This is a genomic window from Streptomyces albicerus, assembly GCF_008905045.1.
Classification (GTDB): domain Bacteria; phylum Actinomycetota; class Actinomycetes; order Streptomycetales; family Streptomycetaceae; genus Streptomyces; species Streptomyces albicerus.
Genome location: NZ_VWMY01000002.1, coordinates 142,096 through 197,998 on the forward strand (window position 1 = coordinate 142,096; position 55,903 = coordinate 197,998).

The 55,903-nt window shown below is 70.2% G+C and carries 54 protein-coding genes and 1 pseudogene (1 of these 55 cut by a window edge); 33 read left to right on the plus strand and 22 right to left on the minus strand.

Annotation, left to right across the window (positions count from 1 at the left end; all coding sequences use genetic code 11):
* The first annotated feature begins 179 nt into the window (after nt 1-179).
* Both GAS53_RS02210 and GAS53_RS02215 read left to right on the plus strand, forming a co-directional pair.
* Nucleotides 180-1,664: a DUF1996 domain-containing protein gene (locus GAS53_RS02210; RefSeq protein ID WP_151475664.1), complete on the plus strand. Its 1,485-nt coding sequence runs from the start codon at nt 180-182 to the stop codon at nt 1,662-1,664.
* Nucleotides 1,665-1,795: 131 nt separating this feature from the next.
* Nucleotides 1,796-2,140 carry a hypothetical protein gene (locus tag GAS53_RS02215; protein WP_151475665.1) on the plus strand — a complete coding sequence of 115 codons (345 nt, stop codon included), beginning with the start codon at nt 1,796-1,798 and terminating at the stop codon, nt 2,138-2,140.
* A gap of 77 nt (nt 2,141-2,217) precedes the next feature.
* Here GAS53_RS02215 and GAS53_RS02220 read toward each other — a convergent pair whose 3' ends face one another.
* Nucleotides 2,218-3,132 carry a squalene/phytoene synthase family protein gene (locus GAS53_RS02220; RefSeq protein WP_151475666.1) on the minus strand — a complete coding sequence of 305 codons (915 nt, stop codon included), beginning with the start codon at nt 3,130-3,132 and terminating at the stop codon, nt 2,218-2,220.
* A gap of 129 nt (nt 3,133-3,261) precedes the next feature.
* Nucleotides 3,262-4,239, minus strand: a complete 978-nt coding sequence (locus tag GAS53_RS02225) for a lytic polysaccharide monooxygenase (protein WP_151475667.1) — start codon at nt 4,237-4,239, stop codon at nt 3,262-3,264.
* Between the two features lie 139 nt (nt 4,240-4,378).
* Between GAS53_RS02225 and GAS53_RS02230 the strand changes: the two genes are divergently transcribed.
* The 4 genes from GAS53_RS02230 to GAS53_RS02245 all read left to right on the plus strand — a co-directional run bounded on the left by GAS53_RS02230 (nt 4,379) and on the right by GAS53_RS02245 (nt 7,703).
* Complete coding sequence (locus GAS53_RS02230; protein WP_151475668.1) at nt 4,379-5,059, plus strand: ABC transporter permease; 681 nt, start codon at nt 4,379-4,381, stop codon at nt 5,057-5,059.
* Nucleotides 5,056-5,715 (plus strand): ABC transporter permease, encoded by a 660-nt coding sequence (locus tag GAS53_RS02235; protein ID WP_151475669.1) that lies wholly within the window; start codon nt 5,056-5,058, stop codon nt 5,713-5,715. Before GAS53_RS02230 ends, GAS53_RS02235 begins: the two co-directional genes overlap by 4 nt.
* Nucleotides 5,712-6,662 (plus strand): ABC transporter substrate-binding protein, encoded by a 951-nt coding sequence (locus GAS53_RS02240; protein WP_151475670.1) that lies wholly within the window; start codon nt 5,712-5,714, stop codon nt 6,660-6,662. Before GAS53_RS02235 ends, GAS53_RS02240 begins: the two co-directional genes overlap by 4 nt.
* Nucleotides 6,663-6,782: 120 nt before the next feature.
* Nucleotides 6,783-7,703 (plus strand): hypothetical protein, encoded by a 921-nt coding sequence (locus GAS53_RS02245; RefSeq protein WP_225858668.1) that lies wholly within the window; start codon nt 6,783-6,785, stop codon nt 7,701-7,703.
* Here GAS53_RS02245 and GAS53_RS02250 read toward each other — a convergent pair.
* From GAS53_RS02250 to rhaI, 7 genes are all read right to left on the minus strand, one after another.
* Entirely contained in the window at nt 7,670-8,824 is a 1,155-nt protein-coding gene (locus GAS53_RS02250) for an ABC transporter ATP-binding protein (protein WP_151475672.1), read from the minus strand. The genes GAS53_RS02245 and GAS53_RS02250 overlap by 34 nt on opposite strands.
* Before the next feature lie 22 nt (nt 8,825-8,846).
* Complete coding sequence (locus GAS53_RS02255) at nt 8,847-9,494, minus strand: LutC/YkgG family protein (RefSeq protein WP_151475673.1); 648 nt, start codon at nt 9,492-9,494, stop codon at nt 8,847-8,849.
* The gene (locus GAS53_RS02260; RefSeq protein WP_151475674.1) at nt 9,491-10,969 is read right to left on the minus strand and encodes a LutB/LldF family L-lactate oxidation iron-sulfur protein; all 1,479 of its coding nucleotides are present in this window, start codon (nt 10,967-10,969) and stop codon (nt 9,491-9,493) included. The genes GAS53_RS02255 and GAS53_RS02260 overlap by 4 nt, the downstream gene beginning before the upstream one ends.
* Before the next feature lie 28 nt (nt 10,970-10,997).
* Complete coding sequence (locus GAS53_RS02265; protein WP_151475675.1) at nt 10,998-11,753, minus strand: (Fe-S)-binding protein; 756 nt, start codon at nt 11,751-11,753, stop codon at nt 10,998-11,000.
* 154 nt (nt 11,754-11,907) lie between these two features.
* Nucleotides 11,908-13,344, minus strand: coding sequence for a rhamnulokinase (locus tag GAS53_RS02270; RefSeq protein WP_151475676.1), 1,437 nt, complete (start codon nt 13,342-13,344; stop codon nt 11,908-11,910).
* A 14-nt stretch (nt 13,345-13,358) separates the two neighbouring features.
* Nucleotides 13,359-15,398 carry a bifunctional aldolase/short-chain dehydrogenase gene (locus GAS53_RS02275; protein ID WP_151475677.1) on the minus strand — a complete coding sequence of 680 codons (2,040 nt, stop codon included), beginning with the start codon at nt 15,396-15,398 and terminating at the stop codon, nt 13,359-13,361.
* A 173-nt stretch (nt 15,399-15,571) separates the two neighbouring features.
* Nucleotides 15,572-16,732: an L-rhamnose isomerase gene (rhaI, locus tag GAS53_RS02280; RefSeq protein ID WP_151475678.1), complete on the minus strand. Its 1,161-nt coding sequence runs from the start codon at nt 16,730-16,732 to the stop codon at nt 15,572-15,574.
* A gap of 294 nt (nt 16,733-17,026) precedes the next feature.
* Between rhaI and GAS53_RS02285 the strand changes: the two genes are divergently transcribed.
* From GAS53_RS02285 to sigJ, 10 genes are all read left to right on the plus strand, one after another.
* On the plus strand, nt 17,027-18,544 hold the full coding sequence (locus tag GAS53_RS02285; RefSeq protein WP_151475679.1) for a sugar ABC transporter ATP-binding protein: 1,518 nt from the start codon (nt 17,027-17,029) through the stop codon (nt 18,542-18,544).
* Nucleotides 18,541-19,581 (plus strand): ABC transporter permease, encoded by a 1,041-nt coding sequence (locus tag GAS53_RS02290; protein WP_151475680.1) that lies wholly within the window; start codon nt 18,541-18,543, stop codon nt 19,579-19,581. Before GAS53_RS02285 ends, GAS53_RS02290 begins: the two co-directional genes overlap by 4 nt.
* Nucleotides 19,574-20,581, plus strand: coding sequence for an ABC transporter permease (locus tag GAS53_RS02295; protein WP_151475681.1), 1,008 nt, complete (start codon nt 19,574-19,576; stop codon nt 20,579-20,581). The genes GAS53_RS02290 and GAS53_RS02295 overlap by 8 nt, the downstream gene beginning before the upstream one ends.
* A 23-nt stretch (nt 20,582-20,604) precedes the next feature.
* Complete coding sequence (rhaS, locus tag GAS53_RS02300) at nt 20,605-21,690, plus strand: rhamnose ABC transporter substrate-binding protein (RefSeq protein ID WP_151475682.1); 1,086 nt, start codon at nt 20,605-20,607, stop codon at nt 21,688-21,690.
* 17 nt (nt 21,691-21,707) lie between these two features.
* On the plus strand, nt 21,708-22,028 hold the full coding sequence (locus GAS53_RS02305; RefSeq protein WP_151475683.1) for an L-rhamnose mutarotase: 321 nt from the start codon (nt 21,708-21,710) through the stop codon (nt 22,026-22,028).
* A 47-nt stretch (nt 22,029-22,075) separates the two neighbouring features.
* Entirely contained in the window at nt 22,076-23,500 is a 1,425-nt protein-coding gene (locus GAS53_RS02310; RefSeq protein WP_151475684.1) for a BNR repeat-containing protein, read from the plus strand.
* 79 nt (nt 23,501-23,579) lie between these two features.
* A complete protein-coding gene (locus tag GAS53_RS02315) occupies nt 23,580-24,605 on the plus strand; it encodes a LacI family DNA-binding transcriptional regulator (RefSeq protein ID WP_151475812.1) in 1,026 nt (341 codons plus the stop codon).
* A gap of 136 nt (nt 24,606-24,741) precedes the next feature.
* Nucleotides 24,742-26,043, plus strand: coding sequence for an alpha/beta fold hydrolase (locus tag GAS53_RS02320; protein WP_151475685.1), 1,302 nt, complete (start codon nt 24,742-24,744; stop codon nt 26,041-26,043).
* A 48-nt stretch (nt 26,044-26,091) separates the two neighbouring features.
* Entirely contained in the window at nt 26,092-26,826 is a 735-nt protein-coding gene (locus GAS53_RS02325) for a PIG-L deacetylase family protein (RefSeq protein ID WP_151475686.1), read from the plus strand.
* A gap of 6 nt (nt 26,827-26,832) precedes the next feature.
* A complete protein-coding gene (gene sigJ / locus GAS53_RS02330) occupies nt 26,833-27,735 on the plus strand; it encodes an RNA polymerase sigma factor SigJ (protein WP_151475687.1) in 903 nt (300 codons plus the stop codon).
* Between the two features lie 48 nt (nt 27,736-27,783).
* On the opposite strand, the gene GAS53_RS02335 is transcribed toward sigJ, so the two are convergent.
* Nucleotides 27,784-27,993 (minus strand): DUF5999 family protein, encoded by a 210-nt coding sequence (locus GAS53_RS02335; protein WP_151475688.1) that lies wholly within the window; start codon nt 27,991-27,993, stop codon nt 27,784-27,786.
* Between the two features lie 207 nt (nt 27,994-28,200).
* On the opposite strand from GAS53_RS02335, the gene GAS53_RS02340 reads away from it, so the two are divergent.
* Complete coding sequence (locus GAS53_RS02340; protein WP_151475689.1) at nt 28,201-29,040, plus strand: pentapeptide repeat-containing protein; 840 nt, start codon at nt 28,201-28,203, stop codon at nt 29,038-29,040.
* A gap of 122 nt (nt 29,041-29,162) precedes the next feature.
* The gene (locus tag GAS53_RS02345) at nt 29,163-29,888 is read left to right on the plus strand and encodes a DUF2470 domain-containing protein (protein WP_151475690.1); all 726 of its coding nucleotides are present in this window, start codon (nt 29,163-29,165) and stop codon (nt 29,886-29,888) included.
* A 62-nt stretch (nt 29,889-29,950) separates the two neighbouring features.
* On the opposite strand, the gene GAS53_RS02350 is transcribed toward GAS53_RS02345, so the two are convergent.
* Both GAS53_RS02350 and GAS53_RS02355 read right to left on the minus strand, forming a co-directional pair.
* The gene (locus GAS53_RS02350; RefSeq protein WP_151475691.1) at nt 29,951-31,024 is read right to left on the minus strand and encodes a hypothetical protein; all 1,074 of its coding nucleotides are present in this window, start codon (nt 31,022-31,024) and stop codon (nt 29,951-29,953) included.
* 84 nt (nt 31,025-31,108) lie between these two features.
* The gene (locus GAS53_RS02355; RefSeq protein ID WP_151475692.1) at nt 31,109-32,356 is read right to left on the minus strand and encodes an FUSC family protein; all 1,248 of its coding nucleotides are present in this window, start codon (nt 32,354-32,356) and stop codon (nt 31,109-31,111) included.
* Nucleotides 32,357-32,628: 272 nt separating this feature from the next.
* Here GAS53_RS02355 and GAS53_RS02360 point away from each other — a divergent pair, with 272 nt between their 5' ends.
* Nucleotides 32,629-33,951 carry an erythromycin esterase family protein gene (locus GAS53_RS02360; RefSeq protein WP_151475693.1) on the plus strand — a complete coding sequence of 441 codons (1,323 nt, stop codon included), beginning with the start codon at nt 32,629-32,631 and terminating at the stop codon, nt 33,949-33,951.
* Nucleotides 33,952-33,980: 29 nt separating this feature from the next.
* Here the strand turns inward: GAS53_RS02360 and GAS53_RS02365 are convergent, their stop codons facing one another.
* Nucleotides 33,981-34,475 (minus strand): FBP domain-containing protein, encoded by a 495-nt coding sequence (locus tag GAS53_RS02365; protein WP_151475694.1) that lies wholly within the window; start codon nt 34,473-34,475, stop codon nt 33,981-33,983.
* A 92-nt stretch (nt 34,476-34,567) separates the two neighbouring features.
* Between GAS53_RS02365 and GAS53_RS02370 the strand changes: the two genes are divergently transcribed.
* Entirely contained in the window at nt 34,568-35,446 is an 879-nt protein-coding gene (locus tag GAS53_RS02370; protein ID WP_151475695.1) for a DUF3626 domain-containing protein, read from the plus strand.
* 14 nt (nt 35,447-35,460) lie between these two features.
* On the opposite strand, the gene GAS53_RS02375 is transcribed toward GAS53_RS02370, so the two are convergent.
* A complete protein-coding gene (locus GAS53_RS02375; protein ID WP_151475696.1) occupies nt 35,461-35,853 on the minus strand; it encodes a hypothetical protein in 393 nt (130 codons plus the stop codon).
* A 280-nt stretch (nt 35,854-36,133) separates the two neighbouring features.
* Between GAS53_RS02375 and GAS53_RS02380 the strand changes: the two genes are divergently transcribed.
* From GAS53_RS02380 to GAS53_RS02390, 3 genes are all read left to right on the plus strand, one after another.
* The gene (locus GAS53_RS02380) at nt 36,134-37,099 is read left to right on the plus strand and encodes a phosphotransferase family protein (RefSeq protein ID WP_151475697.1); all 966 of its coding nucleotides are present in this window, start codon (nt 36,134-36,136) and stop codon (nt 37,097-37,099) included.
* Between the two features lie 55 nt (nt 37,100-37,154).
* Nucleotides 37,155-38,447, plus strand: a complete 1,293-nt coding sequence (locus tag GAS53_RS02385) for an ROK family transcriptional regulator (protein WP_151475698.1) — start codon at nt 37,155-37,157, stop codon at nt 38,445-38,447.
* Nucleotides 38,448-38,536: 89 nt separating this feature from the next.
* A complete protein-coding gene (locus GAS53_RS02390; protein ID WP_151475699.1) occupies nt 38,537-38,800 on the plus strand; it encodes a hypothetical protein in 264 nt (87 codons plus the stop codon).
* Nucleotides 38,801-38,893: 93 nt separating this feature from the next.
* Here GAS53_RS02390 and GAS53_RS02395 read toward each other — a convergent pair whose 3' ends face one another.
* Together GAS53_RS02395 and GAS53_RS02400 are read right to left on the minus strand one after the other, a co-directional pair.
* Entirely contained in the window at nt 38,894-39,853 is a 960-nt protein-coding gene (locus GAS53_RS02395) for an SDR family NAD(P)-dependent oxidoreductase (protein ID WP_151475700.1), read from the minus strand.
* A gap of 357 nt (nt 39,854-40,210) precedes the next feature.
* Complete coding sequence (locus GAS53_RS02400) at nt 40,211-41,248, minus strand: PHP domain-containing protein (RefSeq protein ID WP_151475701.1); 1,038 nt, start codon at nt 41,246-41,248, stop codon at nt 40,211-40,213.
* Nucleotides 41,249-41,430: 182 nt separating this feature from the next.
* Between GAS53_RS02400 and GAS53_RS02405 the strand changes: the two genes are divergently transcribed.
* The gene (locus GAS53_RS02405; RefSeq protein WP_151475702.1) at nt 41,431-41,667 is read left to right on the plus strand and encodes a hypothetical protein; all 237 of its coding nucleotides are present in this window, start codon (nt 41,431-41,433) and stop codon (nt 41,665-41,667) included.
* Between the two features lie 406 nt (nt 41,668-42,073).
* Entirely contained in the window at nt 42,074-42,562 is a 489-nt protein-coding gene (locus GAS53_RS02410; RefSeq protein ID WP_151475703.1) for a hypothetical protein, read from the plus strand.
* A 266-nt stretch (nt 42,563-42,828) separates the two neighbouring features.
* Here the strand turns inward: GAS53_RS02410 and GAS53_RS02420 are convergent, their stop codons facing one another.
* Nucleotides 42,829-44,088, minus strand: a complete 1,260-nt coding sequence (locus GAS53_RS02420; RefSeq protein ID WP_151475705.1) for a ricin-type beta-trefoil lectin domain protein — start codon at nt 44,086-44,088, stop codon at nt 42,829-42,831.
* 162 nt (nt 44,089-44,250) lie between these two features.
* Nucleotides 44,251-44,862: a VanZ family protein gene (locus GAS53_RS02425; RefSeq protein WP_151475706.1), complete on the minus strand. Its 612-nt coding sequence runs from the start codon at nt 44,860-44,862 to the stop codon at nt 44,251-44,253.
* A gap of 178 nt (nt 44,863-45,040) precedes the next feature.
* On the opposite strand from GAS53_RS02425, the pseudogene GAS53_RS02430 reads away from it, so the two are divergent.
* From GAS53_RS02430 to GAS53_RS02455, 6 genes and pseudogenes are all read left to right on the plus strand, one after another.
* A pseudogene (locus GAS53_RS02430) lies at nt 45,041-45,157 on the plus strand (GlxA family transcriptional regulator); the annotation flags it as partial.
* A 442-nt stretch (nt 45,158-45,599) separates the two neighbouring features.
* The gene (locus GAS53_RS02435; RefSeq protein ID WP_225858669.1) at nt 45,600-46,001 is read left to right on the plus strand and encodes an MrpF/PhaF family protein; all 402 of its coding nucleotides are present in this window, start codon (nt 45,600-45,602) and stop codon (nt 45,999-46,001) included.
* Complete coding sequence (locus tag GAS53_RS02440) at nt 45,994-46,254, plus strand: Na(+)/H(+) antiporter subunit B (RefSeq protein ID WP_151475707.1); 261 nt, start codon at nt 45,994-45,996, stop codon at nt 46,252-46,254. Before GAS53_RS02435 ends, GAS53_RS02440 begins: the two co-directional genes overlap by 8 nt.
* Complete coding sequence (locus tag GAS53_RS02445; RefSeq protein ID WP_151475708.1) at nt 46,251-47,015, plus strand: MnhB domain-containing protein; 765 nt, start codon at nt 46,251-46,253, stop codon at nt 47,013-47,015. The genes GAS53_RS02440 and GAS53_RS02445 overlap by 4 nt, the downstream gene beginning before the upstream one ends.
* 10 nt (nt 47,016-47,025) lie before the next feature.
* Nucleotides 47,026-47,373 (plus strand): sodium:proton antiporter, encoded by a 348-nt coding sequence (locus tag GAS53_RS02450; RefSeq protein WP_151475814.1) that lies wholly within the window; start codon nt 47,026-47,028, stop codon nt 47,371-47,373.
* The gene (locus GAS53_RS02455) at nt 47,373-49,151 is read left to right on the plus strand and encodes a complex I subunit 5 family protein (RefSeq protein ID WP_151475709.1); all 1,779 of its coding nucleotides are present in this window, start codon (nt 47,373-47,375) and stop codon (nt 49,149-49,151) included. Before GAS53_RS02450 ends, GAS53_RS02455 begins: the two co-directional genes overlap by 1 nt.
* Before the next feature lie 81 nt (nt 49,152-49,232).
* Here GAS53_RS02455 and GAS53_RS02460 read toward each other — a convergent pair whose 3' ends face one another.
* Together GAS53_RS02460 and otr(A) are read right to left on the minus strand one after the other, a co-directional pair.
* On the minus strand, nt 49,233-49,883 hold the full coding sequence (locus GAS53_RS02460; RefSeq protein ID WP_151475710.1) for a DUF4230 domain-containing protein: 651 nt from the start codon (nt 49,881-49,883) through the stop codon (nt 49,233-49,235).
* Between the two features lie 193 nt (nt 49,884-50,076).
* Nucleotides 50,077-52,002, minus strand: a complete 1,926-nt coding sequence (gene otr(A), locus GAS53_RS02465) for a tetracycline resistance ribosomal protection protein Otr(A) (protein ID WP_225858670.1) — start codon at nt 52,000-52,002, stop codon at nt 50,077-50,079.
* A 249-nt stretch (nt 52,003-52,251) separates the two neighbouring features.
* Between otr(A) and tuf the strand changes: the two genes are divergently transcribed.
* Nucleotides 52,252-53,445 (plus strand): elongation factor Tu, encoded by a 1,194-nt coding sequence (gene tuf / locus GAS53_RS02470; protein ID WP_151475711.1) that lies wholly within the window; start codon nt 52,252-52,254, stop codon nt 53,443-53,445.
* A 10-nt stretch (nt 53,446-53,455) separates the two neighbouring features.
* Here the strand turns inward: tuf and GAS53_RS02475 are convergent, their stop codons facing one another.
* Together GAS53_RS02475 and GAS53_RS02480 are read right to left on the minus strand one after the other, a co-directional pair.
* Nucleotides 53,456-53,836, minus strand: a complete 381-nt coding sequence (locus tag GAS53_RS02475) for an anti-sigma factor antagonist (RefSeq protein ID WP_225858672.1) — start codon at nt 53,834-53,836, stop codon at nt 53,456-53,458.
* Nucleotides 53,837-54,048: 212 nt separating this feature from the next.
* Entirely contained in the window at nt 54,049-54,477 is a 429-nt protein-coding gene (locus GAS53_RS02480) for a MarR family winged helix-turn-helix transcriptional regulator (protein WP_151475713.1), read from the minus strand.
* A gap of 105 nt (nt 54,478-54,582) precedes the next feature.
* Between GAS53_RS02480 and GAS53_RS02485 the strand changes: the two genes are divergently transcribed.
* On the plus strand, nt 54,583-55,903 hold the 5' portion of the coding sequence (locus GAS53_RS02485) for an aldehyde dehydrogenase family protein (RefSeq protein WP_151475714.1). Its footprint extends 137 nt past the window's final position; only the first 1,321 of its 1,458 coding nucleotides appear in the window; the start codon lies at nt 54,583-54,585; its stop codon lies beyond the right edge, outside the window.

Below are 55,903 nucleotides of genomic sequence, written 5' to 3' on the forward strand. Positions count from 1 at the left end.
CCAGCCGGCTGGAGGCTTGCCGTCCGTCCGGCCCGAGTCGGGCAGCAATGCCCCGTTTGCGGGTGGAGGAAACCATGAATCTGAGGATTCGCTGAACATTCGGCGCCCGCATCCGTATCGGATAGAGCTTCGCCCACACCGGAAGTCTGTACGGCTCCGAGGACGTTCAGAGAGGCCTGATGAGACGCAACACGCGCAAGAGATCGAAGACCACCGTTCGGGCGGTGGGTGCTGCGGCCGCCCTGGCCCTGGGAGCCGGTGGACTCGTGGCGGCCAACATCTACGCCTCGGCCGACGAAACCGCCACGTCGAAGGGCTCGGCCCAGAACCAGCCGGTGGCGGCCGGATCCGCCACCATCGACTGCCCCGACGTCGGCCAGCAGTTGAAGGAGGTTCCCGCCCAGGCCCGGCCCCAGGTCGACAAGGAGCTGGCCCTGCTCGACAAGCAGGTGTCCGAGGCCTACCAGCGCCTCTCCACTTCCCAGCGGGCGATTCAGCAGGACGCCAACTTCGCACAGAACGCGATCGTGGGCCCGCTGAAGGACAAGCGGAAGGCGACGATCGACCGGATCGCCATCGCCATCGGCCGAGTGGCCGCCAAGCCGCAGGGCCTTGAGGCCCTGGCGCCCTGTACGTTGCGCCCCACCGGTGACCAACCGGCCTCCGGCCAGCCCGCCTCCGGTCAGCCGGCCTCGGGCCAGCCCACCGCCGGTCAGGGCGGCAACAACGGCAATGCCGGGCAAGCCGGTAACGGCCCCGTCGCCGCCGACTACGTGGACATCACCAAGGTCAAGCCCAATGTGAGCGCCCCGCGCAAGTCGGGGAAGGCCTCCACGGGCGCCTTCGCCACCAAGTGCGGTGTGAACGCCAACAAGCTCTACAACACCGACAACGTCATCGTCGCGCCCGGTGTCACCAACGGCGCACACCACACCCACGACTACGTCGGCAACCAGGCCAACGACGCCTTCGCGAGCGACCAGGACTTCGCGGCCGCCAAGACCAGCTGCAAGAACCAGGGCGACAAGTCCTCGTACTACTGGCCGGTGCTGCGCCTGCAGGACGGCACCCAGGAGTTCGACGCGGGCCAGCAGGGCGGCGGCGCCGAGGGCAACACCGGCCGGATCCTGACGGCCGGCAGCTCCACGCTGAACTTCGTGGGCAGCCCGCGCGGCAAGGTGGTGGCGATGCCCAAGTTCCTGCGCATCATCACCGGTGACGCCAAGGCGCTCACCAACGGCACGGCCAACGCCAACGCCTCCTGGAGCTGCACCGGCTTCGAGAACAAGGTGCAGTTGAAGGACAAGTACCCGCTCTGCCCCAGGGGCAGTGACGTGGTGCGCTCCTTCAAGTTCCAGAGCTGCTGGGACGGCAAGAACATCGACAGCGCCAACCACCGTACGCACGTGGCCTTCGCCGACGCGCGCGGCAACTGCCCGACCGGCTTCAAGGCCATTCCCCAGCTGGTGCATCGCCTGGTGTACGACGTGGACGCGCCCAGCGTGAAGGACAACGGCAAGACCCGTCCGTTCTTCGCCGTGGACGGCTTCCCCGAGCAGGCGCACAAGCCGGTCACCGACCACGACGACTTCATCAACGTCTTCAACGAGCGGCTGATGAACAAGATGGTCCAGTGCATCAACACCGGACGCAGGTGCAGCTGAGCTGAGCTGAACTGAATCCGAGTCCCGGGGTACCCGTCGGCCACATGCAGCGGGCACCCCGGGCATGCGCACCGGCCTGGCCGCGGTCCCCGGTGCGCTGTTCGGCCGGGTCGCCGGGACAGGGAGGACACATGGGCGGGAACGACCCGCACATCCATGTCGAGTCGAAGGTGGTCCACCGCGATGCCGCTGTCCGCAACCTGGTGGCATCCACGTTCGGTCTGGCCGGTGACCTGCCGAGTGTCGTCACTACTGGATGCGGGCTGCGGGTGCCGTATGCGATGACCTCTCCGCGTCCGGATCAGGTCACCTGCCTCGCCTGCCGTGAGCACGCGCGGGTCGAGCACCTGCGCTTCGCGGAGGAGGTCGAACGCTTGGGCGGTATGCCTGGATCGACCATTAGCGCCGGCCAGGCGAAGCTGGCCGCAGACAGGCATCGCGACCTCGCGGAAGAGTTTTCCGACCCAGAGGGCTGAGCCGGTACCTGGCGCGACGACTTGGGAACGCACCCGCAGTTCCCCGGAGCCGCACAGCGGGGCTCATCGCCGATGTCTCACCCCGCGGCGCGGGCAAGTTCCCCGGTCGGCCGTCCGGCCAGCAGCCGCAGACACGCCACCGGCCGGTCCCGTACCGGTCGTCGGACGATCGAGGCGCCTCGGGCCGTCACCGACTCCAGTCGCTGATGGTGCAGGTCCAGGATGAAGCGCATCAGCCGCCGGTGCTCCGCGGGACAGAGGTCGAGAATCACGGCGGCCTCGCGGAGCGTGGCGCGCGCGGCCCCGGCGGTGGCCGAGATCAGCGCGCGGACCCCGGGCAGGTCGCGCCCCTTCTCAAGGTCGGAGCGCGTGATGCCGTACTGGTCGAGATCGCTGACGGGCAGGTAGAGGCGTCCGCCGCGCAGGTCCTCCGCCAGGTCGGTGAGGATGTCCGTGCGCTGGGCCGCGTCGGCGAACAGACGGCAACCGGCGGCGAATTCAGCACTGCCGCCGCCCGCGTGTGCCAGCCCCGAGGTGATCATCAGGAACGGCCAGGTGAGCTGCTCCACGTACCGCTGGTAGTCGGCCTCGGTGGCGAACCCGGAGAAGTCGAGGTCGATCCGCGCACCGTCCAGGTACGAGTCGACCCAGTGGCGCGGCAGTTCACGGGCCGACGCGGTGTGCAGGAACGCCCGCAGCAACGGATGCCGGGCACTCCCCGAACTCAGCGCCGCGCGCACCTGCTCGGCCCATACGTCATAGCGCCGCGTACGTTCCTGGACCGTCCCCCGGTCGCAGACGTCATCGGTGAACGACGCGAACGCGTAACCGGCCAGCACATGCGGCTGGTGGGAGGCGGGTACGAGCAGCCGCACCGCCAGATATCCGGCCGGCTCCCTGCGCTGCATGAACCGCGCGACCTTCATGTAGTCGTCACGCAGAACGCCCTGGTGCGCTCCAGCCGCTTCCAGACAACTCCGCCAGGTCCGCACGCGTATCCCCCATGAGACAGCCACTTTTTACAACGAAAGGGACGCGCAGAGTATCAGCGGAGATCAGTCACGCTCGTCGAAGTCCAGGGTCTGGGCGGTCCGTTGGCGGAGGGCCCGCGATCCCAGCGGTCACCGGCGCCTGCGCAACGTGAACGCGGCGCCCGCCGTGATCAGCAGGCCCGCCGTACCGCCCGCGATGAGAGGCAGGGCCAGCGCCTGGCTTCCGTCGTCGCCGGAGTTGGCGGAGGAGACCGCCTCACCGGGGGCGTTGGTCACGTCGTCCGACGGTTTCACGGGGGCGCCGGTGACGTCGGCCGGGGACTCCGGGGGAGTGGGAGTGCCCGTGGCCTCCGCCGGGATGGACTTCGTCGGTGACTCCGCGGGCTCCTTCGCCGCAGAGCCGGAGCCGGAGCCCGAGCCGGCGGCGCCACCTTCCCCGGCACCGCCTTCCCCGGTCCCGCCCTCCCCGGCCCCGGCGTTTTCCGCCGCCCCGCCGAAGTCCACGTCCGAGCACGAGTAGTACGTGTCCGGCGTACTCGAGTTCTGCCAGATCGTGTACAGCAGATGGCGCCCGGTCCGGTCGGACGGCAGCTTGGCCCGGATCCGGTAGGCGCCGTTCACGAGCGCCGGGTCCGTGGCCGTCGCGAAGGGCTGGGACGGCAGGTCGGACCACGTGAGCGGCTTCGTCGGGTCGTAGCCGTCCTTCGTCAGATACAGCTTGAACGTGCCCGTGTGCGGAATCGTCGACCGGTACGTGAGCGTCATGTCCGCCCCGGCGGTCATCCGCGTCGCCGGCCAGTCGGCGCGGGCCAGGTCCAGGCCCTGGTAGGCGGCGAGACCCCCGCTGCACAGCTTGCCGTCGGGGACGACCTGCCGGTCCCGCCCGTTCACGCCCGCGAGGCGCAGGTTGTCGAAGGCGGCGACACCGGAGGCGACGGCCGCCCGGCAGGCCGCCGACTGCGCCTGCTGCCCGCCCGAGGGGGAGCAGGCCACCACCCGGCTGACCGGATCCGTCGGCGCCCCGTGCGCTGCGGCGGGCCCTGCTGCCCACACCGTGAGCAGGAGCGGCGCCGTCCCGAGGAGGGCGGCGGTGCGGTATGCGGTCATGGGTCGGGTTCCTCCTTGCACGGCATACGGGTCGGGCCCGCTGTCCCTGAAGTACGGCAAACGCACGAGGCCCGTTCAACACCCCCCGTACGGGCCATCAATACGCGCCGCTCCCCGCCCGCCCCGCTGGAATGGACCCGTGACCGCGCCCCCGGACGACTGCCTCGCGCGCAACGAGTGGATCTGCGGCGAATACCTGAGCACCCGCCGCGAGATCCTCCTCGACGCGGTCGGCCAGCACCTCCAGCTGACGGCGCTCTCCGTCCTCATCGGCCTGGCCGTCGCCGTGCCCCTGGCCGTGCTGGCGCGCCGCTGGGCCTTGACGGCCGGACCGGTGCTCGCCGTGACGACGGTCCTCTACACGATCCCGTCGCTGGCCATGTTCTCGCTGCTCCTGCCGGTGTACGGGCTGTCGGCGGCCCTCGTCGTCGCCGGCCTCGTCCTGTACTCGCTGACCCTGCTCGTACGGAACCTCCTGGCCGGACTGCGTGCCGTACCCGAGGAGACCCGGCAGGCGGCCCGCGGCATGGGATACGGGCCCATCAGGCTGCTCCTCACCGTGGAGCTGCCGCTTGCCCTGCCCGCCGCGATGGCCGGGCTGCGGATCGCCACCGTATCGGCGGTGTCCCTGGCCACGGTCGGCGCGATCGTCGGCTTCGGAGGTCTCGGCAACCTCATCTACGCGGGTATGAACACCTACTTCAAGGCCCAGGTCCTCACCGCGTCCGTGCTGTGCGTCGTCATCGCGGTCGCCGCCGACCTGCTGCTGCTCGGCGTGCAGTGGCTGATCACCCCCTGGACGAGGGCGAAGCGCGGATGAAGACCCTGACCGACGCCTGGGACTGGCTCACCGCGCACTGGGCGGGCGACGACGGCATCTGGCACCGGCTCACCCAGCATCTCGTGCTGACCGTGGTCTGCCTCGTCATCAGCTGTCTGATCGCGCTGCCGGTCGGCCTCGTCCTCGGCCACCTCGGCAAGGGCGGAGCGCTCGCCGTCAACATTTCGAACGTCGGCCGCGCCGTGCCCACCTTCGCCGTCCTCGTCCTGCTCCTGCTCACCCCCATCGGGAAGTGGGGCGAGGGCCCGACCGTCGTCGCGCTCGTCCTGTTCGCCGTGCCACCGCTGCTCACCAACGCATACGTCGGGATGCGCGAGGTCGACCGCGACGTCGTACGGGCGGCGCGCGGGATGGGGATGACCGGGCGGCAGATGCTCTGGCGGGTCGAGGTGCCCCTCGCGACCCCGATGATCCTCAACGGGGTGCGCATCGCGGCCGTGCAGCTCGTCGCCACCGCCACGATCGCCGCGCTCGCGGGCGGCGGCGGACTCGGGCGGATCATCACCGCCGGATTCAACCTCGCGAGTACGCCGCAGGTCGTCGCCGGTGCCGTCCTGGTGGCCGTCTTCGCGCTGCTCGTCGAAGGCCTCTTCGAGACGGCCGAACGCCTGGCGCCCAAGAGAGGCTCGCGATGAGGCGGCGCCTCGCCCTCACGGGCCTAGCCCTCGCGGGCCTCGCCCTGCTGACCGGCTGCGCCTCCGGCCCGTCCCTGGAGATGCGTGGCGAGGTCACCGCACCGCCCGGCGACAGCAAGCACCTGACCATCGGCTCGGCCGGCTTCACCGAGAGCGATCTGCTGGCCACCATGTATTCGCTGTTGCTGAACCAGGCCGGCTACCGGACGTCGACGCTCACCGTCGCCAACCGCGAACTGTACGAACCCGCCCTGGAATCGGGGCAGATCGACGTCGTCGCCGAGTACGCGGCCACCTTCGCGGACTGGCTCAACGCCAAGACCAACGGAGCGAACGCACCCGCTGTCGGTTCGCCCGACCTGGACACCACGATGAAGGCGCTGCGGAAGCTGGCCACTCCGCGCGGCCTCACAGTCCTGAACCCCGGCAGGGCAGTTGACCAGAACGCCTTCGCGGTGACCGGTGCGTACGCGCGGCAGCACGGTCTCAGAACACTGAGCGACCTGGGGAGGTCCGGCCTGGGGGTACGGCTCGCGGCGGGCGACGAGTGCGTGCAACGGCCGTACTGCGAACCGGGGTTGAAGAAGACGTACGGCATCGACATCACCGGCGTCGACCCCAAGGGCGTCGGCACCACGCAGGCGAAGCGGGCCGTGCAGAACGGCCAGGACCAGATGGTGCTGACCACCACCACGGACGCGACGCTGAGCGACTTCGGCCTCGTCCTCCTCGCCGACGACAAGCACCTGCAGAACGCCGACTACATCGTGCCGGTCGTCAACAGGTCCCGGGCGGGAGGCGAGGGCGTCACCAAGGCCCTGGGCAGGCTCAACGACGTACTCACCACCGCCGACCTGGCGTCCATGAACCGGCAGGTCGACAGCTGGCGGCGACTGCCGGAGGACGTGGCGCGTACGTATCTGGAGGACAAGGGCCTGCTGAAGTGACGGTTCCGCGACGACGGTGACCGTACTGGTGCGGCGGCGCGGCTTCCCGGTGGGGAACGGCGCCGGTACACGTGTCTCATGAAGGACAACGGGGGAGACCACCGCACCCGGTGGCAGAGAATGTGCGAAGCGATAGAAGGGGCGAGCACCGATCCGAAGCCCCAGGGGCTGATCGACAGTGTGGAGCCCGAATCCAGGCAGGACTACACGCAGTTCAGCAAGGTGTATCCGAAGCAGCAACTACAGCTCCAGTACCTCTACGGCGCGGCACAACGCGCCTTCGAGGAGCGGACCAGGGAGTCGCTGAAGATCACGGTGGAGTGCGTGCTGCGGGACGTCCTGCGCGACCGGCGGCTGTACGACGCACCGGGCGACCAGGACCTGGGCGACTACCTGGACGACGAGATCGACGGCATACGCGCGCGGCTCGGCCAGGACGACGCGGTGGCCGTCAGCCGTGGCCTCAACTTCGGGCTCGGCCTCGGCGCGGTGTTCAGCGTGCTGTTACTGGGCCTGCCGCTCCTCGCCGGTGTGAAGGCACTCGGCCTGGCCGACGTCACGCTGAACTGCACCGACCGCTGGAGCCTGATGGGAGCCTTCGTCTGCGGGGGCGTCGGCGCGTTCGGGTCGACGCTCAGCGTGCTGCTCAGGGTCCGCAGCAGTGAGGAGGTGGCACGGCGACAGACCAACGGGCACAAGGCCGCCGTCGTCCCCGCCCAGGTGTCCCGCAGCATGCGCCACGAAGGCGTCTACCGCGTGTTCGTCGGCTGGATCCTCGCCCTGGCCGTCTACTTCCTGCTCAGCGCCGGCTGGGTCACGGTGATCGACATACCGGCCACCACCGACGAGATCTGCGCCACGAACGCGGCAGCGGCGTCCAAGGGCACCGCCTTCTGGGGGTTCTGGTGCGCGGTCGGCTTCCTGGCCGGCTTCAACGAGCGCTGGGCCTTCGGCCTCCTCGACCGCCCGGGCAGCCGGACGGGGCGCGCGGCACCGTCGCGCAAGCGTCAGGCGTCCGCAACCGAGTCGAACTCCACCTGACCCCGTGCCACGCCCCGCGCGTCCGCGTCCACCGACCGTCGCAACGCCTCGTGCAGCTTCGTCGGAGTCAGTACGCCCAGGAAGTGCGCCCCGTCCAGCACGGCCACCCACCCCGCGTCGTGCTGGAGCATCACACCGAAGGCCTGCTTCAGCGGGGAGCCCACCGGAACCCAGGAGTTCATGCGGTGGGCGAGGTCGCCGACCGTGCCGCCCGCGGCGAGCTCGTCGACGCCCACCCAGCCGTGCAGATCGCCGCCGGAGTCGAGGACGACCGCCCAGCGTGAGCCCTCCGCGTGCAGTCGGGCGGCGGCCCGCTCGGCGGGCTCGTCGAGCCGCGCGACCGGCGGCTGCTCCAGGTCGTCGGGCTCGATCTCGGTGACCGACAGCCGCTTCAACCCTCGGTCGGCGCCCACGAACTCGGCCACGTACGGGGTCGCCGGGGTGCCCAGCACCGCCCCGGGCGTGTCGAACTGCTCGATGCGGCCCTGCCCGTACACCGCGATGCGGTCGCCGAGCCGTACGGCCTCCTCGATGTCGTGCGTGACCAGCAGCACCGTCTTGCGCACGGCGGCCTGCATCCGCAGGAACTCGTCCTGCAACTGCTCCCGCACCACCGGGTCGACCGCGCCGAACGGCTCGTCCATCAGCAGCACGGGCGGGTCGGCGGCCAGCGCCCGCGCCACGCCGACACGCTGGCGCTGACCTCCCGACAGCTGGTCCGGATAGCGCGAGCCGAACGTCTTCGGGTCCAGGCCCACCAGCTCGAGCAGCTCGGCGGCCCGCGCCCGGGCCTTCGCCTTCTTCCAGCCCACGAGTGACGGCACGGTCGCCGTGTTGTCGAGGATCGTCCGGTGCGGGAACAGGCCGACCTGCTGGATGACGTAACCGATCCGGCGCCGCAACCGCACGGGATCCACCGCCGCGATGTCCTCGCCGCCCACGAGGATCCGTCCGGACGTCGGCTCGATCAGCCGGTTCACCATCATCATGGTCGTGGTCTTGCCGCAACCGGAGGGGCCCACGAGCGTGACGAGTTCACCCTCGGGCACCTCGAACGAGAGCCCGTCCACGGCCGTCGTGCCGTCCGGATACCGCTTGGTGACCTGCTCGAACCGGATCATGACCTCACGCTAACCGCGAGGGTCACGCTCCGCTCACCAGCACCACCTCCAGGGTGCGCGGCCCGTGCACCCCCTCGACCCGGTCCAGTTCGATGTCACTGGTCGCCGAAGGTCCGGAGATCCAGGTCAGCGGGCGGGCCGGGTCGAGGCGCTCCAAGGCTTGCGGGACCGAGGACACGACCTGGTCGGGGACGCGTACGACACAGATGTGGTGGTCCGGGACCAGGGTGATCCGGCGGCGGCCCTGGTCCGGGCCCCCGTCGAGCACGATGGTGCCGGTCTCGGCGATGGCGACGGCGCACGCGGTGACGACGCTGTCGACGCGGTCCAGTTCATCCGGGGTGCTCGCGGCACGGTCGTGCACGCGCGTCGCGTCCACGGCCTTGAGCCAGTAAGCCGGCAGCGCCGGCGGGACGAGTACGGACTTGGAGCCCCGCTGTGCGAGCAGCCGCATCAGCACGTCCGACAGCTCTTCGTCCGCACAACGATGTACCAGCGCCCGGTAGTCCGCCAGATTCTCCGCCAGCAGATCCACCGTCTGCTCGACACTCCGGCCCCCGTGCTCGCGCAGATACCCGCGCTCAAAGGCCTGGTCGTACGGCGTGTCGTCCCGTGGCACATCGGCGAGCGCGCGCCGCACGCGGGCCAGGATCAGGTCCCTGCTGCTCACTTTTCGTCCTTCCCACCGTGCGTACGCTGCCACCAGTCGCGGAACGGCTCCGCGGGCACCGTCGGCAGCGCACGGGTGGCGCTCCACGCCTTGCCGGGTCCGGGCAGTGTCCGCGGATGGAAGCGGCGCGTCCGGGACGCGAGCCGCTGGCCGGTGCGCAGCGCGCCCGGGTGGCTGAAGGCCCACCGTGCGGCGCGCATCGCCGCTCGCTCGGCGGCGTGGCCCTTCGCGGGCTTCAGCACGACCTTGGCGCCGTCGCGGGTGACGGCACCGCCCTCGACGACCCGTTCCCGCAGGTGCACCAGCACCTCCGGGATGTCGATGGCGACCGGGCACACGTCGTAGCAGGCGCCGCACAGCGACGACGCGTACGGCAGGGAGGCGTCGATCTCGCTTGCGGTGCCCCGGAGTTGGGGGCTGAGGATGGCGCCGATCGGGCCCGGGTAGACCGAGCCGTACGCGTGGCCGCCCGCCCGCTCGTACACCGGGCAGACGTTGAGACACGCCGAGCAGCGGATGCAGCTCAGCGCCTGTCGGCCGACCTCGTCGGCGAGCGTGTCGGTGCGGCCGTTGTCGATGAGGACCAGGTGGAAGGTCCCCGGACCGTCCTCGTCCGTCGTGCCCGTCCACGTCGACGTGTACGGGTTCATGCGCTCGGCCGTGGAGGAGCGGGGGAGTGTCTGGAGGAAGACCTCCAGGTCCTGCCAGGTCGGCACGATCTTCTCGATGCCGACGACCGAGATCAGCGTCTCCGGGAGGGTCAGGCACATCCGGCCGTTGCCCTCGGACTCCACGACGACCAGCGTGCCGGTCTCGGCGACCATGAAGTTGGCGCCGGAGACGCCGACCTTGGCGCGCAGGAACTTCTCGCGGAGGTGCAGGCGGGCGGCTTCCGCCAGTTCGGCGGGCGTGTCGGTCAGGCCTTCGGGGGCCGGGCGGCCCCATTCGCTCATCTCGCTCGCGAAGATGTCGCGGATCTCGCCGCGGTTGCGGTGGATGGCCGGGACGAGGATGTGGGACGGCCGGTCCTTGCCCAACTGCACGATGAGCTCGGCGAGATCGGTCTCGTAGGCGTGGATGCCCTCGGCCTCCAGCGCCTCGTTGAGGCCGATCTCCTGCGTGGCCATCGACTTGACCTTGACGACCTCGCTCTCGCCGGTCGCCTTGACGAGATACGTGACGATCCGGTTGGCCTCGTCCGCGTCGGCGGCCCAGTGCACGGTGCCGCCGGCCGCCGTGACCGACTCCTCCAACTGCACCAGATACCAGTCGAGATGACGGAGTGTGTGGTCCTTGATCTGCTTGCCGGCCTCGCGCAGCTCGGCCCAGTCGGACATCTCCGCGACCGCGTTGGCGCGTTTGGCGCGGATGGTGTGCGTGGCGTGGCGCAGGTTGCCGCGCAGGGTCTGGTTGTGGACGGCTTCGTGCGCGGCCTTCGGGAAGGACGGCATACCGACGAAAGTCCCACCGCTCATGCGCTCGGCTCCTCTCCGCTGTTCCCGCTCATACCAGCGGCTCCTCTTCCGTGCTCGCCAGGATCTCCGCGATGTGCACCGGGCGCATGTCCGTCCTCAGCCGGGTCATGGTGCCGCCGATGTGCATGAGGCAGGAGTTGTCGGCGGCGCACAGCACCTCGGCGCCCGTCGACTCGGCGTTGCGGATCTTGTCGGCACCCATCGCCGCCGATACATCGGAGTTCTTGACGGCGAACGTGCCACCGAAGCCGCAGCACTCGTCGGCGCCCGGCAGCTCTCTCAGCTCAAGTCCCTTGACGGACTGGAGCAGCCGGCGCGGCCGGTCGCCGAGGCCGAGGCTGCGCAGGCCGTGACAGGTGGGGTGGTACGTGACGGTGTGCGGGTAGTACGCGCCCACGTCCGTCACGCCGAGCACGTCCACCAGGAACTCGGTGAGTTCGTACGTCTTCGGTACGACCGGCGCGAGAGTGGCGGCGAGGGTGTCCCCGCGGCCCTCGGCGCGCGCCCGCTCGCCCATCCGGGGATACAGCTCCCGGACCATCGCGCCGCACGACCCGGAGGGCGTCACGATCGCTTCGTACCCACCGAAAACATCGGAGAAATGACGAGCCAGCGGCTCGGCCTCATGCCGATACCCGGTGTTGTAGTGCGCCTGCCCGCAGCAGGTCTGCGCCATCGGGAAGTCGACCTCGACGCCCAGCCTGGTCAGCAGTTTCACCACGGCACGGCCAGTGTCCGGATAGAGCGTGTCGTTGACGCAGGTCAGGAACAGAGCGACACGCATCGCAGCTCCTTGGGATCGATCATCGGATGAGTGCAGCGTAGCGCCGCTGGGAATGAGGTGCGACGACTGCGGGTGGTTGACTGCCGGTCGTTTGTGGCTGGTCGCGCAGTTCCCCGCGCCCCTGTGGGCGCCGGTGCTCGCGGGGGCTTTCCTGTCATCTGCCGGCGAGCCGGGCTTCGGCCCTTTGCCATACGGCGACCGTGCCTCGTGGCTCGTACCGGGTCAATGGCTGCGTACGAGCGAGGAGTTGGCGCATCGACGTACGGTCGCCGACCAGGCCGTGGGCCCGGGCCTGCACGAGTACGTTGCCCAGGGCCGCCGCCTCCGCGGGACCCGCCACGACCGGCAGGCCGCAGGCGTCGGCGGTGAGCTGGCACAGCAGGGCGTTGCGGGTGCCGCCGCCGACGATGTGGACGACGTCGACCGGGTGGTCGGCCAGTTCCTGCGCCTGGGCGATCGCCCGGCGGTGGGCCAGCGCGAGCGAGTCGAGGATGCAGCGCGTGATCTCTGCGGGCGACTCGGGCACGGGCTGTCCCGACTCCCGGCAGGCGTCGGCGATGCGGGAGGGCATCCGGCCGGGGGCCAGGAAGGCCGCGTCCCCCGCGTCCACGACGGACCGCAGCGCCGGCACCTCGGCGGCGGCCGACAGAAGCTCCCCGAGGTCGGGGTCCCCCCATTCCCGTACGCACTCCTGGAGCAGCCACAGCCCCATGATGTTCCGGAGATAGCGGACCGTGCCGTCCAGGCCCAGCTCGTTGGTGAAGTTGGCCGCGCGGCTCGCCTCGGTGAGGACGGGCGCCTCCAGCTCCAGGCCCGCCAGGGACCAGGTGCCGGTGCAGATGTACGCGAAGCGCTCACCCACGGCCGGGACGGCGGCCACCGCGGACGCGGTGTCGTGCGAACCGACCGTCGTCACCGGCACCGGGCCGGTCAGCCCGGTCTCGTCCAGCACGCTCTGCTGGAGCAGACCCGCCGGACTCCCGGGACGCCGCAGGGGCGGGAACAGCTCCAGGTCGATGCCGAGGCGCGCCGCGACGTCGTACGACCAGTCGCGGGTGCGCGGGTCGATCAGCTGGGTGGTGGAGGCGTTGGTGAGCTCCGTGCCGGACTCGCCCGTGAGCCAGTACGACAGCAGGTCGGGGATGAGCAACAGGCGGCTCGCGTATGCCAGTTGGGACGATGAACGGGCGGCCACCAGCTGGTACAGCGTGTTGAACGGGGCGTACTGGAGCCCGGTCGCCGCGTACAGGTCGGTGGCGGGCACGGTGGCCCACACCTTCTCCGCGACGCCCTGGGTGCGGGTGTCCCGGTAGTGCACCGGGTTGCCGAGCAGCGCCCCGTCGGCGTCGAGCAGGCCGTAGTCCACGGCCCAGCTGTCGATGCCGACGGAGTCGACCTGTCCTGCCGCCCGGAGCCCGTCGAGGACGCCCCGGTACAGCGCGAGGATGTCCCAGCGCAGTCCTTCGGGGACCCGCACCGGCCGGTTCGGGAAGCGGTGCGCCTCCGTCAGGTCCAGCGAGTCGGGGCCCACGCGGCCGACCATGACGCGCCCGCTGGACGCGCCGAGGTCGACCGCGGCGTACGACTTCACGGCAGTCACCTCCGTCACCGGAGGAAGGCGGCTGCGACGCCGGCGTCGACCGGGACGTGCAGACCGGTGGTGTGCGTGAGGTCGCCGCCCGTCAGGGCGAACACGGCGTTCGCGACGTGCTCGGGCAGTACCTCGCGCTTGAGGATGGTCCGCTGGGCGTAGAACTCGCCGAGCTTCTCCTCCTCGATGCCGTACGTGGCCGCGCGCTGAGCGCCCCAGCCGCCCGCGAAGATCCCGGAGCCGCGCACGACCCCGTCGGGGTTGATGCCGTTGACGCGAATGCCGTACTCGCCCAACTCGGCGGCAAGCAGCCGAACTTGATGCGCCTGGTCGGCCTTGGTGGCGGAGTACGCGATGTTGTTCGGACCGGCGAAGACGGCGTTCTTGGACGCGATGTAGACGACATCGCCGCCAAGACCCTGCGCGATCATCACCCGGGCCGCCTCGCGCGAGACGAGGAAGGAGCCGCGGGCCATGATGTCGTGCTGGAGGTCCCAGTCCTTGGCCGTGGTCTCGAGGAGTGGCTTGGAGATGGAGATGCCGGCGTTGTTGACCACCAGGTCGACGCCGCCGAAGGCGAGGACCGCCGCCTTGAAGGCCTCGGCGATCTGCTCCTCCGAGGTGACGTCGACGGTGACGGCGACGGCCTTGTCGGGACCGCCCAGACCGGAGGCGACATCGGCCGCGTTCTCCGCGTTCAGGTCCGCGATCACGACACACGCGCCCTCGGCCACCAGCCGCTCGGCGATCGCCTTGCCGATACCGCTGCCCGCGCCCGTCACCAGCGCCACCCGCGTGGCGAGCGGCTTGGGCTTCGGCATCCGCTGGAGCTTGGCCTCTTCGAGAGCCCAGTACTCGATACGGAACTTCTCGGACTCCTCGATCGGCGCGTACGTCGAGACGGCCTCCGCCCCGCGCATCACGTTGATCGCGTTGACGTAGAACTCGCCGGCCACGCGCGCGGTCTGCTTGTCCTTGCCGAAGGAGAACATGCCGACACCGGGAACCAGCACGATCGCCGGGTCCGCGCCGCGCATCGCGGGGGAGTCGGCGTCGGCGTGCCGCTGGTAGTAGGCGGCGTACTCCTCGCGGTACTCGGCGTGCAGTTCCTTCAGCCGGCCGATCGCCTCGTCCAGCTCGACGGTCGGCGGCAGATCGAGAACGAGCGGCCTGACCTTCGTACGGAGGAAGTGGTCCGGGCAGGAGGTGCCGAGGGCGGCGAGGCGCGGGTGCTCGGCGCTCGCGAGGAAGTCGAGGACGACCTCGGAGTCGGTGAAGTGACCGACCTGCGGACGGTCCTGGGAGGCCAGCGACCGGATCACCGGGGCGAGAGCGGCGGCCCGCTCCCTGCGCTCGGCGGCGCCGAGCGCCGCGTACCCCTCGATGACGGGACCGAACGGCTCCGCCTTGCCGTGCTCGGTGAGGAAGGCCTCGGCGGTACGGATGATGTGCAGCGAGTTGCGCTCGCACTCCTCGGCCGTGTCACCCCAGGCGGTGATGCCGTGCCCGCCCAGGACGCAGCCGATCGCCTGCGGGTTCGCCTCCTTGACGGCGGCGATGTCAAGACCGAGCTGGAACCCGGGCCGACGCCACGGCACCCACACCACGCTGTCCCCGAAGCACTCGGCGGTCAGCTTCTCCCCGTCGGCGGCGCAGGCCAGCGCGATACCGGAGTCGGGATGCAGATGATCCACATGGGCGGCATCCACCAGACCGTGCATCGCCGTGTCGATCGACGGAGCCGCCCCACCCTTGCCGTGCAGGCAGTAGTCGAACGCGGCGACCATCTCGTCCTCGCGCTCCACCCCCGGGTACACGTCCGTCATGGCCCGCAGCCGATCGAGCCGCAGCACGGCCAGTCCCGCCTCGGTCAGCGTGCCGAGGTCGCCACCCGACCCCTTGACCCACATCAGCTCGACGTCGCCGCCGGTCACGGGATCGGTGTCGGTGCCCTTCGCGGAAGTGTTGCCCCCCGCGTAGTTGGTGTTCCGAGGATCGGCGCCAAGCCGGTTCGAACGAGCCAGCAGAGCGGCGGCTTCGGGATGGGGTGCCATGTTCCTAGTCCTTAGAAGAGTGTGTACGCGTATTCATGGGGGAGCGTGGGACGCCCGTTCAGACTCGGGGCCGGGGACGCGCCCCGTCTTTTAGGGGCGCGGGGAACTGCGCGATCAGCCCAATACGACCCGCAGTCTGCAACGGACCGCACAAGGCAGACGAAACCCAGCGGCTACGCCCCCCACCCGGCCTGCTGCCCACCAACCCGCTCCTCAGTGATCTTCTGCTGCCAGCCGGAGGCGTGGTACGCGGAAATCGGGTCGGGGTTCAACCCCAGCTCCTCACGAACTTCCGCGACCAACGGCCGCACATCCGTGTTGTACGCGTCCATCACGACAGCATTCGCACCGAGCACGTCACCGGCCCGCTGGGCGGCAACCAGCGCCTCCCGGTCAACAAGCAGCGCCTTGGCGGTAGCCTCCTGCACATTCATCACCGACCGGATGATCGCCGGGATCTTCGCCTCGATGTTGTGGCACTGGTCGAGCATGAACGCCACATCCGGAGTGAACCCACCCCCACGGATCACCTCGTACATGATCCGGAACAGCTGGAAGGGATCAGCGGCCCCGACCATCAGGTCGTCATCCGCATAGAACCGCGAGTTGAAGTCGAACGCCCCGAGCTTCCCCTCCCGCAGCAGCGTCGCGACGATGAACTCGATGTTGGTCCCGGGGGCGTGATGCCCGGTGTCGACGACGACCTGCGCCTTCGGGCCGAGCTTCAGGCAGTGCGCGTACGCCGTACCCCAGTCCGGCACATCGGTCGTATAGAAGGCGGGCTCGAAGAACTTGTACTCCAGCAGCATCCGCTGGTCGTCCCCGAGCCGTTCGTACACCCGGGCCAGCCCCTCGGCGAGCCGGTCCTGGCGCTCACGGATGTCGTCCTGACCGGGATAGTTCGTACCGTCCGCGAACCACAGCTTCAGGTCCTTCGAACCGGTCGCATCCATGATGTCCACGCACTCGAGCAAGTGGTCGAGCGCCTTGCGGCGCACCGCCGCGTCCGGGTGGCAGATGCTGCCCAGCTTGTAGTCGTCGTCCTGGAAGGTATTGGAATTGATCGCGCCGAGCTGCAGGCCGCGCTCCTCGGCGTGCTTCGCCAGCGCCGCGTAGTCGTCGACCTTGTCCCACGGGATGTGCAGCGCCACGGTCGGCGCGGCCCCGGTGAACTCGTGCACCTTCGCGGCGTCGTCCAGCTTCTCGAAGGGATTGCGCGGGACACCTGGCTGCGCGAACACCTTGAAGCGGGTTCCCGAGTTCCCGTACGCCCACGACGGCGTCTCTACTGCCTGGGTCTTGAGGGCGGCCTTCACCGCGGCAAGCTCGGTCACTTCAGGGCTCCTGTGACTTCGGTTGTGGCATCGGGTCTGAACGACTTCAGTGCGACTGAAGTGCATCTTCAGTCTGAAACGATTCAGAAGGCTGAAGCTATGAGCACGTCGAAGGGCTGTCAACCCCTGCGGCGATTACGTCTCTCCGTGATTCGGTTGTGACCTTTGGCTATCGAAAATTTCGGCCTTTACCCATTGACGTGACCTGCGTGACCTGCCTAACGTCCCGGCAACCTAGTTGAAACCTTTCACGACGCCGTGAGATCGCTTCCGCCGCGTCGTCGAGGAGCCTCCATGACCCACCTGTCCGACGCGGGTCCGGCCCCCGTGCTGGCACTCAAGGACATCTCGAAGTCCTTCGGTGCCGTACGCGCCCTGCGGGACGTGTCCCTCGAACTGTTCCCCGGCGAAGTGCACGCACTCGCCGGTGAGAACGGCGCGGGCAAGTCGACCCTCATCAAGACGCTCGCCGGCGTGCATCGACCGGACGCCGGTCAGGTGCTTCTGGACGGCGAGCCCACTCTCTTCCACGGTCCCGCCGACGCCCGGGACGCGGGCATCGCGGTGATCTACCAGGAGCCCACGCTCTTTCCCGACCTGTCGATCGCCGAGAACATCTTCATGGGCCGCCAGCCCCGGCGCGCGCTCGGCCGCATAGACCACAAGGCCACGCACGGCGCGACCCTGGCCCTGATGCAGCGCCTCGGCGTCGAACTCGACCCAGACCGCCCGGCGCGCGGCCTGTCCATCGCCGACCAGCAGATCGTCGAGATCGCCAAGGCGCTCTCCTTCGACGCGCGCGTCCTGATCATGGACGAGCCGACCGCCGCCCTCACCGGAAGCGAGGTGGCCCGCCTGTTCGGCGTCGTCCGCACCCTGCGCGAGCAGGGCTCGGCCGTGCTCTTCATCTCGCACCGCCTGGAGGAGATCTTCCAGATCTGCCAGCGGGTCACGACGCTGCGCGACGGCGCCCTGATCTCCAGCGAGCCGCTGGACGGCATGACCGAGGACGACCTCGTACGCCGCATGGTCGGCCGCGACCTCGACGAGCTCTACCCCAAGCAGGACGTCGAGGCGGGCGAAGTCGCCCTGAGCGTACGGCGGCTGACCCGCGAGGGTGTCTTCACCGACGTCTCCTTCGACGTCCGGCGCGGCGAGATCGTCGGCCTCGCCGGTCTCGTCGGCGCCGGGCGCACGGAGGTCGCCCGGGCCGTCTTCGGCGTCGACCGCTGGGACGCCGGAGAGGTCGAGATCGACGGCAGGAAGTTGACGAACGGCGCGCCCTCCACGGCCATGGCCTCCGGGCTCGCCCTCGTCCCCGAGGACCGCCGCGCCCAGGGCCTGGTGATGGACATGTCCATCGAGCGCAACATCGGACTGACCGGACTGCGGACGACGGTCAAGGCGGGCCTCATGGACCGCGGCGCCGAGCGCAGCCGCTCGCTGGACTGGGCGGTCAAGCTGCAGGTGAAGTACGCGCGGATCGCCGACACCGTCAACACGCTCTCCGGCGGCAACCAGCAGAAGGTCGTCCTCGCCAAGTGGCTCGCCACCGGCCCGAAGGTACTGATCGTCGACGAGCCCACCCGTGGCATCGACGTCGGTACGAAGGCCGAGGTGCACCGGCTGCTCAGCCAGCTGGCCGCCGACGGCGTGGCCGTCCTGATGATCTCCTCCGACCTGCCCGAGATCCTCGGCATGGCCGACCGTGTCCTCGTGATGCACGAGGGCCGGCTCACCGCCGAGATCCCACGCTCCGAAGCCACCGAGGAAACCGTGATGGCCGCAGCAACAGGGAGGGCCGCCGCATGACGGTGACCGCTCCCAACCCCGCTCCCGCCGCCGAGGTGCCCAAGTCGAGCAGTACCCGGCTGGTGGACCGCGTCTTCAAGATGCGTGAACTCGCCATCCTGGTCGTCTTCCTGGTGATGATCGTCATCACCCAGATGGGCAACAGCGAGTTCCTCTCCGAGCAGGGCATCAAGGACCTTCTGCTGAACGCCACGATCCTGATGCTGGTCGCCACCGGCCAGTCGCTGGTCGTGATCACCCGGAACGTCGATCTGTCGGTCGGCTCGACACTCGGCATCAGCGCCTTCGCGGCCGGCACGTACCTGGAGGGCGGCGGGAACTCCGTCATCGCGGTGGCCCTCGCGGTCCTGCTCGGGATCGGCTGCGGACTGCTGAACGGAATCCTCGTCAGTCTCGGCCAGGTGCCCGCCCTCGTCGTCACGCTCGGCACCCTCTACATCATCCGCGGCATCGACTCCATCTGGGTCGGCTCCCGGCAGATCACCGCGGCCGGCCTGCCGGACGGCTTCATCGACTTCGGCTCCGGCGGCCTCTCCGCCGTACCGTGGCTGGCGATGATCGCGCTGGCGGTGCTGATCGCGACGGCGTACTACCTCAAGCACTTCGGCAGCGGCCGCGAGCTGTACGCGCTCGGCTCCAACCCGGAGGCCGCCCGCCTCGCCGGCATCCCGGTACGCAAGCGGATCCTGGCCGCGTACACCTTCTGCGGAGCCCTCGCGGGCCTCGCGGGCGCCCTGTACCTCGCCCGGTTCGGCAACGTCGACTCCGGCACCGGCAACGGCTACGAACTCACCGTCGTCAGCGCGGTCGTGGTCGGCGGCGTCGTCTTCACCGGCGGCTCCGGCAGCGTCTACGGAGCGGCACTCGGCGCACTGCTGCTCACCTCCATCAACAGCGTGCTGCCCGCCCTCGGCGTCAGCTCGGTGTGGGTGCTCGCCATCAACGGCATCCTGCTCATCCTCGCCATCGCGGTCGACCGGATCGTCGCCCTGCGTGTGGCGTCCGCACTGAAGAAGAGGAACGCCCGCCATGGCTGACTCCGCTCTCGCGCGCGCCGTCCGCTGGGACACGGTTGTCGGCGCCCTCCTCATCGTCGTCCTGCTGCTGTCCTTCACCACCGTGGACGGCTTCGGCAACGCCCTCAACCTCTCGTTCCTGATCGGCAACACCCTGCCCATCGCGCTGATCGCCCTGCCGATGACCCTGCTCGTGGTGTCGGGCGAGATCGACCTGTCGGTCGCCTCCACGGCCGGTCTGTCCGGCGCGGTGATGGGCGCCCTGTGGAACCAGGGCATGACGATCGAGACGATCATCCCGATCTGTCTGCTCCTCGGCGTGGTGTGCGGGCTGATCAACGGCCTGCTGGTGACGCGGCTCGGACTGCCGTCCCTGGCGGTCACCATCGGAACGCTCGCCGCCTACCGGGGCATCGCGCAGATCGTGCTCGGCTCGGACGCGGTGACCGACTTCCCCACCCAGTACCTGGACTTCGCGGCCGGACGCATCGGGGACACCTTCATCCCGTACGCCTTCCTGCCCTTCCTCGTGCTGCTCGCGATCGCCGTGGTCGCGCTGCACGCCACACCGTTCGGGCGCTCGCTGTTCGCGGTCGGCGCCAGTGAGGAGGCCGCGCGGTTCGCCGGCATCCGCGTCAAGCGGCAGAAGCTGATCCTGTTCACCGTGACCGGGCTGATGGCTTCGCTGACCGGCATCTTCTGGGCGCTGCACTACGCCAGCGCCCGCTTCGACAACGCCACGGGGCTCGAACTCTCCGTCGTGGCGGCAGTACTGCTCGGCGGCATCGACTTCGACGGCGGCAAGGGCACGCTCGGCGGCGCGATCGCGGGAGTCTTCCTGCTCGGCGCGCTGCAGAACGTGATGAGCCTCCAGGATGTCTCCGCCCAGTCGCAGATCGTCGTCACCGGCGTTCTGCTCGTCCTCTCCGTGCTCGGCCCCCGGGTGGCACGGCAGATCTCCGTCGCGAGGGCGGGTCGCAGAGCCGCCTCCGCATCCACCTCTGCGCCAACCACCTCGTAACTCCTCCGAAAGGCACCACCACCATGTCCTCCATCAAGCTCCGCCGGGCCTGTGCGGCCCTGGCCGCTGTCACCTCCCTCGCGCTCGCCGGGACCGCCTGCGGCGGCGGCACCTCCAAGGACGACGTCAAGGAAGAGGGCGGCTCGAACGCCTCGGCCGGCAAGGCCGACCCGAACGCGGCCACCAAGAAGGGCCTGACCGTCGGCTTCCTGCCCAAGCAGGTAAACAACCCGTACTTCACCACCGCCGACAAGGGCGGCGAAGCGGCGCTGAAGGAGCTGGGCTCCAGCTACAAGGAGGTCGGCCCCAGCAGTGCCACGGACACCTCGGGCCAGGTGAGCTACGTCAACACGCTCACCCAGCAGCAGGTCGACGCGATGGCCGTCTCCGCGCAGGACCCCGGCGCCCTGTGCACCGCGCTCAAGCAGGCCATGAAGAACGACATCAAGGTCGTCACGTACGACTCCGACACCAAGCCCGACTGCCGCAACGCCTTCGTCTCGCAGGCCAGCGCCGAGGCCCTCGGCCGCACCGAGGTCCAGCTCCTCGCCGAGCAGATCGGCTACAAGGGCGAGATCGCGATCCTTTCGGCCGCGCAGACCGCGACGAACCAGAACACCTGGATCGAGTTCATGAAGGACGAGCTCAAGGATCCCAAGTACAAGGACATGAAGCTGGTCAAGGTCGCGTTCGGCAACGACGACGCCCAGCAGTCCTTCCAGCAGACCCAGGGCCTGCTCCAGGAGCACCCGAAGCTGGCCGGCATCATCTCCCCGACCACCGTCGGCATCAAGGCGGCCGCCCAGTACCTGTCGGGCTCGAAGTACAAGGGCAAGGTCAAGCTGACCGGCCTCGGCACCCCGAACGACATGCGCAAGTACGTGAAGAACGGCACCGTCGACGCCTTCGAGCTGTGGGACCCGGCGAAGCTCGGCGAGCTGGCCGCGCGTACCGCCGTCGCGCTGTCGTCCGGTCAGATCACCGGCAAGGAGGGCGAGACCTTCAAGGCCGGCGACATGGGCACGTTCACCATCGGCAAGGACGGCGTGATCGACCTCGGCAAGCCGACCGTCTTCGACAAGAAGAACATCGACCAGTTCAACTTCTGATCCCCGGAGGGTTGTTGATGCAGCGCGTGTGCTTCCTGCTGAAGGTCAGGGCGGACCGCCTCGACGAGTACCGCGAGCGGCACGCCGCCGTGTGGCCCGAGATGCTCGACGCACTCTCGGCCACCGGCTGGCGCAACTACTCGCTCTTCCTGCGCGAGGACGGCCTGCTCGTCGGCTATCTCGAGACCGAGGACTTCGAGGCCGCCCTGGCCGGTATGGAGGCCACCGACGTCAACGCCCGTTGGCAGGCCGAGATGGCGCCGTTCTTCGAGTCGTTGGACGGCGCCCGGCCCGACGAGACCATGAAACCGCTCACCGAGGTGTTCCACCTCGCCTGACCCCCCGCCCCTCTCCCCGCACCTCGCCGACAATGGAGTCCCCCGAGATGAAGAGACGTACGTTGCTGGCCGCTGCCGCACTGGGCGCCATAGCCACCCCCGCCCTCGCCGCCGGCACGGCACGGGCCGCCGACCCCGGCCCCTCGGTCACCCAGACCGGCAACACCACGCTCGACAGCCAGGCCATCTTCTTCGTCTCCTACGACGGCCTGGTCAACAACAACTCGTTCCAGAAGAACGGGCTGCTGACCTACAAGGGCTACCAGTACGCCGTCTGGTACACCGCCGACCGCAACGCCGTCGTCGGCCGCCGTGTGCTCGGCGGCAGCACCTGGTCGACGGTCAAGGTCGGCCACACCCTCCGGTACAACGACTCCCACAACGTCATCTCCATGGGCGTCTCCAAGGTCGACGGCCGCCTCCACCTCAACATGGACTCCCACAGCGACGGCTTCACCTACGTGAAGTCGGTGGCCGGGCTCATGGACAACCCCGCCGGGCTGAGCTGGACCACGAGCCGCTTCGGAGCGCCGCAGTCCACGCTCGACGGGCTCGCGCTCACCTCGCAGTTCACGTACCCGCAGTTCATCTCCATGCCCGACGGAAAGCTCCAGCTCAGCTATCGCGTCGGGATCTCCGGCAACGGCCGCAACGCCCTCGCCGAGTACAACGGCACGTCCTGGACGAACCTCGGCGAGTGGACCAGCTCCACCGGCACGTACACCAGCGAGCACGGTTCCAGCTCCGTCCGCAACATGTACCTGCACGGCATCGACTACGACAAGAACGGCCGGCTGCACTCCTTCTTCACCTGGCGCGAGCAGAACGGCGCCGTGATGTGCAACGGCGGCGGCATCACCAACCACGACACGGGCTACGTCTACTCGGACGACCGCGGCCGCACCTGGCGCAACAACGCGGGCGCCGTGGTCGGCACCACCGGCGGCTCCGACAGGGTCGCCGTCACCGACAGCGGCCTGGTCGTCGACCCGCTGAACCCGGACCACTCCCTGATGAACCAGGAGAGCCAGGCCACCGACTCCGCGGGCCGTCCGCACGCGATCATCAGCTATGTGCCGGGCCGCTTCGGCCAGTGCACCACCAACTACGTCACCAACCGGACGGCCAACGGACGCGCCTTCCACGTCCGCAAGACCGCCACGGGGACCTGGCGCAAGACCGAGATCCCGGTCGCCCTGAACTCCAGCCAGCGCACCAGGCTGATCCTCGACAAGTACGACAACGCCTACGCGATCCTGCCGTTCGGACGGATCGTCGCGGCGTCGGCCGCCTCCGGCCACACGGACTGGACGACCCTGTTCGACGGCAGCGGCCTCAACGCCTTCGGCGAGGTCGTCGTCGACGAGACCCGGATAGCCCAGGACGGCGTGCTGTCGATCCTCTACCAGGTGAAGTCCAGCGGTACGACGCCCTCGGCGCTCCGAGTCGTCGACTTCAGGCTGCCTGCATGACGGAGTCCGTTTCGGCTGGGCACGCGGGTAATCTGACTGCGTGCCCACCACTCCCCGTTCCCCCGGAGGTAACCGCCTGATGGCCCAGTCGGTGGGTATCAAGGACGTCGCACGAGTCGCCGGAGTCTCCGTCGGCACGGTCTCGAACGTCATCAACCGCCCGGACACGGTCGCCTCCGAGACCCGCGCCCGGGTGCTCTCCGCCATCGACCGGCTCGGCTACGTCCGCAGTGAGTCGGCGCGGCAGCTGCGCGCCGGCCGCAGCCGGATCATGGGCCTGCTCGTCCTCGACATGGGCAACCCCTTCTTCGTGGACGTCGCGCGCGGCGCCGAGCGGGCCGCCCGCGAGGCCGGACTCGGCGTGATGGTCTGCAACAGCGCGCAGAGCCCGGGCGAGGAGGCCGACTACCTGTCGCTCTTCGCCGAGCAGCGGGTACGCGGCGTCCTGCTGACCCCCGCCGACGCGACCGGCCGCAACATAGACACGTTCCGCCGCCACGGCATCCCCTTCGTCCTCGTCGACCGGGTCGCCGAGGGCACCACCGAGTGCTCGGTGTCCGTCGACGACGTCGCGGGCGGCGCGCTCGCCGTGCGGCATCTCATCGACGCCGGTCACCGCTCCATCGCGTACGTGAGCGGGCCGCCCGGACTGAACCAGGTCAGGGACCGCCGCACGGGCGCCCTGAACGCGCTGGCCGAGGCGGGACTCGGCCCGGAGTGCCTGCGCGAACTGCCCACCGAGCGGCTCGACGTGGCCGCGGGCCGCGACGCCGGAGCCCGCCTCCTCGGCCTCGGCGACCGCCCGACCGCCGTCTTCTGCGCCAACGACCTGCTCGCCCTCGGCGTCCTGCAGGCCATGTTCGCGGCCGGCGTGAGCGTCCCGGACGACCTCGCGATCGTCGGCTACGACGACATCGAGTTCGCGGCCGCCGCGGCCGTCCCGCTGACCTCCGTGCGGCAGCCCGCCGTGACCATGGGCGCACTCGCCGCCGAGCTCCTCCTGGAGGAGACCGAGGCCGAGACGGCACCCATTCCGCACGAGCACCGGCGCGTGGTGCTCCAGCCGGAGCTGGTGGTGCGCCGCTCCAGCCTTCCACCGCGCTGAGCGGTTGTTCAGTACGCGCGCGGCGGTCGCCTGAGCGGCCGGTCGATACGGATTTCTTGATCCCCGGGGTCGGCTCACCGGAGAACTTGTGCTGAACTGGGTCGCAGCCAGGAATCCATCCGTCTCGGGAGCCCCCTTGAGCGCCAGCTACCGTCAGCCCGGTGTCGTCCTCAGCGACCGCCACTTCACCGTGCCCCTCGACCACGACGATCCCTCCGGGGAGACGATCGAGCTGTACGCCCGTGAAGTGGTCGCGAGCGACAAGACGGACCAGGACCTGCCCTGGCTGGTGTACCTCCAGGGCGGCCCGGGCTTCGGCGCCAACCGCTTCGTCGGCAAGCAGGCCTGGCTCGGCCGCGCCCTGAAGGACTACCGCGTCCTGCTCCTCGACCAGCGCGGCACCGGGAGCTCCTCGCCCGTCAACCGGCAGACCCTCCCGCTGCGCGGCGGCCCTCACGAACAGGCCGACTACCTCGCGCTGTTCCGCGCCGACTCCATCGTCCGCGACTGCGAGGCGATCCGCCCGGCCGTCACCGGCGGCGCCCCCTGGACCGCCCTCGGCCAGAGCTTCGGCGGCTTCTGCGCGACCCACTACCTGTCCACCGCTCCCGAGGGACTGAGCGCCGCCCTGATCACCGGCGGCCTGCCCTCCCTCGACGGGCACGCCGACGACATCTACCGGGCCGCGTACCCGCGCATCGAGCGCAAGGTCGCCGCCCACTACGCGCGTTATCCCCAGGACGTCGAGCGGGCCCGGCGGATCGCCGAGTACCTGCTGCGCCACGAGCCCGTCCTGAACGGAGGCTACCGGCTCACCGTCGAAGCCTTCCAGTCCCTCGGCATCCTCCTCGGCGGCAGCGAGGGCAGCCACCGCCTGCACTACCTCCTGGAAAACGCCTTCGTCCGCACGGCCCAGGGCCCGGCGCTCTCCGACGCCTTCCAGGAGGACGTCCAGTCCGTGCTGTCGTTCGCCGGCCACCCGCTGTACGCGCTGGTCCACGAGGCCTGCTACGCCCAGGGCGGCAGCCCCACCGCCTGGTCCGCCGAGCGGGTCCGCGCCGACTTCCCGCAGTTCGACGCGGGCAAGACCCTCGCGGGCGACGGTCCGGTGCTCTTCACGGGCGAGTCCGTGCACCCGTGGACCTTCGACTGCGACCCGGCCCTGCGCCCGCTGCGTGAGACGGCGGACCTCCTCGCCGAACGCACCGACTGGGCCCCGCTGTACGACCCCGACCGCCTCGCCGGCAACGAGGTCCCCGTCGCCGCGGCCGTCTACCACGACGACATGTACGTCGACACGGAGCACTCCCTGCGCACGGCCCGGGCGATCCGCGGCCTGCGGACGTACGTCACGGACGAGTTCGAGCACGACGGAGTGCGGGCGGGCGGGCCGCGGGTACTGGACCGTCTGATCGCGCTGTCGCGGGACGAGGTCTGAACCTTCAATTCTCTGCGTGAGCGGCTGGGCCCGATTAATGTGCCGAGCATGACCGAGCCGACGAACGACCAGCTCAAGCCCATGCCCGACGACTGGAAGCGGGCCCTCGCCGTGGTGGCCCACCCGGACGACCTGGAGTACGGCTGCTCGGCCGCGATCGCCGCATGGACCGACGGCGGCCGAGAGGTCGCGTACGTCCTGGCGACCCGCGGCGAGGCCGGCATCGACACCCTGGAACCGGACAAGTGCGGACCGCTGCGCGAACGCGAGCAACGGGCCAGCGCGGCGGTCGTAGGGGTCACCGAGGTGGAGTTCCTCGACCACAGGGACGGTGTCGTCGAGTACGGCACCGCCCTGCGGCGGGACATCGCGGCGGCGATCCGCAGGCACCGCCCCGAACTGGTGATCACCCTCAACCACCGGGACACCTGGGGCGGAGTCGCCTGGAACACGCCCGACCACGTCGCCGTGGGCAGGGCCACGCTCGACGCCGCCGCGGACGCCGGCAACCGCTGGATCTTCCCCGAGCTGGGCCTCGAGCCCTGGAACGGCGTGCGCTGGGTCGCCGTCGCGGGCTCCAACACCCCTACGCACGCGGTGGACGCGACGCCCGGCCTGGAGCGCGCGGTGCTTTCCCTGCTCGAACACCGCACCTACATCGAGGTGTTGACGGACGAGGACCCCGAGACGTACGTACGGTCCTTTCTGACCGGTCACGCGCAGACCACGGGCGAGCGCTTCGGCGGGAAGCCCGCGGTCGCCTTCGAACTCTTCGGCAGGTAGCCGGTGATGTCGGGAGCCGGTGACGCCGGGCCGACGAGCGAAGATCTCGCGCGGAGCTTCGAGTCCCACCGCGGTCGGCTCCGGGCCGTGGCCTACCGGATGCTCGGTTCGCTCAGCGAGGCCGACGACGCGGTCCAGGAGACCTGGCTCAGGCTCAGCCGCTCCGACACCTCCGAGGTGAACAATCCGGGCGCCTGGCTGACCACCGTGGTGGGCCGGATCTGCCTGGACATGCTGCGCTCGCGCACCTCGCGGCGCGAGGAGCCCCTCGACACCCATGTGCCGGATCCGGTGATCGGCCGGATCGACCCCGAGGAAGAGGTGGTGCGGGCGGACTCGGTCGGGCTCGCCCTGCTCATCGTCCTGGACACCCTCGACCCTGCCGAGCGGCTGGCGTTCGTCCTGCACGACATGTTCGCGGTCCCGTTCGACGACATCGCGCCCGTCGTGGGGCGCAGTCCGGCCGCCACGCGTCAGCTCGCCAGCCGCGCCCGGCGGCGGGTGCGGGACGCGGCACCGGCGGCCGACCCGGATCTGTCGAGACAGCGGAGGGTGGTCGACGCGTTTCTCGCCGCCTCGCGCGGCGGTGACTTCGAAGCGCTGGTCTCGCTGCTCCACCCGGATGTCGTGCTGCGCGCCGACTCCGGCGCCCTCGTCGACGGTGGGGCCGTGTCCAAGCTGGTCCGTGGTGCGCAGGACGTCGCTCAACAGGCGCTGCTGTTCCGGCAGTTCGCCGGGGTCGCCCGGCCGGCTCTCGTCAACGGCGCGGTGGGGGTCGTCACCGCGCCCGACGGGCAGCCGATGGCGGTCATGGCGCTCACGATCGTGGACGGGAGGATCGTCGCCATGGACATCCTGTCCGACCCGGAACGCCTCGCGCGGCTGGACTACGGAGGGCTCCTGGACTGAGGAGCGGATCGTGGTGTCTCGGGCTGTGGTGCCCGGGCGTCCGGCGCTTCAGGCGGCCACCGGCTCCGGGCGGCCCACGAGCGTCGCGCGTACGGGGCTCACGATCCGCCCGTCCGGCAGGAGTTCGCCGGTGTCGTCGAAGACGATCGTGCCGTTGCACAGCAGGTTCCAGCCCTGTTCCGGGTGGGCGGACACGATCACGGCGGCTTGGTGATCGGGGCTGTCAGCTGTGGGGCAGGTGGGCCAGTGGGTGCACATGACGTCTCTCCGGTGTCTGTGAAGGAGGCTCTTCCTCCGTGGTAGCGGAGTTTGTTTTCGGCTGTATTAGAGACCTCTCCGGCGCCGGAAACTCATCGGTGAGTTCGTTGCCCGTAAGGGAGTTGGATGTCTCGCACGCCGGACGGCTCCGGAGGGCTCCGGACGCTCGGTGATCAGCACAAGAGCGCGCTGCGTAGGGTGGGGGACATGCAAGACGAACCCGGCACCGCAGCCCCCGCCCGCGCCGAACTCCAGGCGGACTGCGCCCAGTGCTTCGGGCTGTGCTGTGTCGCGCTGCCCTTCGCCGCCTCGGCGGACTTCGCGATCGACAAGGCCGCCGGGAGCCCGTGCAGGAATCTCAGGACGGACTTCCGCTGCGGCATCCACACGGACCTGCGGCAGCGCGGCTTCAACGGCTGCACGGTCTACGACTGTTTTGGCGCGGGCCAGAAAGTCTCGCAGCTCACCTTCGGCGGCGAGGACTGGCGCTCGGGTTCACGGGCACACGCCCGGCTGATGTTCGACGTGTTCCCGGTCGTACGACAGCTCCAAGAACTGCTCTGGTACCTCACCGAGGCCCTGGACCTCCCCGCGGCCCGCCCGATCCACCCCGAACTGCGTCGCGCACTCGGAAGGACAGAGGCGCTCACCCGCCAAACCCCGGAAGAACTGGCGGAGTTGGACGTGCCGGCGGTGCGCCGGGACGTCAACGTCCTGCTGCTGCGCACCAGCGAGCTGGCCCGCGCCGGACTCGGCCGGGGCAAGAAGAAGGAGCGCCGGGGCGCCGACCTCATGGGCGCCCGGCTCAAGGGCGCCGACCTGAGGGGCGCCAACCTCCGCGGCGCCTACCTGATCGCCGCGGACCTGACGGGCGCGGACCTGAGGGACGCGGACCTGATCGGCGCCGACCTGCGCGACACCGATCTCACGGACGCCGACCTCACCGGCGCCCTCTTCCTCACCCAGCCGCAGCTCAACGCCGCCAAGGGCAGCCCCGGCACCAGGCTTCCGGCGTCGCTCAACCGCCCCGGTCACTGGACAGGATGACGCCGTCGCGACCTGAGTTCGCCGTCACGGTCGTCACAAAGATGGTGTGGTCGGCGTCGCATGGTTGGCGTACACCCCGATCTTCGGTAGGTTAGGCAAGGCTTACCTAAGGGAGGTTTGGGATGGGTGACCGTCACAGCTGGACGGCCGCGCCGGCCACGGCACAGCGTGCCCGATCCGTGCTCGCCGCGGCGTGGTCCTGCGCGGTGACCGCGGAAGGCGGTCGTGAGGAGTTCATCGGCGTACACACGGTCGCCGAGGACGGCCGGGTGCTGCTGCACCTGCCGGACGACAGCACGCTCGCCGCGGCCGCGATCTGCGCGCCGCGCGGAGAGCCGTCGGCAGTCCTCGAGTTCGCCGATGTCGCGCCCGTCCCCGTACGCAGCCGGATCCGCGCCCGGCTCTGGATGGCCGGCCGGTTCACGCCCGAGGACGGACACCTGGCGTTCCACACGACGCGCGCCGTGCTGCGCCAGCCCGGCGGTGCGGTCGTGGTCGACCTCGACGAGTTCGCCGCCGCCGAACCCGATCCGCTCGCCCTGGCGGAGGCGCAGCTGCTGACCCACCTCGCCGACGCCCACCCGGACGCGGTCGAACGGCTCACCCGCCTCGTCGAACCGGACAGCCTGCATGGCGCCGTCCGGATCCAGCCGCTCGCCGTCGACCGGCACGGACTGACGCTGCGCATCGAGCGGACACGCGGCCACGGCGACGTACGGCTGCCCTTCCACCGGCCCGCCGACGACATGGGCCAGCTCACCGAGCGTATGCACGTCCTGCTCACGCAGGCGAGCACCGCCGGCTGCCCGCGTGCGCTGCAGCGGCAGCGCACGGAGGGCGACGGGTGACACGAACGGCCCGGCCACGGGCCGGAATCGGTCTCACCAGGTGCCGCGGGCCGGAGCCGACGTCACCAGTTCCCGTCCTCGACCGGCTTGCCCGGCGCGTCGCCCAGCGGCTTGACCTGCCCGGGTGACGGCGGCTGCCACGGCGTGTGGTCGTCGCCGAGCCAGTCGCCGACCGGCTTGACCGCGCCGAGGGTGTCCGTGGGATCGAGGTCCGCGGCGTCCTGGTCGTAGTAGTCGAACCAGGGCAGCCCGGCCCGGGTGTAGGCCGCGCGGTCGACGGGTGACGGCGGGGGCGCCTCGCCCGTGATGCGACGCCACTCGGGCGGTGTCACGAGGTGGACGAAGACGCGGCCGGCCGCCGCGGTCGACCAGTCCGTGAGCGGGCGGTCGTCCTTGTAGACCTCCTGCCGCATCGAACCGCCGACGCCGAGGCCCATCGCGGCCTGAGCCCGCGGCGGACCGCCCGCCGCAGCCGGCATCGGACCGCCGCCCGGCGCGGGCGGGGAGCCGGGCGCGGCCATGGGGAACGCGGCTCCGTACCCGCCCGTCGCCGTCATGCTCCGCTGACGCTCCGCCGCCGCCTCCGCGAGCCTGCGCTGCTCCTCACGCCACGCGCCCAGCGCGGCGTCGTCGAGCGGGAACGACTGCAGCTGTACGCCGCCCCACACCTCCTCGCCGGTGACCTGGCCCTCGACCGTGGCGCCGAGACCGAGCGGCACCGCCACGAACTGACGGACCGTGCCCTTCCCGGAGTTGATGCCGTCGAGCCACGGCTGCCGGGGCAGCACCACATAGTTCTGCGGATCACGCTTCAGCCGGGGGCTCCACGGTTTGCCGGAGATCGCGCACACCTTGCCGACGCCGACCTGGAGAGCGGCCGGTTCCGTCGTGCCGCCGAAGCTCAGCCACATCGCCTCACGCAGATACACCGGCAGCATCACTCCGCCGCGCGCCAGCCACTCGGCGGGCACCGTGTCCGGGTAGTCCTCCACACGCCGCAGCGGGAACTCGCCGAGCCCCGGAGGCAGCGGATGCGTGCCCGTCTCGGGCAGGCGCAGGGTGCGGATGAACCGGACGCGCACACCGCCCGGCAGTCGCAGTGAGTTCCCGTCGATCCGCACGGTGCCGTCGGCCATCCGCTCTCCTCATGTCGTCAAATGGTCATGTCGCCTTGCCGCCCTGTCGCCGCGGTGCCAGTGCGTCACCCGGCGCCCGGTACGTCACGTAGCACGACCCGAGGGGGCGGGCCGGTTCCGTCGTGAACGGCGCAATCGCTGGCGGAACCGGTTCAGACGGGGCATGCGGTCGCGCTCCTCGCGCGTGTAGCGGTCCAGTTCCTCCAGGAGCCGGCGCGAGCGGTGCTCCATGTCGAGTTCGTCGAGTATCCGGGTGACCTCGGTCAGTACGGCGCCGTGCAACTGCCAACGGCTGGCGTCCCGCTGGACCCCCTCCAGGAGGAGCTGGGCCAGCTTGTCGCGGGTGGCGGTCGCGGCGGTGAGTTCGGAGGCGAGCCGGGACTCCGCCGACTCGGCGCTGTCACTGACGTCGGTGGTGACCAGGACGGCGAAGCTGACCACGGCGTCCCCTACCTCGGCCAGCAGCTGTTCCAGGGTCGACCCGGTCTCCGCTTCGAACAGCGGCTCGGGCGCGCGCTCCTTGGCGAGATCGGTGAGGCTGCGGGCGAGGACCCGCAGCACCACCGTGCAGATCTCCAGCGTGTCGAGGCCCGTGCGCAGGACGACCCGGTGCAGCAGCCCTTCTCGTACGCGCGGATTGAGCCGCAGGCTGTCCTCGGCCTGTTTGAGTGCCGCGTCCACGTCGATGATGTCGTGGTCGAGTTCCCGTGCCTCGTGGAGGCGCGCGGTCGCGACGGCCACGGGGGTGCGGCCGGCCGCCTCCTCGCCGATGCGCAGCATCAACTGCCGCATCCGGCGCGCCAGATCCTCGATGGACTCGCCGGCCGCGCCCACCCACACCGGGGGAGCGAACAGCAGATTGCAGCCGAACCCGACGACGGCACCGATCACCGTCTCCAGGATCCGCGCCCATGCCGTGTCGCCGACCCGGGTGACGCCGAGGACCAGCATGGCGCTGATCGCCACCTCGGGCACGAACTCGCTGACCCGCACGAGATGCCCGACGGCCAGCGAGGCGAGGATGAGCAGCGCCAGGCTCCACCAGGTCAGCCCCACAAGGGCGCTGAAGCCGATGGCGATGAGGACGCCGGCCACCACGGAGTTCACCCGGCGTATGCCGGTGGTGAGGGTGGAGTAGAGCGTGACCTGGACGACGAGGAGCGCGGTCAGGGGAGCGGTGAGCGGGGCGGCCTCGGGGCTGAACCGCAGCGCGACCACGTATGCGATCGTCGCGGCCGCCGTCGAGCGGACCATCTGGACCACCACGGGGTCCTGATGCCACTTCGCCACCTGCGCGGTACCGGCGGCCCACGCCTCACGTACATCTCGCATCCTTGGGCACTTCCCGTTCCACAGCCGCACCGAACTCGTCCAGACGGCGCAGCTCACCCGAGACGAGGCAAGGAGGCACAGGCCGAGCAGCCAGTCTGACACGGCCGAGAACTGGTCGACCACGGAGGTGAAGCCCTGCCCGAGCGACAGATCGACACGATGCAGGCCGCTGTCCCTGAGGAATACCTCAGTTGCGCGTACGTGGTTGTCCTCAGCAAGAAACGGGGGTGTGCCGGATGGTCCGTGCCGCTCCCGCACGCAAGCATTGGATCATGAAACGGCATCGGTCAGGATTCGTCTTAGCCCTGCTCATCTGCCTCGGCACGGTGGTGTCCGGCATGGCACCCGCGTCAGCCACGGACACGGAGGTCGTCGAGGCCATCGAGCGTCACGCGCATCCCCTGCGGACCGTCGAACCGCGGGGTGACACCGGCGATCTCCGCCCCTTCGACCGCATGATCGGCGACGCACGAGTCGTGGGTCTGGGCGAGGCCACGCACAGCTCGCACGACTTCTTCGCCATGAAGCACCGCGTCTTCCGCCACCTCGTCGAGGAGAAGGGCTTCCGCACCTTCGCCCTGGAGGCCAGCTGGAGCACCGGTCTGCGCCTGAACGACTACGTGCTGTACGGCACGGGCGACCCCCGCCGCATCATGCGGGACGAGTTCCAGCGCGACTACCGGCTGTGGAACAACTCCGAGTACCTGGAGCTCGTCGAGTGGATGCGCGCGTACAACCGCCGACACCCGCAGGATCCCGTGCAGTTCATGGGCGACGACTTTGCCTACAACGGCCCCGAGCTGTACGACAGGGTCACCGGCTACGTGGCCCGCAACCACCCCGGGCTGCTGGAGAGGTTCAACGGGCTCTACCGCGGGCTGCGACCGACCGTCCCGGCGGGTGAGTACATCGAGCGGTACCTGAACCGGCCGCTCGCCGAGAGGAAGGAGATGGCGGTCAGGACCGGCAGGGCACTTGAGCTTCTCAAGGGTGCCGGCGGGGAGGGCAAGGCGTACGACTGGGCGGTCCAGCACGCGACGGCCGTCGACCAGACGGCCCGCGGGTACGCCTTCGACGCCGAGGATCCCGCGCAGCTGGCGGCCGCCATGCTGTACCGCGACGGGATCATGGCGGACAACGTGGCCTGGTGGCAGCGGCACACCGGTACCAAGGTCCTGCTGTCGGCGCACAACGGTCACATCGCCTACGTACCGGACGACCCGCAGCACTACCCGAAGGTGCAGGGGGCGTTCCTGCGCGAGCAACTGGGCCGGGCGTACGTGAGCGTCGGATTCACCTTCGACCGGGGCTCGTTCAACGCGACCGGCCCGGACGGCAGGCTCCAGCGCTTCACGGTGGGGCCGGCGGCCTCGGGGAGCAATGAAGCCACCCTGGACCGTGTGCGCCATCGCGACTACATACTCGACCTGCGCACCGCCCCGGCCGTGGCCCGTACGTGGCTGTCGACGTCGAGGCCGACGCGCAGCATAGGGACGGACTACCCGGAGGCGGCTCTCGACATTGCGCTCGCCGCGTCCTACGACATCCTCATCCACCTTCATCGGGTGGAGGCGTCCCGGCTGCGGGACGGATAGAACGGGTAGGGCCGCGGCCGGCGTCGGGCTCAGGCGTACAGCCGGTCCAGGAAGGCCGACAGATGGCCGGTCGCGCGGGCGATCTGCTCCTCCAAGGTGAGGCTCTCCTCGATGCGGGACCCGGAATCGGGCAGCTTCTTGCCGCGTACATAGAGGGAACAGGCGAGGTCGGCGCACATGTAGACGCCGACCGAGTTGCCCTCGCGGCCGGCCGCGCCCGCCTTGCGGGCCGTCATCAGGGAGACGCCGTTGCCCGGGTGGGTGGTCAGGCACACCGAGCACATGCTGCGGTGCAGGAAGCCCCGCTGCTGGGAGGGGAAGCGCAGGGTCACGCCGACGAGCCGGCCGGCCCGTTCGGCCACCAGATAGCTGCGGTCGGGTGCTCCGGGATCACGCCAGCCCAGGAAGTCCAGGTCGTCCCACGGTCGTTCCGCCAGGTCACGCGGTATGGCCAGCCGTTTGGCCTCGCCCTTGGAGCAGTTGATGAACGAGTTGCGGATGTCCTGCTCGGTGAGTGGTCTCATCGTGAGGGTTCTCCTGGCGAGTCGTGAGTGATGCTCGTACCTAGGGGGACTAGGTTCTGGCCTAGACTACGTAGCCGTATCGAGGGGATCCAATGAATTTAAAGGAGGCCCACTCACCGCAGGCGCGTGCCCTGCACCATGTCGCGGCGCTGTCGTCCGGGCCCGCAGTCGATCCGGCGCTTCGTGTGACCCTCAACCTGCACCCCGACCGCCTGGTGCGAGGGCGGCCGATTCTGGACGCGCTGGCCGAGGACCGCACGTACCACTCGCAGTTCGTCACAGGCACCAGCAACGGTGGTCTGACCGCGCACCCGGGCGGCGACCGCTGGCGCTGGGAGAGCCGGATGTTCGGCGGGGCGTACGACACGGCGGCCGCGCACGAGCGGCCCGTGTACGGGGCGCTGAACTTCCGGCACCAGGTGGTCGGCGCCGCGCCGAGGTTCGGGTCCGCGCACTTCCGGTTGACCTCGGACGCGCTGCGGCGCGCCACGTTCTGCTATCCCGACAGCTCCGTCGACCCCACGGCGTTCGGGGTCGCCGACGGGATGTCCCTCATCGGCCTGGCCGAGGCGGACGACCGGGACGCCCTCGACGACTACATCGAGGCGCAGGTGCATGGACAGGTCGTCCTGGAGCGGGACATGGAGGCGCTGGTCCTGGATCCCTGCTACCGCGGCACCTTCGTGGAGTCCGCGGCACGGCGGCTGCCCTGCCCGGTCGAGTGGCACCCCGGATACCGGCTCTCCGTCGAGGAGTTGCGACGCCACCCCGACTTCCGCGGTCCGCGGTACGTCGAGTTGGGCGCGCGGATCGCCGAGGACGGGCACCTCGACCCGCGGCTCATCGGCGACGCCGCCCGCACGGGCCGCCACGACCCGCAGGACCTCAAGAAGGTGTGGCACTGCCTTGCCAGGTTCGGGGCGCCCGCTCATCGTCCTGCCGGCCGAGGGGCATCGGGCGTGCCTTGCTAGTCGGGCGTGCCTTGCTACTCGTCCTGATCCTCGCCGTCGTCCAGGTTCGTGTCTGTGTTTGTGTCCGTGTCCGACAGGCGGAGTGCCAGGGTGCGGAGGAGTTCGGTGCTCTTGATGTCGGAGCGGCCAGTGTCGTGGACCTCGGCGAGTTCCGAGAAGAGAAAGGCGAAGGCGCCCACCAGGGAGATCGCCGCGGGCATCAGAGCGTCGATGACGGCTTGGCCCGCCTCGGCGGGAGTGGCGTCGCCGGGGACCTCGACCGACGGGAACACCTCGGTCACCAGCCTGCCGAGCTGGGCCTCTCCGGCGTCTATGTCGACCTCGACGTCCTCGTTGAGCCTGCGCACCATCTCCTGGGTCTCGGTCAGGACACCGATTGCTCGCAGGATGATCTCGCTCTGTTCCATGCGCGCGAGCCTAAGCGCTCCGCTCGGTTGGTGGGGAAAAGGTGCGGGGCGTTGTGTTTCGGGTGTGGGTTGTTTTGGGCTGGGCGCGCAGTTCCCCGCGCCCCTGGCGGGGCGGGCGGTGTCGGGTGCGGTGGCTTCCGTACGCTGTGCGGGGGCCGTGTGCCGGACGCAGGCGACGTGGTCTGCCAGTGGTGGCTTGGCGAGCTGATCGTGGTGGGGCCTTGCGTGGAGGGTGTCTACGCGGGTGGGTGTGTGGCGTGAGGGAACGGGGTGGGGCGGGATGTCGGAGGAGCGGGCCAGGCGGATCCTGGAGGAGGCTGGGCTCGCGCCCGAGAGCCTCGCACACTGCCGTCCGCTGAGCGGTGGGACGTACAACACCGTCGAGGAAATCCTCCTCACCGACGGCAGCCGGTACGTACTGAAGATCCCGCCCCCGCCGACCGCCCCCGGCATGAGCCATGAGCGTGAACTTCTCTCCTCGGAGGTGGAGTTCTACCGGGCGGCCGCCACGGTCGATGTGCCCGCGCCGCGGGTCGTGACCGCCCGCCTGGACGCGGCCGAAGGCGGTCATCTCTTGATGACGGCCTGCCCGGGCGATCCATGGGACACCTTTCCGGACAGTGAACAGACCGCGCTCCGCCGGGAGTTGGGGCGCCAGACGGCACGCCTCCACCGGGTGACCGGCCCCGGCTTCGGCTACCCGTCCGGCGCCCTCGGCCCCCTGTCCGCCGACTGGCGCACGGCGTTCACCGGCATGTACGACGCCGTCCTGGACGACGCCCGCCGGTACGACGCCTGGCTGCCCCGCCTGGTGGACGAGGTGGCCCGTACGGCCAAGTCCGCGTATGACGCCCTGGATGAAGTCACGGTCCCGTGCCTGGTGCACTTCGACCTGTGGCAGGGGAACATCCTGGTCGAACGGCCGGAGGGCGGCGCGCCCAGGATCGGCGGGCTGATCGACGGCGAGCGCATGTTCTGGGGAGACCCGCTTGCCGACTTCGTGTCCCTGGCGCTGCTCGGTGACATCAAGAAGGACCACGACTTCCTGACGGGTTATCAAGAGGAGGGCGGGCGGGCCGAGTTCACTCACTCGGACCGACTGCGCCTCGCCCTCTACCGCAGCTACCTCTACCTGATCATGCTCATCGAGACGGTCCCGCGAGCAACGGAGGACGAGCACGTCGCCTGGGTCCGGGAGCGCGTCGCCCCTGAACTCACCGCGGCCCTGGACGAACTCGGCCAGTGATCCCCCAGTCTGCCCGGAGGTATCTTGCAGGCCGGGGCAGGCGGGAAGGAACCACATGGCGGGGCGGAACGGGCGCACAGTGCGTGACCTGCGACGGGGCAATCGCACGGCCGTCCTGCGACGGCTGTATTTCGACGGACCGATGAGCCGCTTCGAACTCGGCCCCGTCACCGGGCTGAGTTCCGGCTCCATCAGCAACGTCGTCGCCGAGCTCGTCGCCGACGGCCTGGTGGAGGAGGCGGGCAGCGTCGACTCCGACGGCGGCCGCCCGCGCACCCTGCTGCGCGTCGCACCCGCCAGCGGCCACATGATCGGCGTGGACGTCGGCGAGACCCGCGTACGCGTCGAGCTCTTCGACCTCACCCTCACCGAACTCGCCCGCACGGAACGGCCCTTGGAGCACCAGGGATACGACGTCGACGTCATCGTCGGACACATCCGCGACGGCATCGCGGAGGTCCTCGGCGCCGCCGAGGTCGTCCCCGACCGGTTGCTCGGAGTCGGCATCGGCGTACCGGGCATCGTGGAGCACACTCCGGCCGAGGGCGCCGTGGTGCACGGCCAGACCATCGGCTGGCAGGCCGTCCCGCTGGAATCCCGGCTCCGCGCCACCTGCCAACTCCCGGACCACGTCCCCTACTTCACCGATAATGGCGCCAAGACCCTCGGCCAGGCCGAGATGTGGTTCGGCGCCGGACGCGGCGCGCACAACGCGGTCGTGGTCCTCTTCGGCTCGGGTGTCGGCGCCTGCCTGGTCTCGGACGACGTGGAGCACGGCAGGGCCGTGGAATGGGGACACCTGACCGTACGGGTCAGGGGGCGCCGCTGCCGGTGCGGTGCGCTCGGCTGCCTGGAGGCCTACGCGGGAGCCGAGGCCCTGCTGGAGCGCTGGGAGGAGGAGGGCGGACGGCCGCCGAAGGGCGTCGACGAGGAGACCGCGCTCACCGCGATGCTCGCCGCGGCCTATCCGGCCGACGGTGCGGCGGCCGACCCGGCGGCGCTCGCCGTGCTGGCGGAGACGGCCGAATACCTGGGCGCGGGCCTGTCCGACCTGATCAACCTCTTCCAGCCGGAACGCATCCTCATCGGCGGCTGGGCCGGACTCCAGCTGGGCCCCCGCCTCCTGCCCGCCGTCCGCGCACACGCGCTCTCGTACGCCCTGCGTCACCCGGCCGAGCGGGTCACCATCGCCCTCGGCGCCCTCGGCCCCGACGCGGTCACGGTGGGTGCGGCGATCCTTCCACTGGCCGACTTCTTCGCACGCGGCGGGCACCGCGCCGGCCCCGAACCGGGCGGGACCCAGCTCCCGGCGTGGCGCACGGCCCTGGAAGAGCGCGCACCGCACTGAGGCCGCCTCCCGTGTTTCGCCGGTCGTGCGGTCAGGTACTCGCACCAGGGCCGACAAGGAGTTTCGCCCGACGAGGAGGGGAGCGCGCCGTGACCGACAACCGGACGAAGACGCCGGGGGAGGACGGTGGCCCCGTACCGCGGGACATGCAGGACCAGCAGACCCAGGAAGGCAAGGACCACTGGGACGTCACGCCCGCCGACCCCGCGCGGCGCGAGGGCTCCGACGAGGACGTGCCCGAGCCGGACACCGACATCCCCGACACCGACGAGGCGGGCACGGGCCGACGGGGCGACGAGCACTCCGGCACCGTCCACCCCGAACACCCCGGACCGGAGGAGTCTCCGGCCTGACCGGAGGCCCGCGTAGGCCCCGGTTGGGAGGCCGCCCCGGAGAAGATCGCCGCGTACTGGACGGTCCGCCGCCAGAACGTCCGCCGCCTGATGTCAGGCGAAAGCGTTCACGCCGGTGAGCTCTGCGGAGAGGGTCCACAGGCGTGCCGCGGATGCCGGGTCGATCGCGTAGTCGCGTACGCCGGTCCGCTCGTCGTCGCCCCGGGCGGGCTCGGCGATGTCGCAGTCCTCGCAGTACACACCGCCCACGCCGGACAGCTGCGGGGAGGTCGCCGCCCACACCTGGGTGGCCGCGCCCTGCTCCGGGGTCTTGAAAGCCTCCGGGTTCAGCGGAGTGCCGTTCTCGTCGATCCAGCCGCGCTCGACCATCTCCTCCTTGGGGAGGTGGCGCTGGAGCGGGGTCAGGATGCCGCCGGGGTGCAGCGAGAACGCCCGTACGCCGGAGCCCTTGCCGAGGGCGTCCAGCTGCACGGCGAACAGCACGTTGGCCGTCTTCGCCTGCCCGTACGCCTCCCACTTGTCGTAGCCGCGTCGCCAGTGCGGGTCGTCCCAGCGGATGTCCGAGTTGTGGTGGCCGGCCGAGGAGACGGAGACGACGCGGGCACCGCCCGGGGCGATCGCCGGCCAGAGCCGGTTGACGAGCGCGAAGTGGCCCAGGTGGTTGGTCGCGAACTGGGCCTCCCAGCCGGGGCCGACGCGGGTCTCCGGGCAGGCCATGATCCCGGCGTTGTTGATGACGATGTCGATGGTGCGGTCCGAGGCGAGGAACCGCTCGGCGAACGCGCGGACGCTGTCAAGGTCGCCGAGGTCCAGCTCGTCCACCTCGACGCCGTCGATACCGGCGAGCGCCTCCTGGGCGACCGCTCGGCGCCGGGCGGGGACGACGACCCGGGCACCGGCTTTGGTGAGGGCGCGCGTCGTTTCCAGGCCGAGCCCCGAGTAGCCGCCGGTGACGAGGGCCAGCTTCCCCGTGAGGTCGATGCCGGCGAGCACGTCGTCCGCGGTGCTCCGGAAGCCGAATCCCGAACCGATCTTGTGCTGTGCAGTGGTCATACGGCTGACGCTACGAATTGGAGCGCGCTCGAAGTCAAGCGGAGCCGGGCGCGCCACATGGAAACATCGGGAACATGGAAAGACGCCGGGAACATGGAAAGACGCCGGAAACGGGGAAAGGCCCCGACCGGACGGGGGAATCACGGTCGGGGCCGTCTGTGGGTGGCCACGGATGGCGGTCGCCTCTCGGCGAAATGCTCCACAGGGCTTCAGCCGAACGATCGTCCCTGCGGGCGGAAGGTGAGGCCCGGGGACACTGTCCCATCCGCACCCACGACTGATTTAACGGGAAACTACTGGCGAGTGTTCCTAGGTCCGCGCAGGTTTCCCGTGATGTGTGTCACGACCGAAGAGCCGTCATGGGCCACGCACGCCGGACGGTGTCCCGCGGTGCCACGCCCAGGCCAGCAGCTCGTCCGCGGACCACGTGGTGACCACACGCTCCGGGGGCACCCCGCACTCCTCGGCCCGCGCGCATCCGTACACCTGCCAGTCGAGCTGGCCGGGCGCGTGCGCGTCGGTGTCCACGGAGAACAGCACGCCCGCCTCGAGCGCCTTGCGCAGCAGCCGGCGCGGGGGATCGAGCCGCTCGGGCCTGCTGTTGATCTCGACCGCCGTGCCCGTTTCGGCGCAGGCGGCGAAGACCTCGTCCGCGTCGAACTCCGACTCGGGCCGCCCGCGCCCGGTGACCAGCCGTCCCGTGCAGTGCCCCAGCACGTCGGACAGCGGATTGCGTACGGCGGCGACCATCCGGCGGGTCATCGCGGCCGCGCTCATCCGCAGCTTGGAGTGCACGGACACGACCACGACATCGAGCCCGTCCAGCAGCTCCGGCTCCTGGTCCAGCGACCCGTCGTCGAGAATGTCGCACTCGATGCCGGTGAGCAGCCGAAAGGGAGCCCAGCGTGTGTTGAGTTCCGCCACGACGGCGAGCTGCTCCCGCAGCCGCTCGGCGGACAGCCCGCGAGCCACCGTGAGGCGCGGCGAGTGGTCGGTGAGGACCGCCCACTCGTGCCCGAGCCGTGCCGCCGTGCGGCCCATCTCCTCGATGGGGCTGCCGCCGTCCGACCAGTCCGAGTGCAGATGGCAGTCGCCGCGCAGCAGCGCCCGCAGCTCCTCACCACCCTGGACGGGCGAGCCCGCGGTCTCCCGCTCCAGCTTCTCGAGATAGCCCGGCACCTGTCCGGCCAGCGCCTCGCGCACCACCTGCGCGGTCTTCGGCCCGATGCCCTTCAGCGACTCCAGCGACCCCTCGGCCGCCCTCCGGGACAGTTCGTCGGCGGGCAACGCCGCGGCCACGCCCGCCGCCGTGCGGAACGCCCGTACGCGATAAGTGGGGGCCAGGGACCGCTCCAGCAGGAAGGCGATCCGGTCCAGGGCCTCGGCCGGGTCCATGCCTCCAGCGTCGCGCAGCCCGCACCGGTCCGCACGGCAGCCGACGGGGCCTCCTTGTGCCACCATGTAGTGCGAACCTCGTTCGGACGTCGGCCACGTCGGCGCGCCGCTGGGTGCCACGACGACCGACAGCGCCGCCCCGGCAGGCTTATCGGCGGCACGCGTGTGGAACCGGTGGGATCATGACTGAAATCTCAAGCCCCCACATCTCGCACCCGCGGATCACGGTCCTGGGCGTTCAGCCCGGCGATCCGCCCTTCCGCATCGTGGAGATCGACGGTGCCGTCATCGGCGAGGCCAAGAGCTTCACGGACGTCCTGATCGCCGCGGCGGCGTACGGCATCCCGGTGCACGACGCCGACGACCCGGAAGTGGTCCGCTGGGTCGGCGGCGACAAGCTCACCTGGCACCCGCGCTAGGCGCTCCGCCGGGGCGCGGGCGCACTACGGGCCGGCGCCCGGCCAGTAGGTGATGGCGCGACCCCCGCCTGCGCTCGAGGTCGCCCAATTGCTCGGCGACCCGTGGGAAGAAGTCGTCCGCGACCACGAGGTCACTTTGATCTTGTCGGTCGCCGGTGATCAAGGCCAGCCCCGGTTCCCTGCGGCGTATCCCTGCCCTCGTACGACAGAAGTCGTCATGTCGCCTCGCCCTGCCCGCAGCCGTGCGGACGGGCCCTGTGACGGACGCGTCGCGTGACGAATGTGCGGCAATTGTCGCGGGACGGGAACAGCGCGGGCGGAAGGCACAACGCCTGGCAGAGGTGGCGGGTCTGCTCCTGTGACCAGCCCGACTCATGGGCACCGCACGGAAAACGGGGTACCTCACATGTTCCGCATCACCACGCGCCCACGCACGACCAAGCGCCTCGCCCTCGCCCTCGCCGTCGGCTGCGCGACCGTCCTCGGCCTCGGACTCACCGCCACCGCTCCGGCCTCCGCGGCTCCGGCGTCCGCCGCGTCGGCCGTCGACCCGAACGACCGTTACACCGCCGAGGAGATCCACACCTTCTTGGAGGACTTCTACGGCGAGCACGGCCCCGTCGACTTCGCGCGCAAGTACGGCATCTCCGAGCACCTGAAGGAGAAGGCCGCCGCGAGCGAGGGCTTCGACGTCCTGCTGTGCGCGCAGAACGAGCCGAGGTACATCGACATCGGCCCGGTCAGCACGGCCCAGTCGGCGGGCGTCGGCTACGCGACGGTGACCGCGCACTGGAGTGAGAACGGTGAGGTCACGACGACCTTCACGGCGTACGTCGGCCTGGACGCCACGCGGCCCATCCAGCTGCAGGACACGGACTGCGAGGCGGGCGGCTGATCCGAAGCCCGGAGTTCGACGCCCGGAGCCCGGAGCCCGGAGCCCGGAGCCCGGAGCCCGGAGTTCGAAGCCCGGCGCCCGGAATCCGGAGCCCAGACCTCGAAGTCCGAAGTCCGAAGTCCGAAGTCCGAAGCCGGACCGCGGAGTGCGGAACGCGCAATGACTGAGCCCGGCCGGGCGGCCCCCGGCCGGGCTCTTCGGGCTGACTCGTCCGGCCTCCCGCGTCAGGCAGCCGTACTCCTGTGTCGGTCAGCCGTTCCGGCTCGTCAGCCGACTGTCCACTTCTGGTTGGCGGCGCCCGTGCACGTCCAGATCTGGAGCCGTGTGCCGTTGGCGGAGCTGTTGCCCGTCGCGTCCAGGCACTTGTCGGCCTGCGGATTCACGATGTCGCGTGCGCCGGTGACCGTCCACCGCTGGTTGGCCGCGCCCGTGCAGTCCCACAGCTGGGCGGTCGAGCCGTCCGCCGTGCCGTTGCCGGTGACGTCCAGGCACTTGCCCAGCGTCCGGATCGAGCCGTCGGAGGCCACGGTCCACCGCTGAGCGGCGGTGCCGTTGCAGTCGTAGAGCTGAACGGGTGTGCCGTTGGCGGGAGTTGCCCCCGCCACGTCGACGCACTTGCCCGCGAGGCCCCTGATGGGCGCCCCGCCACCGGCCCCGTCGCTCGTCGTCACCTTCACCTCGTCGACGACCAGTTGTTGCGGGAACACGGTCGAACCGTCCGGATCGCCGGGCCAGTAGCCGCCCACCGCGAGGTTGAGGATCAGGAAGAACGGCTTGTTGAACACCCACTGCCTGCCGCCCAGATCGGCCGGTGTGCGCCGCTGGTAGACGTTGCCGTCCACGGACCAGGTGATCGCGTCGGGCGTCCAGTCGACGGCGAAGGTGTGGAAGGCGTCCGCGAAGGCCTGGCCGCCGGGCAGCGAGTAGGCGCCGCCGATGCCGCCCGAGCCGGAGTACCCGGGGCCGTGCAGGGTGCCGTGGACGGTCGAGGGCTCGAAGCCGACGTTCTCCATGACGTCGATCTCGCCCGAGTTCGGCCAGCCGACCTGCCCGATGTCGTTGCCGAGCATCCAGAAGGCGGGCCACATGCCCTGCCCGCGAGGCACCTTCAGCCGGGCCTCGACCCGTCCGTATGTCGTCGTGAACTTCCCCGCCGTGTTGAGGCGGGCCGAGGTGTACTCACAACGCCCGTACCAGCACTGGTAGTTGTTCGGGTTCTCGCGGCGGGCCGTGATCACCAGATGGCCCTGGCCGTCCAGGGCCGCGTTGTTGGTGCCGGACGTGTAGTACTGCCGCTCGTGGTTGTTGACGTTGTCGCCGGTCTCGATCTGCCATTTCGAGGAGTTGACGGCCGAGCCGGCGGGGCCGTCGAAGGTGTCGGAGAAGGTCACGGCCGCGGCCTCGGCCTTCGGCTCGGGGGCCGCCCGTGGGGGATCCGCCTGTGCGGGGACGATGGCGGCCGATGCGAGGAGCACGGCGGACAGGGCGGCGAAGAGGCATCTGCGGAGCAGGCGTGGGGAGTCCACGACTCTCCCTTCCGTACGGCGATCCCTGTGGGGGGACAGGCCGACTGAGGTGGGGGGTGCGCGCTTCGCCTCTTGATTTAAGGAGTGAGGTAAGGGGACGTCAAGACTTTGGTACGGACCATTCGTTCACACCTCGACGCCGGCCCTCACGTCTTCATGGCTTCACGCCTTCCGGCGGCGCTCCCGCGGATGCACCGCACGGCTCAGCCGGCGGCCGAGGAGCAGGTAACCGATCAGCGCCCCGGTGGTGTTGAGGATGACGTCGTCGATGTCGAAGGCGCGCCCGGTGATCAGCGCACCCTGCACCAGCTCGACCATCAGCATCACCGCCGCGGTCAGCAGGAGCACTCGCAGGATTCCGCGCGCCCCGGGGACCAGTACGGGCAGCAGTACGCCGAAGGGGATTCCGAGGAGGAGGTTCCCGCCGATCTGCCTGACGGCGTCGCGCAGTTCGGGCTGGTCCAGATAGGCGCGCAGGGAACGGCCGGGGCGCAGATTGCTGTGCGTCAGGGCCTCGGAGGCCGGTGACGGCTGCAGGGTGAGCCGGGCCAGCGCGGCGGCGAACGCCACCATGGCCGCGAAGGCGACGAGCATCACCAATAGCCGAACGACAAAGGGGAGTTTTCGCCGCTCACCTGGAGCCGTCGAGGAGCGGTCGGACTTCGGGCCGCGGGAGCGCGACTTCGTGGGGCGAGGACGTGACTTCTTGGTGCTGGAGTGCGACGTGGAGCGGAGGCGTAGTGCGGTACGGGGACGTAACACTGCGCGGGCCATTCAACCCTCCAGTTTTCAACTGTCGTCCGTTGAAAGGCGATTACCCCCGGAGAAGCCGAAGATGCGACCGACACCCGACCCGGGACTGTGATGTCCTCGGAGCATGAGCGCCCCGATGCCGCCGCGCCCCGTCCTTCTCGTGGGCTACGACAACGCCCAGATCCTGGATGTGGCTGTAGACGGCCATGTCTACACCTCGGCCGGTGTGACCAGCGCCCTCGATCTCACCTTCGCCCTCATCGAGGACGACCACGGGCCGACCCTCGCCCGCGCGGTGGCCCGCGGACTGCTCACGGACTCCCAGACCTGAGCTGGTTCCTTGACGTCCCGATGACCATCGGGACGTCAAGGAACCAGCTGAGCCGCCGGCGGCCCCGGTTTCCCTTCGCGCTGCCGGGGCACTCCGGGCAGAAACCCGTCGCGTGCCGCCCCCGACGGCCAGGAGCGATGGTGGATGATGGCCCGGACATATCGGTCAAAAGGGATCAGAGGTGGCGTATGGCCCGGCATACGACCCTCCTCCGCCCCGTGCTCGAAGTCCTGGGCTGGTGGGCCCTGTTGGCCGTCCTCTGGCTGATGCTCATCGGTACCGTCGACACCCTGGAACTGGTCGTCGGAGCGGGAGTCTCCCTGGTCGGGGCGGTCGCCGCCGGTGCCGCGCGGCGGGCGGTGAGCGCGCGACGAACGGCTGGACCGTCGCCGCGACGGCCGCGCTCGCCGGGGGAGGCGCGGCGGCGGTGTGGGGCGTGGCCACGGGCCCGCTGCGGCGCCGGGCCGTGGCACAGAACCTGTCCACCACGCTCGGCTGCCCCGTCCTGCTTCTGCTCGCCCAGGGCTACGACCGCCCGTCGTACGTGGACGTCGCGCTGGTCCTCGCCCTCCTGGGCCCCATCGGCACCCTCGTCTTCGCCCGGCTGCTCGCCGAGGACCTGGACGAGGACCCGCCGCGCGCCCAGGCACTCACCTGGGCGGCCGCGGGCTTCGCGGCCGCGGTCGTGCTGGCCGTGTGCGTGGCCACCGAACCCGGGCGGGCCATGGTGAAACTCCTCGTGACCGGGGCCCTCCTGATCGGCGGAAACCTCGTCGCGTCCCGGGCGCTGGCCCGCGGCATGCCGACGGCCGAGGAGCGCCATGGATGACGCGCTGATCGCCGTCGCCCTGCTGCTGGTCGCCGCCACCGCCACCGCGGCCGTGGCGACCCGCGATCCCGTGCACCAGGCCCTCGTCCTCTCCCTCCTCGGTGTCGCGCTGGCCCTGCTGTTCACCGTGCTCCAGGCCCCCGACGTGGCCCTGTCCCAGCTTGCCGTCGGCTCGGCCCTGACCCCGCTCCTGCTGCTGCTCTCCGTACGCAAGGTGTGGCGCCGCAGACAGCGGCAGGGACGTACGGAGTGAGCAGGCGCGTACGGCTGTGGATCCTCTCCGCGGGCGGCACCGGTCTCGCGGTGCTCCTCGTCGTCGCCTGCTTTCAGCTGCCCGGCTTCGGCGGCGACCAACACCCGTACGGGGACCGGGCGGTGCGCGAGTCGCTGGCCCGGCGCACCGCCAACACGGTGGCGTCCGTCAACTTCGACCAGCGGGCCTTCGACACGCTGGGCGAGATGACCATCCTCTTCTCGGCGGTCCTGGGCACGGTCGTGCTGCTCCGCCAGACCCGCGACGAACACCGCGCGAAACCTGCCCCCGCCCAGGTCGCCGTCCCGGTTCGCCGCTACGCGCTCGTCACCCTCCCCGTCGCCCTCCTCACCGGCCTGTACGTCATCGCCCACGGCCAGCTCAGTCCCGGCGGCGGCTTCCAGGGCGGCGTGGTCGCCGCGACCGCCCTGCACCTGCTGTACCTCGGCGCCGACTACCGCGCCCTGGAATGGATCCGGCCGGTCGGCCTGTACGAGGTCGGCGACGCGCTCTCCGCGTCCGCGTACCTCGTGCTGGGGCTGGCGGGAGTGCTCGCAGGGACGGCGTTCCTCGCGAACACCCTGCTTTCGTACGGCACGTTCAACACGCTGTCGTCCGGCGGCGCCGTCCCGCTGCTGAACGCAGCCATCGGCATGGAAGTCGCCTGCGCGGCGGTCGTGCTGCTCGCCCGTTTCCTGGACCAGGCCGTAGAGATCGAAGAGAGCGGAAAGACGGGAAAGACAGGGAAGAGCGGGGAGTGAGCCGACCGTGATGTCCGTACTGCCGTATCTGGTCGCGGTGTGGGTCTTCCTCGCCGGCTGCTACGGCCTCGCCACCAGCCGCAACCTCATCCATGCCGTGGGCTGCCTCACGGTCTGCCAGGCCGCCACCTACGTGCTGCTGATCGCCGTGGGCTACCGCGACGGCGCCACCGCGCCCGTCTACTCGGACATCGAGCCCGCCTCACGGCCCGTCGTGGACCCGGTCGTCCAGGCGCTGGCCCTGACCGACGTGGTCGTGGGCGCCACCGTCACCGCGCTGCTGCTCGCGCTCGTCCTGCAGATCTCCAAACGCCACGGCACGGTCGACCCGGACGAACTCTCCGAGCTGCGTGGCTGATGGACCACCCGAACCACCTGCTGCCGCTGCTCGTCGCCGTACCACTGCTCGGCGCCACCCTGCTGGTCGCCGGCGGCCGACGGCTCCCGCGCGCGGTGGCGGAGACAGCCGGTTGCGCCGTCTCCGCGGCCACCGCGGGCCTCGCGATCTTCCTCGTCCTGCAGTCCTCGCCGCCCATGGTCGAGTGGGTCGGCGACTGGGTGCCCCGCGACGGCGTGAGTGTGGGCATCATGCTGATCGGGGACGGGCCGGGGCTCGGCATGGCCGCGCTCGCCTCGCTGCTGACGCTGGCGGCACTGGCGTACTCCTGGCACTACTTCGACGAGCCGCCGCGCCGCCACGCGGGCTCCTTCCCGGCCCTGATGCTGCTCTTCCAGGGCGGCATGTGCGGCTTCGCGATCGCCGGTGACCTCTTCAACGCGTTCGTCTTCTTCGAGCTGATGAGCGTCGTGGCCTACGCGCTGACGGGCCACCGCGTCGAGGAGGCCAGGGCCGTGCAGGGGGCGCTGACCTTCGGGGTGGTCAACTCCCTCGGCGCGTACGCCATGTTGATGGGCATCGTGCTGCTGTACGCGCGCACCGGTGAGCTCGCCATGGCGCAGATCGGGCGGCGGCTCGACGAGGGCGGCCCGCCCGACGCGCTGGTCCTCGCCGCTTTCGTGCTCGTCCTGACCGGGCTGCTCGTGAAGGCCGCGGCCGTGCCCTTCCACTTCTGGCTGCCGGACGCGCACGCGGTCGCACCGACACCGGTGTGCATGCTGCTGTCCGGCGTGATGGTCGAACTCGGCGTCTACGGAACCTGGCGCGTGTACGGAGACGTCTTCTCGGGCCCGGGCGGCATCCCGGCGCCGGACCTGGAACGGGCGTTGATCGTCCTCGGCGCGCTGACCGCGGTGGTCGGGGCCGTGCTGTGCTGGTGTCAGCGGCACATCAAACGGCTGCTGGCGTACTCGACGGTCGCCCACATGGGGCTGTTCCTCATCGGCATCGGTGTGCTCAAGCCGGAGGGCGACGGCGGGGTCGCGCTCTACATCCTCGGCCACGCCGGAGTGAAGGCCGCCCTCTTCGCCTGCACGGGCATCCTCCTCGACCGGTACGGCAGCGTCGACGAGCACGCCCTGCACGGGCGCGCCCGGAAGCTGCGCGGCGTCGCCGCGCTCTTCGGAGCCGGCGCGCTGGGACTCGCCGGACTGCCGCCCTTCGGCACCGGACTGGGCAAGGCGCTCACCGAGGAAGCGGCGGGTCCTGCCCTGACCGTGCTGTTCGTGGCCGTGTCGACGGTGACGGCGGGCGCGGTGCTGCGGGTCGGCGCGCGCGTGTTCCTCGGCCTCGGGCCGAAACCCGAGGAGGACCCCTCGTACGAGCCGTACGAGACGACCGGCTCCGGCGAGCGACCCGAGACCCGGCGGCGGCTGAAGCGCGTACCGGACACCATGACGGCCGTCCCGGCGCTGCTGCTCGCCGCCGCGCTCGCCGTCGGAGTGGCCCCCGGCTTCGCCACCGTGGTGGACCACTCGGTCAGCGAGGCCGGATCCGGTGGGGCGTTCACCTCACCCCACTGGACCCCGGCCGGAGTGCTCCTCGGTCTCACCTCGACACTCCTGGCCGTGGGCCTCGCCGCGCTTGCCGTCACCCATCGGAAGGGACTGCCCGGCGAGGCCTGGACCGGACCGCTGCGACGGCTGCAGTCCGGGCACATCGGCGACTATGTGGCGTGGCTGCTCGCCGGGGCAGCCCTGCTCGGAGCGCTGGCCCTCCCCGGCATCGTCGCCGGCTGAGAGCCTGTGTCATAGCCCCGGCCGGGCGCACGGGCCATGACACAGGCTCTGAGGTCACTGGTCGAAGCGACCGGTCGAGGCTCACGCCCCGTAGGTCACGCGCACCTCCTTGAAGCCCAGGGAGCCCAGCAGTCCTTTGAGCATGCCGGTGGTGTTCTCCTCGGCGCGGGCGGTCAGTTCGCTGTCCTTCGCGGCGTCGCCGATGTGCCGGGCGGCCAGCCGCTGGACGGCCCGCTCGTCGTTCGGGTTGTCCGAGAAGATGTCGCCGAGCCGGTCGAGGAGACCGCGCTGCTTGGAGACGGCGTACGAGTGGTCGGGGTCGAGCGCGGGCTTGCCCAGGGCGGCGTGGGGGAGCCTGAGCGTGGCCGACGTGCGGTCGTCGTTGAGCGTCACGTCCTTGTCGCGGATCTTTCCGAGGTCGACATAGGCGTCCACGGTGCCCGCGCCCACGTACAGGGTGCGAGTGCCGCGAACCGCGTCCGGCAGGTACTTGGTGTCCTTCTCGAGATCCACCACCACCTGGAAGTTGCCCGAGGCGGCGTCGTAACGGCTGATGTCCTGGATGGACTTGAGGAGCGTGGGTCCCGACCGGTCGTGGGTGTCCTCGCGGAACACGTCGCGCAGTCCGGGCAGCAGGCTCAGCTGCAGCCCGGCGCCGAGCACCACCAGGACGAGTACGACCGCGCTGAGGATCTTCGCCCATCCGGGCAGGCGCTTCAGGGACGTCGTCATGTGGACCGTCCTCCTTCCCCCTTTCTAGTGCCCCTCAAATCCCTTGCCAGACCGCTTTGTTGACGGATTGGTTGACTGTGAAAGGACGTCGGTGGACGGCTGGCGCGGGGGCTGTTGCCCAAGGCGCGTCATGAGTACCGGGCGGTCGCGCAAGGCACCTTCCGGCCCTTTGTCCCCGGGCACCCCGGGAGCCTCACCGAGTCCGGGCCGCCTCACCCGGCAGCTGCCGAACCGGGCGATCCCCCGAAGGCCGAGACCACCACACGCCCTCTCCGTGCGTCAGTCCGGGCAGGCGCAGTTCGATGTCGCGGACGTGCCGGGCGGGGAGCTCACCGGTGACCAGCCACGAGGTGCGTCCTCCCGCGGTCTCCTTGAACTCCGATCCATATGCGGCGAGTTGGGCCGTGACGGGCGCGAACGCGTCGAGGGGAAGCTCGGTCTCGAACGAGTGGTACGGCTCGTACACCCGTGTTCCCGCGTGCTCCAAGGCGCGGCGCAGTACCACCGGCGTGAGCCCGCGGAAGTCGCCCGCCGTGCTGATCGGCGCGCAGAATCCGGAGCGGACGAGGGTGACCCGGCAGTCCGTCACCGGCCAGCCGTGCGGGCCCGCGTCGAGGAGCGTGGCGTGGACCGTGTCCTCGACGGCCTGGTGGAAGGCGCGGGGCAGGGCGCCGAGTTCGGTCTCGTACGCGAAGACGGCACCGGAGCCGCGCGGGCCCGGCTCGACGCGGAGCCCGATCGTCGCCCAGAACCCCGTGTGGCCGTGCCGCCGGATCTCCTCGTACGCCTCGCCGGTGCCCGCCGGGCGCTCCAGGTACCGGATCCGGCTCGGCTCGAACTCGGCCTCGATGCCGAAGTCCTGTGCGAGCGTGGCCGCGAGGACCTCCTTCTGCACTTCGCCGTAAAGGAGCAGTGCCGTGCTGCCGTCGGGCCCGGGCCGCGCGTGGATCAAAGGATCCTGGTCGGCGAGAGCGAGCAGCGCGGACCGCAGCGATGCCGCCCGGTCGGGCTGCCGCGCGCGGACCAGGGTTTCCAAGGTCGGGGCGGCGAACTGCGGGGCGCGGTCCGGGCTCTGGCCGAGGCGGTCGCCGACGCGGATGCCGGTCAGGCCGGTCACCGCGGCGATGTTGCCCGCGGTGAGCGATCCTGGCCGGCCCACCACATCGAGCCCGAGGGCCCGGCCGTACACCTGCGTCGTACGCCCGTCCGCCTCGCGCCGCAGGAACGTGAGTCGCTGACGCTGCGTCACCTCACCTTCGTACAGCCGGAGATAGGCAGTTCGCTCGCCGCCGGGTCCGGTGCGTACGGCGAAGACCGTGCCGCGCGGCTCTGCCGCCTCCGGCGTCTCCGTCGGCTGCGAAGGCGGGATCAACCGGGGCAGGGTCTCGACGAGTTCGGCGACACCCTGGCCGCCGAGTGCCGAACCGAAGAAGACGGGGTGCAGGGAGCCGTCGGCGGTCCGCGCGGCGAGTGCGGCCCGCAGCTCGTCCCGGGTCGGCGGCGGACCGTCCACGACCGCAGCGAGGATGCCGGGGTCGACCTCGGCCAGCGCCTCCGTCGTACGGGGCTCGTCGAGGGGGCGCGGCACGACGTGGGCGTGCGCGGTGCCGATGGCGCGTACGCCCGTGAGCTGGACGATGTGCGGGGTCAGCCTGCGCCGGATGTCGTCGAGCAGGCCCTCCTCCCGGGCGCCCGCGCGGTCGATCTTGTTGACGAAGACGAGCGTGGGCAGGCGAAGCCGCCGCAGGGTCTTCATCAGCACCCGGGTCTGCGCCTGCACGCCCTCCACGGCGGACAGCAGCAGCACCGCGCCGTCGAGGACCTCCAGGGCACGCTCGACCTCCGCGATGAAGTCGGAGTGCCCGGGGGTGTCGATGAGGTTGATCTGGACGTCCCCGGCGGTGAAGGCGGCGACGGCCGAGCGGATGGTGATCCCGCGCTGCCGCTCGATCGCGCCGTCGTCCGTACGGGTGTCGCCGGCGTCGACGCTGCCGAGCCGGTCGATGACGCCGGAGTCGAAGAGCAGCCGCTCGGTGAGGCTGGTCTTACCGGCGTCGACGTGCGCCAGGATGCCGATGTTCAGGGTGTTCGAGGCGTGCGGGGTGTTCAGGGAATGCATGCGTGGTCGAGTCCTCGAGAACTGTCGTCCGGTGGGGGCGAAGGGTTCCGAGGAAACGGCGCATTCCGTGCTCCTGAAGTTCGGGGGTCGGTACGGAGCCATCATGGCGCGTCGGCCGACGGCGGGCGCAACTGAATTTCCCGTGGACACGGGGTGCGAACGGCAGTACCGAATAGACGGAGAGAAACGCAGAGAACCGGACCAAGCGGAGCACGCTCACATCACCCGGGTGATCAGGAGGGGCTTGCAGTGGCCAAGGCGAAGTTCGAGCGGACCAAGCCGCATGTCAACATCGGCACCATCGGTCACATCGACCACGGCAAGACGACCCTCACGGCGGCCGTGACGAAGGTCTTGCACGACCGGTTCCCCGACCTCAACCCGTACACGCCGTTCGAGCAGATCGACAAGGCGCCCGAGGAGCGGCAGCGCGGCATCACGATCTCGATCGCCCATGTCGAGTACCAGACGGAGCGGCGGCACTACGCGCACGTCGACTGCCCGGGACACGCGGACTACATCAAGAACATGATCACGGGCGCGGCGCAGATGGACGGCGCGATCCTGGTGGTCGCCGCGACCGACGGCCCGATGCCGCAGACCAAGGAGCACGTCCTGCTCGCGCGGCAGGTCGGCGTCCCGTACATCGTGGTCGCGCTGAACAAGACGGACATGGTCGACGACGAGGAGATCCTCGAACTCGTCGAGCTCGAGGTGCGTGAGCTGCTCACGGAGTACGAGTTCCCGGGGGACGACGTCCCGGTGGTCAGGGTCTCGGCGCTCAAGGCGCTTGAGGGCGACGAGCGGTGGACCGCGTCCGTGCTCGAACTCCTCACCGCCGTCGACGAGTTCGTGCCCGAGCCCGTACGCGACGTCGACCAGCCGTTCCTGATGCCGATCGAGGACGTCTTCACCATCACGGGCCGCGGCACGGTCGTCACCGGCCGCATCGAGCGCGGTGTGCTGCACGTCAACCACGAGGTCGAGATCATCGGCATCCACGACCAGAAGACGAAGACGACGGTCACCGGCATCGAGATGTTCCGCAAACTGCTCGACGAGGGCCGGGCCGGCGAGAACGTCGGGCTCCTCCTGCGGGGCGTGAAGCGCGAGGAGGTCGAACGGGGGCAGGTCGTCATCAGGCCGGGCTCGGTCACCCCGCACACCGAGTTCGAGGCGAGGGCGTACATCCTGTCGAAGGACGAGGGCGGACGGCACACGCCCTTCTTCCACAACTACCGGCCGCAGTTCTACTTCCGCACCACGGACGTCACGGGAGTCGTCACGCTGCCCAAGGGCACCGAGATGGTCATGCCGGGCGACAACACGACCATGCACGTCGAGCTGATCCAGCCGATCGCGATGGAGGAAGGGCTGAAGTTCGCGATCCGGGAGGGCGGCCGAACGGTCGGCGCCGGTCAGGTCACCAAGATCCTCAAGTGAGCCGAAGAGGTCATAACGACTCGGAGGCGGCCTCGGGCTGTCCGAGGGCCTCGTCCATGCTCGACAGCGGAGGCATGACCTCGTCGAGCCCGGTCACCTGCAGGATGCGCAGCGTCAGCGGGTGGGTGCAGACCAGATGCAGTCGCCCGCCCTGGGCGAGGACCCGGCGGCGGGCCCGGTACAGCAGGCGCAGGCCCGAGCAGTCGAAGAACTCGATGTGCCGCAGATCGAGGACGACCTGCGCGGCCGGGTGTCCTGTCGCCGCGTCCAGGGCCGGGATGATGTCCAGCGCCGCGATGATGTCGATCTCGCCCTGGAACTCCAGAACGGTGTGCCCGCGGTCCTGGTGAACGCGGAGGTGGGGAGTGAGCGGCGCGGAGTCGCTGCGCACGACGACATCACCTCCAACCAGGTCACCGGGGGCCAGGGTGACGTCGTTCTGCGAGCGTAGACGCGGCACTGTGGGGCTGGAGGCCGCCAAAGCATTCCCCACCCTGCAAGTTACCCTCGTTGAGGTGAATTTCAGCATGTTCGATTGACATATGTCTTCGATTTGCGCGACGTGTCGCCCGCCGGATTCCCGGGTGGGGCCTTTGCCGGGATCTAGGACAGCGCCTGCCACGCCTTCGACAGTGCCTGCCGGAACTGGTCCGTCTGGTGTGCGGTGAGATCACGGACCATGCGCTCCTCCAGCTCCCGTACGGGCTCGGCGTGCCGCGCGAGCAGATCCCGGCCAGACTCGGTGAGGAGAATCAGCAGCTCGCGGCGGTTGCGGGGATTGCGCTCGCGGCGGACGAGACCGCGGGTCTCCAGGGCCCGGACCACGTCGGCCACGGACTGCGCTGTCACGAACGAGTCGCGCGCGAGCTGCGCCGCGGAGAGGCCGTCGTGCCGCTCCAGGACGGTGAGCGAGGTGTACTGCAGCGCTGTGATCCCCGTCGGCTTCAGCAACTCGTCGAGGTGCGACCGCACGACGAGTTCCACCTGCTTGACCATGTACAGGAGCGACGGGGGTGCCTTGGTGACGACCATGGGTTCAGCCTAGGGCATTGACAGGAAACCTGTCTGTAATGAGACTGCGAACCAACAGGAATCCTGTTTGTTGAAATCTTAGCGATCAAGGCTGAGGAGTGGGCAATGACGACCACCTTCGAGGGCGGGCCCGGGCAGCTGTTCATCGGTGGACAGTGGCTCGAGGCAGCCGACGGAGCGCGTACGGACGTGTTCGATCCGTCCACCGGCCAGGTGGTCACGACGGTCGCGGAGGCCTCGGCCGCCGACGTCGACGCCGCCGTTCGCGCCGCGCGGGAGGCGTTCGACAACGGGCCGTGGGCCAGGATGAGCGGACGCGAGCGCGGCCGGGTGCTGCACCGCGTCTCCGAGCTGATCCGGGAGAACGCCGACGAGCTCGCCGGCCTGGAGAGCCTCGACGTCGGCAAGCCGATCTCGCTGTGCGGCGCGGTGGACGTGCTGACCGCGGCCGACGAGTACGAGTACTGCGCGGCGCTCGCCCAGACGCTGGACGGGGCCACCCGCGACACCCCGATGAACGCCTTCGCGTACACGCGGCGCGGGCCGCTCGGTGTGGTCGCCGCGATCACGCCGTTCAACTTCCCGCTGATCCTGTCCAGTTCGAAGCTCGCCCCCGCGCTCGCGGCCGGCAACGTCGTGGTGCACAAGCCCGCCGACGAGACCCCGCTGAGCGCCCTCTACATGGCCCGGCTGCTCCAGAAGGCCGGTGTCCCGGACGGCGTCATCAACGTCGTGACCGGCGCGGGCCCGGTCGCCGGCGAGGCGCTCCTCAGGAACCCCGGCGTCGACAAGGTCGCCTTCACCGGGTCGACCGCCATCGGCCGGCACGCCGCGAGCGTGGCCGGCGAGGCGCTCAAGCCGGTCACGATGGAGCTGGGCGGCAACGCGGCCCACATCGTCTTCGAGGACGCCGACCTGGACAAGGCGGTCGGCGCCGTCATCAAGGGCTTCGTCTTCAACACCGGCCAGTTCTGCATGGGGGGCCCGCGCCTCCTGGTCGCCCGCCCGCTGTACGACACGTTGGTGGGTATCCTCGCCGACGCGGTCCCCGGTGTACCGATCGGCGATCCCCGGGACCCGGCGACCGTCATCGGGCCGATGGCCGGCGAGAAGCATCTGCGCAAGGTCGAGGAGTACGTGGCGCTGGCCCGCAAGGAGGGCGGCCGTGTCGTCTGCGGCGGCGAGCGTCTGGACCTGAACGGCGGCTTCTACTACAAGCCCACGGTCATCGCCGGCCTGTCGAACGACTCCCGTGTGGTCCAGGAGGAGATCTTCGGCCCGGTCCTCACCGTGCAGCCCTTCGACTCCGAGGACGAGGCCGTCGAGCTGGCCAACTCCACTCCGTACGGCCTGGCTTCCGGGCTGCAGACCACCGACCTGGCCCGCGCGCACCGCGTCGCCGACCGGCTCCAGGCGGGCATCGTGT

Coding starts and splice junctions, on each gene's coding strand:
- GAS53_RS02210 (WP_151475664.1), top strand. CDS start 180: ATGAGACGCAACACGCGCAAGAGATCGAAGACCACCGTTCGGGCGGTG.
- GAS53_RS02215 (WP_151475665.1), top strand. CDS start 1,796: ATGGGCGGGAACGACCCGCACATCCATGTCGAGTCGAAGGTGGTCCAC.
- GAS53_RS02225 (WP_151475667.1), bottom strand. CDS start 4,239: ATGACCGCATACCGCACCGCCGCCCTCCTCGGGACGGCGCCGCTCCTG.
- GAS53_RS02235 (WP_151475669.1), top strand. CDS start 5,056: ATGAAGACCCTGACCGACGCCTGGGACTGGCTCACCGCGCACTGGGCG.
- GAS53_RS02240 (WP_151475670.1), top strand. CDS start 5,712: ATGAGGCGGCGCCTCGCCCTCACGGGCCTAGCCCTCGCGGGCCTCGCC.
- GAS53_RS02245 (WP_225858668.1), top strand. CDS start 6,783: ATGTGCGAAGCGATAGAAGGGGCGAGCACCGATCCGAAGCCCCAGGGG.
- GAS53_RS02250 (WP_151475672.1), bottom strand. CDS start 8,824: ATGATCCGGTTCGAGCAGGTCACCAAGCGGTATCCGGACGGCACGACG.
- GAS53_RS02260 (WP_151475674.1), bottom strand. CDS start 10,969: ATGAGCGGTGGGACTTTCGTCGGTATGCCGTCCTTCCCGAAGGCCGCG.
- GAS53_RS02265 (WP_151475675.1), bottom strand. CDS start 11,753: ATGCGTGTCGCTCTGTTCCTGACCTGCGTCAACGACACGCTCTATCCG.
- GAS53_RS02275 (WP_151475677.1), bottom strand. CDS start 15,398: ATGGCACCCCATCCCGAAGCCGCCGCTCTGCTGGCTCGTTCGAACCGG.
- GAS53_RS02285 (WP_151475679.1), top strand. CDS start 17,027: ATGACCCACCTGTCCGACGCGGGTCCGGCCCCCGTGCTGGCACTCAAG.
- GAS53_RS02290 (WP_151475680.1), top strand. CDS start 18,541: ATGACGGTGACCGCTCCCAACCCCGCTCCCGCCGCCGAGGTGCCCAAG.
- GAS53_RS02295 (WP_151475681.1), top strand. CDS start 19,574: ATGGCTGACTCCGCTCTCGCGCGCGCCGTCCGCTGGGACACGGTTGTC.
- rhaS (WP_151475682.1), top strand. CDS start 20,605: ATGTCCTCCATCAAGCTCCGCCGGGCCTGTGCGGCCCTGGCCGCTGTC.
- GAS53_RS02305 (WP_151475683.1), top strand. CDS start 21,708: ATGCAGCGCGTGTGCTTCCTGCTGAAGGTCAGGGCGGACCGCCTCGAC.
- GAS53_RS02310 (WP_151475684.1), top strand. CDS start 22,076: ATGAAGAGACGTACGTTGCTGGCCGCTGCCGCACTGGGCGCCATAGCC.
- GAS53_RS02315 (WP_151475812.1), top strand. CDS start 23,580: ATGGCCCAGTCGGTGGGTATCAAGGACGTCGCACGAGTCGCCGGAGTC.
- GAS53_RS02325 (WP_151475686.1), top strand. CDS start 26,092: ATGACCGAGCCGACGAACGACCAGCTCAAGCCCATGCCCGACGACTGG.
- sigJ (WP_151475687.1), top strand. CDS start 26,833: ATGTCGGGAGCCGGTGACGCCGGGCCGACGAGCGAAGATCTCGCGCGG.
- GAS53_RS02335 (WP_151475688.1), bottom strand. CDS start 27,993: ATGTGCACCCACTGGCCCACCTGCCCCACAGCTGACAGCCCCGATCAC.
- GAS53_RS02340 (WP_151475689.1), top strand. CDS start 28,201: ATGCAAGACGAACCCGGCACCGCAGCCCCCGCCCGCGCCGAACTCCAG.
- GAS53_RS02345 (WP_151475690.1), top strand. CDS start 29,163: ATGGGTGACCGTCACAGCTGGACGGCCGCGCCGGCCACGGCACAGCGT.
- GAS53_RS02350 (WP_151475691.1), bottom strand. CDS start 31,024: ATGGCCGACGGCACCGTGCGGATCGACGGGAACTCACTGCGACTGCCG.
- GAS53_RS02355 (WP_151475692.1), bottom strand. CDS start 32,356: ATGCGAGATGTACGTGAGGCGTGGGCCGCCGGTACCGCGCAGGTGGCG.
- GAS53_RS02360 (WP_151475693.1), top strand. CDS start 32,629: ATGAAACGGCATCGGTCAGGATTCGTCTTAGCCCTGCTCATCTGCCTC.
- GAS53_RS02365 (WP_151475694.1), bottom strand. CDS start 34,475: ATGAGACCACTCACCGAGCAGGACATCCGCAACTCGTTCATCAACTGC.
- GAS53_RS02370 (WP_151475695.1), top strand. CDS start 34,568: ATGAATTTAAAGGAGGCCCACTCACCGCAGGCGCGTGCCCTGCACCAT.
- GAS53_RS02375 (WP_151475696.1), bottom strand. CDS start 35,853: ATGGAACAGAGCGAGATCATCCTGCGAGCAATCGGTGTCCTGACCGAG.
- GAS53_RS02380 (WP_151475697.1), top strand. CDS start 36,134: ATGTCGGAGGAGCGGGCCAGGCGGATCCTGGAGGAGGCTGGGCTCGCG.
- GAS53_RS02385 (WP_151475698.1), top strand. CDS start 37,155: ATGGCGGGGCGGAACGGGCGCACAGTGCGTGACCTGCGACGGGGCAAT.
- GAS53_RS02395 (WP_151475700.1), bottom strand. CDS start 39,853: ATGACCACTGCACAGCACAAGATCGGTTCGGGATTCGGCTTCCGGAGC.
- GAS53_RS02400 (WP_151475701.1), bottom strand. CDS start 41,248: ATGGACCCGGCCGAGGCCCTGGACCGGATCGCCTTCCTGCTGGAGCGG.
- GAS53_RS02405 (WP_151475702.1), top strand. CDS start 41,431: ATGACTGAAATCTCAAGCCCCCACATCTCGCACCCGCGGATCACGGTC.
- GAS53_RS02410 (WP_151475703.1), top strand. CDS start 42,074: ATGTTCCGCATCACCACGCGCCCACGCACGACCAAGCGCCTCGCCCTC.
- GAS53_RS02425 (WP_151475706.1), bottom strand. CDS start 44,862: ATGGCCCGCGCAGTGTTACGTCCCCGTACCGCACTACGCCTCCGCTCC.
- GAS53_RS02440 (WP_151475707.1), top strand. CDS start 45,994: ATGGATGACGCGCTGATCGCCGTCGCCCTGCTGCTGGTCGCCGCCACC.
- GAS53_RS02450 (WP_151475814.1), top strand. CDS start 47,026: ATGTCCGTACTGCCGTATCTGGTCGCGGTGTGGGTCTTCCTCGCCGGC.
- GAS53_RS02455 (WP_151475709.1), top strand. CDS start 47,373: ATGGACCACCCGAACCACCTGCTGCCGCTGCTCGTCGCCGTACCACTG.
- GAS53_RS02460 (WP_151475710.1), bottom strand. CDS start 49,883: ATGACGACGTCCCTGAAGCGCCTGCCCGGATGGGCGAAGATCCTCAGC.
- GAS53_RS02480 (WP_151475713.1), bottom strand. CDS start 54,477: ATGGTCGTCACCAAGGCACCCCCGTCGCTCCTGTACATGGTCAAGCAG.